Source organism: Mucilaginibacter sp. A3364, assembly GCF_059690715.1.
Genome location: NZ_JCAWED010000002.1, coordinates 633,233 through 690,903 on the forward strand (window position 1 = coordinate 633,233; position 57,671 = coordinate 690,903).

Genomic DNA, 57,671 nt, shown 5'->3' on the forward strand with positions numbered 1-57,671 from the left:
CCCGGCTACCACGCTTGCATCTGCCGCAGGCCAGCAAAAAATTAACGGGCACTTGGCCGCCGGTATGGACGCGGTTTATATTATTGGCCCTGCCGGGAAGTAAAATGACGCGCGCATTTACCCTACTGATGCTGATGGTCGCACTGGCCTCATGCTCCAAAAAACCGGCGGCAAATAACCCCACAGGAGGCGAGGTAGTAACACCGCCGGTGGTGGTGCCGCCGGCTACCATTAATTTTAAATCGCTTAGCTATTTAAAAAGCATCAGCGGTAGCAAAACCCTGTCGGGGATACATAACCGCGAGCCGAATAATAAGCCCGGCATGTGGACCGATTCTGTCTTCCGCACCACGGGCAAATACCCGGCTTTGTGGAGCGGCGATTTTCTGTTTCAGCAGGATAATATCAACAACCGGCAGCTGATGATAGACGAGGCCGTGCGGCAATGGAACAACGGTGCCGTAATTAACATTATGTGGCATGCCTGTAACCCGGGCCTATCCCGCCCCTGCGGTTGGGATGCCAACGGGGTGCTAAGCAAACTGAACGACCAGCAATGGGCCGATCTGCTCACCCCCGGCACCAGCATTAACACCAACTGGCGCGCCATGATGAACGAGGTTTGCATATATCTGCAACAGCTTAAAGAGAAAAACATTGAAGTACTTTGGCGCCCCTTGCACGAAATGAACCAGGACCAGTTTTGGTGGGGAGGCCGCCCTGGTGCGGGCGGCACGCTCAAACTATACCAGCAGATGCATGATTACATGGTGAACACCAAAAAGCTCACCAACCTGGTATGGGTTTGGGATATACAGGATTTTGGCACCCTGGCCAGCGATGCCATTACCTACAACCCCGGCGATGCTTATTGGGATATTGCCGCTTTGGATATTTACGATGGCAGTGGTTTCAGCACCGCTAAATACAATACCATGGTAAGCGTGGCTAACGGCAAACCCATTGCTATTGGCGAATGCAGTACCCTGCCTACCGCCGCCATTTTGCAGGCCCAACCCAAATGGACCTTCTTCATGACCTGGGCCGAACTGACCTACAAAGACAATACCGCCGCGCAAATACAGGCCATTTACGGCAGCGCCAACGTGCTTACGCGAGACAAACTACCCGGCTGGAAATAGGGCGATGAAAAAAGCCGCGCTGCTATCGGTATTATTTTTTATGGCGATGTTAAGCGCCCGGGCACAGGTATGCCTGGGTTCGCACGGGGTGCCGGTGGCCGATTATAATTTTTACAACGGGTTGCCGACACCGAGCGACATGAATTATACCGACGAGGTGCCGACACACGGTTTCTTCAGCATAAAAAAAAGCACCGCAAACCTAAACCCCAATTGGATAACCGTAACCGCGGCAGGCAACGGGCAGGTGGTTATTGTTAACGCGGCATCAACCCCCAAATACATTTACCACGAAACGCTGCACACCTTATGCGCAGGCACGCAATATGCCTTTACCGCCTACATGCATAACCTGGTTCGCGATCTGACATCAAATGCCAGCGTAACTTTTGTTGTAGAAACCACCGAAGGCATACAGCGGCAGGTTCAGTACACCCCAACCAGTGGCTTAAACGGCGACGAAATAGGCTATATATTTGCTACACCGCTTACCGGGGGCGATGTTACCCTGTCTATTATAGCAAACCCTGCACTTACGGTTAACGATGAGGTTTTTTCAATAACAGGCATTCGCGTGGAGGTTTGCGGTCCGCGTATTACGGCCAGTTTTAGCAAGCCCGATATTGTTACCCGCGAAGATGTGTGCGAGGGCACTACCCAAACATTTAACCTGAGCAGTATTATGTTTGAGTATTATGACAACCCCTTTTACCAATGGCAAATGCGCAATCCGGGTACAATAACCTGGGTGGATATACCGGGAGCTATCGGTCGTGACTATATTTACCGGTTGATCAAAGGCGTAGCCGGACAATATTCGTTCAGGTTGATGAGCGGGCGCACAGAAAACCGCAACTCACCTACCTGTGTAAGCTACTCATCGGCGGCTACCATCATCGTTAATAAATACCCGGTGGTAACACCAGGCGTTTCCTCGCCCGTATGCGAGGGCGGCAGCCTCACGCTGGATGCAACCGGCGGCGGCACTTATTACTGGACGGGCCCAAACGGGTTTACATCTGCCAAAAAATCACCCCTGATAAATAACCTTACCCAAGCCAATGCGGGCACTTATTATGTTGCCGTAACCCTTAACGGCTGCACCACCAGCGCTAAAATAAACGTAGTAATAAACGCAAAACCAACAGCGGTAGTAAGTGCTAACGCGACGATATGCAAAGGCGGCCAAACTACCTTAAACGTCGGCGGAGGCGTGGCCTACGAATGGCTGCCTGCTACGGGTTTGTCAGACCCTAAAATAGCCAATCCCATCGCCTCGCCTACGGCAACCACTACCTACACCGTAAAAGTATTTAACACCGCCGGCTGTACCGATGAAGCAAGCACCACCGTAACTGTAAACCAGGCCCCAACCGCCAATGCCGGCCCCGATAAAGCAACCGTAAAGGAAAAACCAATAATACTTAACGGCAAGGTAAGTAATGCAGCCGGCTACTATTGGACGCCTGCCGATTATTTGAATGACCCAACAACCCTAAATCCTATAGCTACGCCACCGGCTGATATCACGTACACCCTGCACACCCTGCCGCTTAGCCCCTGTGCCACCGAAAGCACCGACGAGGTAGCCATAAAAGTGTACAACAAAGTAAGCATACCTAATACCTTTAGCCCTAATGCCGATGGCGTGAACGACCTTTGGACCATCATTGGACTGGACGGCTACCCCACATCACTTACCCAGGTATTTAACCGCTACGGCACCGAAATTTTTCGAGCTGTAGGCTATCCCAAACCCTGGGATGGGCGGGTTAACGGCAAGCTACCGGCCACCGGCACTTATTACTATAAAATTGATTTGAAGAATGGGGTGGTGATGGCGGGGTGGGTAGCAGTGGTGAGGTGATTAGGCAAATTTATGTATGCGTCAACTGCGAGGAACGAAGCTCCTGACAGCTATCGGGACTCTTCACTTGCTTAGCCGCTTCGGTAGGCCCTTCACGCACATCGTTTGCCCCGCTCTTGGCCCGGAGGCCCGGTACGTGAAGGGCCCACCAAAGCGACTTGGTAACGCATTTCAACATATGTATAGTTATCCTGTTACTTACCCTGCGTAAACGCCATCCCATCCGAATAATAAAACTCACTTACCTGCCGGTACGAGCGGTGCAGGTTATTGGGCGAGAACTCGCGGCGGCACCAGGTTTCGCGGTACCATTTCTCAAATGGAGGGCGCTCGGCTTTTAGTATCTCGGCCTCGTAGGTCACGAGCGGATCCAAGGCCAGGCGTACCCGGGCCATAATGTCGGCTTTGCTGGTTTTCTTCAGCGCTTCGGCCAGCTGCAGGGCGGCCTGGGTTGGTCGCCAGTCTACCAGCAGGCCCAGCGTAACCTGCTCGTGCAAGTATTGTTGCTGCTGCTGATTCATGCCTTTAGCTGCTTTTTGTATTTGCTGATAAAGCGTTGCAAACTGTTTTTCGCGGGTGCGGAATTCTGCCAGGCGTTGTTCGCTAACCAGCGGAACGTCTTTACCTTTTAGCTTATCCAGTAGCAGGCGCAATATTTCCTGCACCAGGTCGGCACCGCGCCAAAGGGTGTCTGATGCGTTGAAGTACTGGTAATAGCTTTGGTAAATTTTGGCAACATCCGCCGCGCTGTCAAAATACTCGCGCGCCCACCAGTTGATGAAGGCATCGGCCGGGTTTTGGGTTTCCATCAGGCCGCTATCGCCCCAGGTAATTTCAGCCAGCAGGCGAGCCTCCATAATAAATTCGCGCAGTTCAGAAACATTGGTCAGCACATATTCGGTAGCGCCCGAATTAATGATCGACTTAAATTCGCCCGCGATTTTGGCCGGCGACACCACATGCGTAATTTGCTTGGTTATCCGCTGCGGACCCATATAGGCCAGGTGATAGTAAACGCCGTGTTTATGCTTTCCTTGCTCTTTGGGCAGGTCGCGCATGTGGCCGTCGTTATCATCGGGCCATATAATAATTACATCATCCGGCAGGTTAAAAGCCGCTTTATTACGGTTGTATTTATCCAGCATTTCTGTATACAGCGTAAAGTGGAACAGCGGTTGTTTATCCTTCGGCACAATGCTTTTTACCAGTTGCACCTGCGTGTTAATGGCTTCGTTAAAAACGGCTATCTGTTTGGTTTCAGGGGTATCTTTCGGGAATTCGTATTGGTGGTCATCCGTCGCACGCAGGCCAACCGGCCATATCGCGTCAAGCGCTTTATTCTCGTCCACACCGGCCTTCCAGTATTTTACCATATTGCCCTTGTTCTCAAACCAGTTCCATTGTGGGGTTACGCCGCGCGCTTCCGCCAGTTTAAAATTTTCAAAACCGAAAGGGTTGGACAACAGAATATCATAATGGTGCGAGGTATAATAAAGGCCCCAATCGCTGGCCATTTTTTGTATCTCGTAACGGCGGTGCACACGGGTGTATGGGGCCACCATGTTCATGCGCAGGCGTAGGGCGGTTTCAAAAAAACGCTCGTACCAAACGGTGGCTACATCGCCGGTCCAGATAGGGAGGTCTATCACGTTAAAAGGGCGTGGCAAAATATCTTCATCATCATGAAAAAAGCCGCGGTATTTAAATTTAGGCGAAGGGGTAAAATGTGCCGTTTTCTTTAGCACCAGCTGCTCGTTTTGAATGGGGCGGTAATTGGTCCACATGTATAAAGGGTCAATACCCAGGCGTTCGCTCAGGGTGTAAGCTGCATACGCCGTCCCACGGGCTTCGGCACCTATCAGCCAAACGGTATTATCCGCAGTAATGATTTGGTAAGCTTCCCATTGGCCTTTAAGTTTAGCGGTATCAATACCTGGCGGGATATGCGGACTACCTAAAGTGACTAACCTGATGTTTGTTTTGCTGCCATCCACTGTGCCCCGCACCAAAACATCAGCATTGCTTATCTTTTGAATATCACCCGCCAAAACGCGACCCGCCTTTTGCACTATCGAACCCTCGGCGCTATCTATCACCACCTGGCAATTATGCAGGGCCACATCGCCCGCCTGCATTTTGCCCGTTTGCACCCACGAGCCACGGCGCGTGCCGGTATAGTTGGCAAAATACTCCTCGCCATCGCTGTCGGCGTGCCTCGTACTTTGAGCCAGCAATTGCGGTGCCGCCAGTACCGATGCTAAAGCTGTGGCACCGGTTTTTAAAAATCCTTTACGTGATATAGCTTTTTCCATGACAGGGTTGTATAAATGGGTTAAGTGGCCCGGTGGGGCAATGCAACACCAAATGTAAAACAAACGATTGCGTAAAAGCAAATAATATTTCAGTTTAATTTGAAACTATCCAGCTATTTATAAAAAACAAACGTTTGTTTAAAAATTTGCGTAACTGGTTTAATTTTTTGTAGGTTTGTTGTAACGATGGAAAAGAAAGCAACTATTATTGATGTAGCCCGGCACCTGGGCGTGGCGCCGTCAACCGTGTCGCGCGCCTTGCAAAACCACCCCACCATCAGCGCTAAAACACGCAAACTGGTACTTAACGCGGTACAGCAGCTTAACTATTCGCCCAACAAAACGGCGGCTAATTTGCGCAGCGGCAGCGGCAGTTCTATAGGTGTGATCATCCCTAAGATCAATAGTAACTTTATGTCAAACTGTGTATATGGTATCGAAAAGGTGATCTATCCTTCGGGCTATAATCTCATCATCTGCCAATCAACCGAACATTATGAAAAAGAGGTAAGCAATATGCGCACGCTGATAGCCAGCCAGGTATCGGGCATCATCATCTCGCTATCCAACGAAACCGTTTCTGCCGAGCACCTGCACCTGGCGAAAGCCAATAGCATACCCTTGTTGATGTTTGACAGGATAGATGAAAACATAGCCGTAAACAGCGTAGTTAACGACGATGTAAAAACCGCTGCCGAAGTAGTTGATCATTTATTTGATGGCGGTTACGGCCGGATAGCATTACTGAACGGCCCTGAACATATTTATGTATATAAAAACCGCTTTAACGGTTACCGGCAGGCTTTAGCTTTAAAAGGTAAAGTGTTTGAGGCCGGCCTGGTGGTGCAAAACATTAATAACCAACAGGAAGCTTACGAGGCCGCCAAAAAACTGTTTGACGGCCCTAACTCGCCCGACGCGGTATTTTGCGCCGGTGATGTGCTGGCGCTGGGCGTGCTGGCTTTGTTAAAAGAGCGGGGCATCCAATCGCCGGCCGAGGTGGGTGTGGTAGGTTATGGTAATGATGTTTTTGGCGAACATACCACACCGGCTTTAACATCGGTTGAGCAGTATCCGCAGGAAATTGGTGCCAACGCTGCACAAATGATGCTGCAGGCCCTGCAGGATAAAAACCAGGAAGCCATCCCCAAAACCGTATCTATTAAACCCCGGTTGATCATTCGTGAATCATCATCGGGCAAAAAAACAAACGTGTAATTTAATGGAGTTAAAGGATAAAGTAATTGTAGTGACCGGTGGCACGGGCGTGCTGGGCGAATCGTTTGTGAATGCCATAAGCCAGGCAGGCGGCAGTGTGGTGATACTGGGCCGGAACCTGCAGGTTGCCGAACAAAGGGCGCACGCTATTTGTACACACGGCGGCAGCGCTATAGCCATTAAGGCCGATGTGCTTGACCAAAGCAGTATTGAAAACGCCTTAAGCAATATTCAAAACCACTACGGCCGTATTGACGGATTAGTAAATGGCGCCGGCGGCAATATGCCCGAGGGGGTGCTACAACCAGAGGCCGATATTTTTGAGCTGAACATTGCAGGCATGCAAAATGTAATGAACCTAAACCTGTGGGGAACGGTTATCCCTACGCAGGTGTTTGGTAAAGCTATTGCCAACGCGGGGGGCGGAAGTATCGTAAATATTTCGTCCATGAGTTCGCAGCAAGCTATTACCAAAGTAATGGGCTATAGTTTGGGCAAAGCGGCCATTGATTGTTATACCCGTTGGTTTGCGGTAGAGCTGGCCAACCGCTATGGCGATAAGCTGCGCATGAACGCTATTGCCCCCGGCTTTTTTGTGACCGAACAAAACCGCACTCTGCTTACCAATACCGATGGCAGCTACACCCAACGCGGCGGTCTGGTAATACAAAACACCCCCTACAAACGTTTTGGCGAACCCGAAGAGCTTAGCGGTGCGCTGCTTTGGCTGCTTAGCGACCAATCAAAATTTGTAACCGGGACGGTGATAGCCATTGATGGTGGGTTTTCTGCTTTTAGCGGGGTGTAAGAGTTGCGGAATTTTTACTTCACGCGACTAACGTTTACATGGAATTTTGAACTACTGACAAAACACCGCCACCAAAAAAATCAACTGTCTAAAAATGAACGCTGTAGCGCGCTACACCAGGTGTAGCAGTGTAGCGTGCTACGCATACGGCGCTACACTGCGCCTCTATTCCTTGTCCTTATCCAGCACGGTAAACCGCAATTGTGTAGTATTTCCTTTACCATCCACCAGCGTAAGCAAATGGTTGCCGGGCGGTGGCGCCAGCGCCATTTGGTGAAAGCCCCGGGTAGTGCCCACGAAGTTATTGTCCAGGCTCCAGAAGATCTTGGCCCCTGCCTCCCGGTGGGCCACGTTACAGATCATGCGCCCGCGGCTGCCGTCAATTTCCAGCGGGATGTAAACTTTGGCGCCGTCTTTCGGGTAGATCACTTCCATGGGGGTAACGCGTTCGGTTGGGGCGCAGCCGTCCTTGTAAGGCGGCAGGATCTTGTATTGGTAGTTTTTGGTTTTGTAATAGTATTCCATAGCCGGGGGCAGTATAAACCAGCTTTTGTTCACGATGCGATCGGGCGGGGTGCAGTCGCTGTTTACCTGGTATTGTTCGGTGGCATCCAGGTGTACCAGCTGGTGGTAAGGGCACACCGGCGAGCGCAGGCCGGCGGTGGGTATCCATAGCGCGTCGGCATCGGTGCAGTATTCGCCCGCCCGGTAGCCGCTTTGGTGACAAACTTTTACCCGGACCATCTCGTCGGTAGGCATGTCAAACCATCCCCGCGTAACCGGCAGCAGCCTAAATATCTCGAACATGGCCGGCGCAGCGGTATTGATGCCGGTAAGCCCGGTGCGGCCCTCGCCATTGGTATTGCCCACCCAAACCCCCACCACGTAACGCGGCGTAACCCCAATTGCCCAACCATCCCGGAAGCCAAAGCTGGTGCCGGTTTTCCAGGCAATGCGCTGGGTGGAGCCAAATTGCTGCCATAGCATTTCCTCGCCGGGGCGCATCACCTCTTCCATAGCCTGGAGGGTATAGTAAATAGAACCCGCATCCAGCAGCCCGGCTTTTTCCAGTTCGGGTTTGGGGTTATCGGCTTTGGTGTAGATGGGGTGATGGTAGTCGGCAGGGTTATATTGGCCCTTGTAGGTGCTGTGGTTATTCAGCACGCGGGCCATATCGGCGTACATGCCGGCGGTTTCCCAAAGGGTGTTCTCGCAGCCGCCCAGGATGAGGGACAGGCCGTAGTAGTCGGCAGGTTGTTTGTAGGTGGTAACGCCCATCTTTTTCAGGAAATCGTAAAAGCGTTCGTACTTGTACTTCTGCAGCATTTTAACCGCCGGCACGTTTAGCGATCGCGCCAGCGCCATAGAAGCCGGGACCGCGCCATCATAACCCAGGTCAAAATTTTGCGGGTTATAGCCTGCTATCTGGGTGGGGATATCCGGCATCAGCGTATTGGGCAACAGGTAGCCATCGTGCAGCATAGTGGCATACAGCAGCGGTTTGAGCGTACTGCCCGGACTGCGGGGCGCGCCTATCACATCCACATGGCTTTCCAGCTGGCTATCCTCGGGATGGAAAACATTACCCGCGTAGGCAAGCGCGGCGCCGGTTTGCACATCCAGCACAACAGCGGCAATATTGTTGATATGATTTGCCCGCAGGATGCCGTTATGGCGGTCAATAATATCGGTAACCTGCTGCTGTAGTTCCAAGTGTAGGGTGGTGGTGATGCGGGTGGTGCCTTCCATTTTGCCTGCTTTATAATCAGCTTTGAAACGCTCGAGCAGGTGCGGGGCCAATTGGGGTAGCGGTACCGGTTTATCCGGCATGGGTTCCAGCTTGGCCAGTTGGGCGGTGCCAGGGTCTATAACTTTTTGTTGGGCGAGTTTATCCAGCAGCTGGTTGCGCTTACGGAGCAGCACGTTCCGATTTTTACCCGGGTGGACCAGCGATGGCGAATTAGGCAGTACCGCCATGGCCGCCATTTCGCCCCAGGAAAGCTTATCCGCGCTGCGGCCGAAGTATCGCCAGGAGGCCGCGTCAATCCCCACCACATTACTACCGAAAGGGGCGTTGCTGGCGTAAAGAGCAAGTATTTCCTTCTTACTGTAGGTGAGTTCCAGGCGCAGGGCCATTACCATTTCCAATAGTTTATTGGCAAAGGTTCGTTTGTGTTTGCTGGCCAGGCGGATAACCTGCATCGTAATGGTGCTACCTCCGCTGGTTACCCGGCCGGCGCTCAGGTTTTGCCGGATGGCCCGGCCAAAGGCCAGCGCATCAACGCCGGGATGGTGCTCGAAACGTTTATCCTCGAAGGCTATGATGCACCGCTTGAACTTCTCGGGCACGTTAGGGTTATAGGGGAAACGCCATTGCCCGTCAGCGGCTATGGACGCACCCAGCAGTTCGCCTTTATCATCGTCAATAACAAAACTGGTGGGCTTGCTAAGCAGCGTGCCCGGTATGCTGAACCAAAACAGGATCAACATAACCAGCAAAACTGTAATTCCTATCAAACGTCGCCTTGTTAGCCAGGCGATATCCCTCTTCCCTATCCGCATGCTATCCTACTTCACCACATCAACCCAACGGCCCTTTTGCAGCGCGTTTATAGATGCATTATACATGGCCTCGCAATAAGCCGCAGGCAGGTAATAGCGCCCGGTGTAAGCCGCGTTCAGCATTACGTAGAACGTTGCCGTATGTCCCTGCTCAATGCTGAAATAAGTATTAGCGCGATCATCGCGGATATCACGATAATCCGACGGCGACGATTTAAACACTTCATCACCTATCATCCGGCTGTTCAAAATTTCCCAGCCTGAAGGGAAGATCTGCGTTAGCGCCATATTATCATATCTGCCTATGTGGCCTGTATTTTTTATGGTTACCTGGGCCACAAAATCGGTGCCTTGTTTTATGCTGTTGATATCTAACGGCTGGCCTTTTAGCGTGATATAATTAACCGACATCTTCAACGATTCCGGATGATTCACCGCATCGGTTTCCTGGCCCGGGGCAGGTTGGCCCTGCTGTATCAGTCGTACAAATAAAACGTTGCCGCCTTTGTTTTGTAAGGCTAGTTGTCCGCCATTTGGTGCTAAAGCGCTTTGCCACACGTAAGAGTTGGAGTTGATAGCCCCCTTAGCACCACCACCCTGGTAATTAAACAACAACTTAGTGCCCGACTTATTCTGCCCGCAATACTGCGCAATGGCCAACAACGAGTAAGCCGTTGTTTGCGTACTGTACCAATCATCCGTAGCCAAACGCGCGGCAACACTTTGCAACACTGTAGAAGCTTTTTGACGCTGGCCAAGCAAAGTCAACGTTTCCAAAATCATCGCCTCATCACGCACATCTGACCCATAGGTACCGTACAGTTGGTTGTAAGGTTTGATGGTGGTTGGCAAGCCGTTTACCATTTGGTTACCTACCTCGGGTTGCCCGGCCAGTTTATAAGCGGCTGCTAAACGCCAGCGGGCCTCTATGCTGATGTATTTAAATTCTTTCAGGCGGTTCATCGAACCTAGTTCCGGCACCCTTGCCAAAGCCAATAAGTATAGGCGGTAAGCCTGGATCAGATCAGACCCATAAAAACTGCGGCTATCCGGCTCCCAGTTAAGGGCCTTTTGTTTTTGGTAGCGTTTCCAGGCATCAATAAAGCCGACCGGTAAGCTATAGCCTTTCGCTTGCGCGGATAGCATGAAGTGACCGGCGTAATTGGTGCCCCATTCGTCGGCATCGCCAAAGCCCGGCCAGTAGCTTAAGCCACCGTTGCGCAGTTGGAAGCCGTTAAGCCTGCTGATAGCCATTTTGATGTTGCGTTCTGATTCTGCTTTTTGCCTGTCGGTCAAATCTGTCAGCTGCGCTATAAACAATTGCGGGAAGGCGGCCGATGTAGTTTGCTCCACGCAACCATGCGGGTATTGCACCAGGTAGCTTAGTCGCTTGGCCAGGTTTAAGGCCGGTATAGCCGAAACTTCCAGCGTGGCCTTGTTAGTGCCTGCCATGCCCGGCGCGGTGTAAGGCGCGTTCCATGTTTCGCCCGGTTTAAGGGTTTTGATCAGGGTTTTGGTTACCGGCGGGTTAGGGTTGCGCACGTTCAGTTCCACATCGTAGGCCGCAGTTTCATTTCCGCTGCGCGCTATAACTTTTACTTTCCCAATGCCGATGAAGTTCTTCACGGCCAGATCAAACGTAACCAGTTTATCGCCCGGCGCAGTAAACGTTAGCGATTGCTTATTGCTTCCCGCCAGGTTACTAAACGCGTTCGATTGTACTTCCACGCTCACCGTCTTGATGTTATTTTCCAAAGCAAAAACCGTAACCGGTAGCTGCACTTTTTCGCCCGGACCCAGCACACGCGGCAGGGTAGCCAGCATCATCAAAGGTTTTTTAACCGCCACGGCTTTTTCGGCTGCGCCGTAAGCACCATTTTGCCCGGCTATTACCATGGCTTTAATAGAGCCAATGTATTGCGGCAGGGTAAACTTGTGGGTTTGTTTTTGCCCTTTGCCCAAACGGAAAGGCCCCATAAATTTCACCACCGGTTTAAAGCGGTTAACCGATACGTTTTTATTGTTGCTGAGCGACTCATCGCCACCTATACCCAGTATTCTTTCCAGGCCTCCGCCATAGGCTCCTATCACATAATCAAACAGGTCCCAGGTTTTTACGCCGAGGGCCTCGCGGGCGTAGAATACACTGTGCGGGTCGGGAAGTTTGTAATTGGTCAGGTCAAGCAAACCCTCATCAACCAACGCCACCGTATAGGTCATCTCATTGCCGCCGGCTTCGGATACGGTGATGGTTGAAGGTGTTTCAGGCCTGATCTTATCGGCCATTGTTATAACCGGTTTCAATACCGTTGCCGGGTCGTCCACCTGTAACGGTATCACACCATACATGCGTATCGGCAAATCGTTAACAGCCTGGGCGTGGTGTTGCAGCAACGTAACGTTAACAAACACGTTTGGCGCCATGCTGCTTTCTACCTTAAACTTATATTGCGTTTGGCCCTTGCGGGTATCAATCCAAACCGATTTAATGATCTTGCTGCCGTTTTCAAAGCTGATCAGCGCACGACCGTCATTACCTGTCGGGATGGTTAAGGTTGCTTCCTCGCCAACTTTGTATTTTTGTTTGTCGGATGTGAAAGATAGCATGGTAGCTTCTGTCGAATTGCCCTCCTGCAGGCGTTCAGCCCAATCCATGTACACAATTTTACCGGTTGAGTGGCCTGTCTCCGGATCGCGCACTTTGATCAGGTAGCGGCCCCAATCGTCCTGGTTAACGCGGAAACTCCATTTGGCTTTGCCGTTGTTAACCTGTACCGTTTCGGTTTTTACCAGTTTGTTGTATTGGTTTTGGGTGAAATTGCTCAACTCGTCGCCGGTTTGATCCCACCACCAGCGCCACTGTATCTTATATAGCTCCACCTCCACATTGCGGGTACCCGCAAAGGCCTTGCCATCAACATCCACATCAGCAATGTCTATCGTATGGTTTTGGTTTACGCCCAGCATGCCGCTAAAAGCGCTACCCTCAGGCGTTTTTATGCCCACATAGCCCGGGTAAACATTGTAAGGCATGCTGCTGGTTTGTATACTGAAGTTGCCGCCCGGCTCAAAAACTTTTACCAGGAAATTGGCGCGTAGCTGACCAGGGGCCTGTCCATCCACATTAATATTGGCATTTATAGCGGCTGCGCCGGATGCGTTCAAGCGGCCATCAAACACCGTTTGTGTTTGGGTTTTGAAAATGAGTGTCGGGTCGTCAAATACATAATCATCATAGCCCTTAAAGCGGGTACTTTGCTGCGACAGGAAGGCATCTATCTTCGCTTTTAAATTTTGCGCTATCCCGCCAAACAGCCATTTAGCTGTCAAGGTACCATTCCTGCTGCTACCCTTAGTCAAAGCCGTTTGTCCGCCGAAGGACAGGTCCAGCTTCAGCCGGTTAGGCATAATGGTCTCTATCTTGATACTTTTTTCAAACACCGCGCCGCCCGCTTTTACGCGCGCCTGCCAGGTACCTGTTGGCGAGCCGGTGCTTGTTGCCGTATGGAAACTATAAAAACCATTAACCGAACTAGTTTTCGTAATGCGTTTATATAACTGGCCCGATGGGTTATAAAACTCAAAAGTAACCGGGTGATCTTTCGGGAAGTTATTCAGTTTATCCTCTAAAATAAACGAAACAAATATCGAATCGCCGGGGCGCCAAACGCCGCGCTCGCCGTAGATGAACCCTTTTAGGCCGTTTTGTACCTGCTCGCCGCCTACGTCAAATTTGGAAAGCAGCAATGAACTACCATCATCAAGTTTTAAATAGCCCCGCTCGTTGCCTTTTTTGGCCACCAGCAGGTACGGTTTGCGTTTCAGGCTAAAATTGGCGAAGCCATTAGCATCGCTCTGTGTTTTAAACATTACCTGTTTCTGATAATCCAGCAGCTCCAGGGTAACATTGCTCATAGGCGCGGCATCCAAAATATTAGTTACCGCCACCAGCATGTTGTTATCGTTGCCACGCTTAACAATGAGGCCAATGTTTGATGCCAGGATATTGCGGCTTGCCCATTTATCGCGGGTGTAGTACGAGTCGGTACATGGGTCGTCGCGGTCCTTCCAGTTGTAGCTGCCAAAAGTATAGCGTTGGTAATTTTGCCAAAACTCGTCGTCTTCATCAATATTGTCGCCATAGTATTCGCCATCACCTTCCCCTTCTTCGTAACCTTCGTCGCCCTCATCATCGGCCGTGCCAACCTTGGCACCGCCGGCTTTGCAGCTGTATAGCGAGTACTCGTGCTTAAAGCCCAGCACCACGCGGTAAATAGCGCCCGGTTCGGCATGCAGCAGGTGGTCAATATCCAACAGGAAGCGGTTCTTTTTATGCAGATCGAGGGTTTTATCTTTATCCAGCCTGATGGTTGTACGCACTACGGGCTTGGCCACCTGGCGCAACTGTTGTTCGCCATCATAAGCGTTATTCTGCAAAAACTGCGGTATGTTGTTTTGGTAAATTTTAATGATCACTACATCCACCGCGTTCAGGTTTGAAGCCTCGAAAGGCATGCGTAGTTTGCCGCTGCCGGGTAGTATAGTGCCCTTGCCAGGGATACTTACCGCAGGCAGGCGGTTCTCAAAAAACAGGTTAGCCTCGCTTGGCTGGGTAATTTTGGCGCGGGTAATATCCTGCACACCTTCGTTTACAAATGCGCGGTGATTACCTTCCAATCGCTCCGGGGCGTAAACTTTTACCACGCTGCCGTCGATTGTGAAGGCCGCGTCGCTGATGCCGTCAATACCGATCAAACCATTCAGATCCTGGCCCACCAGCACAGGCCTTGAAAAGCGTACTTCTACATACTGCTCATCATCCTGCACAGCACGGATGCCCAGCACTTTAAATTCCCCTGTCGGCGGAACCTCAAATAACTTGCTATCTTTTTGATCAATACCTAGCGGACTACCATCCCACTGTACTGATAGCTGGTTAGTTTTATTGGTGCTGATAATATTGTTCACCACAAAGCGATGACTATTATCGGCCGGGTTATGCTGCCAGGTAAAAGTTGTGGGCGATGGATAACTGGCCGTTATCATTTTTTCTACTTTGGCATTGTCCTCCTTATCGGCGGTTTGTATCACGCCGGTTAATTTCAGCCTGTCCAGCGATGTGCTGGTGGCACTTTGCAGGCCCTCAAAATCAACAGTAAAGTCGGGCTTTAGGGTTTGTATATCAAACTTAAAATGGCTCAGTTTGGCTGGCACATCGGTTATCTTACCTAAGTTAAAATCAACCTTATAATTTTTATCGGGCGTTAAATAAGTGGCGGGTTTAAACTCAATAGTGCGCTCGTCGGCCCAATAGGCTTTGCCCTTTACCGATGGCGAAAAATCAAACACATCGGCATTAACCTCTTCATGCCGGGCATGGGTGGTTTGTACATCCCCCGCCAGGCGTATGCGGATGGTACCGGTTTTGGAGATCATCCCGGCGGTGTATGATTCTACATACTTGTTAAAGTCGGGATCTATATCGCTTTTCTGCTTTTTGTATAGGAAGAAAAATATCCCCGCGAACAAAATGAGCAAGGCTGCGCCTACAGCAATTAATTGCTTGCGGCCAAAGGTTTGGGTGGCAAATATCATGGTAGATGAGATGAGTTTGTATCAAATATACTTAGGTTAACTTAAATAAAATATGGGGTGCGATAAATTTTTAAAAGTTAAATCAGCTCTCCTGTCGATAAAAAAATTTAATTAATACATCAGATTTTTTACCATAAAAGGACTTGTTTTTTTTAAAAAATGTACTACTTTAACCGCACCAAAACCCTTACATAATTTATGAAATTGATAAAATTTCTACTCGTGGCCTTAGTTGCGCTTCCGGGTATCTCTTCGGCCCAAAAAAGCGGGCTTATTAATTCCGGCGAAATTCTGAAACAAGGCTCTGTATTGCACGATTCAACCCAATACAAACAAGCATTGGTTTTATATGATAAAGTTAGCCGCAGCGATACCAATTACGTTAGGGTATTATACGAAAAAGCACTTACCTGCCAGGCCGATAGCCAATTTACGCAAGCGGTAAAATATTGCCGCGAAGCACTGGCGCTTAAAGAACAACGCGAGTACGAACCCGATATTTATAATGTTTACGGTACCACGCTTAACACCATGGGCCAAAGCGAAGAAGCGCTTAAAGTGTTTGATGAGGGGATAGCCAAATTTCCATCTTCGCCATTATTATATTACAACAAGGCGGTAACCTACGCAACCCTTAAGCAATATGATAAGGCCGAAGAGCTGTTTAAAAAAACCATACTTACCAACCCTTACATGTACAGCGCGCATTACCAGCTGGGTTTGGCCGCTTTAAACCAGGGCAAAATAATCCCCGCCTACCTAAGTACTGTAGGCTATTTATTAATGACTCCGCAGGGCAGGTTTGCCTCATCGGCCATTGGCTTGTTAAGCAAAATGTCAAAAGGTACTGATGAGATATTGGAGTTTAAAGCTAAGCGTACGATACAGCCAACGGGCGATTACCAGATGGCCGAAGAGATTCTGCTATCGAAAATAGCTTTCGACAAGCAGTACAAACCCATTATAGCGCTTGACGACCAGATATCGCGCCAGATACAGGTATTGTTTGAAAAACTGGAATACAACCCGGGCGATGCCGACTTTTGGAACCAGTACTATTTGCCTTATTACAAACAGGTATTTACCACCGGCCGTTTCGAGCCTTTTATAAACCACCTGTTTATGGGCGTTAATGTTGATGAGATACAGAATTATGTGAAGAAAAATAAAAAGCTGATGGACGGTTTTGAAACCGAAGCCGCTACTTATTTTAATCAGCTACGCTCAACCCGCGAATTGATGAAACCCCGTCGCGATACCATAAGCCAGCAGTACATGTATGATGACGGCACTTTGGTGGGCCTGGGTAAACTGGTTGATAATGGTAAAACACTGGTTGGCCACTGGAAATTTTTATATCCGGCAGGTAATTTAAAAAGCGAGGGCGATTACAGCGCCACCGGCAAACGCGAAGGCAACTGGAAGTTTTATCATCCTTCGGGCATTGTAAAAGCTGTCGAGATCTATAAGAACGGCGAAGTTGACGGGGTGCTTAATTCGTATTATGACAATGGGAACCAATCAACCCGGGAGAATTATGTTAACGGCAATGCAGAGGGTTTAACTACTTTTTGGTTTTATGGCGGTAATGTAAAATCGCTTACCAATTATAAAGCGGGAAAGAAAGATGGCGAGGAGCGCTTGTTTTATAACAATGGCAGTTTAAAAAACATTAACCATTACACCGCCGGCGTAGTTAACGGCCTGGTGCAGGAATACTATAAAAGCGGTCAGCTAAAAAACACGGCCAATTATGTTAATGGCAAAATGGAAGGCCCTTATAAGGTATACCACGAAAACGGTGCTCTTTCTGCCGAAATGCAGGCCGTTAATGATATTGTTATCGGCGAGTGGAAATCATACTACAACAGCGGCAAACTTAAAGAAAAACGGAATTACAGCAATAAAGACGAAGACGGCCTGCACCAGGAATACTATGAAAATGGCAAGCTGGGCACCAGCTACACCATGGTAAAGGGCAAAGTAAACGGCCCTGCCGAGTATTATACCAGGGATGGCGCTTTGTATGCTAAATACACGTTTGATAACGGCGTTATTAAAAACACCCAGTTTTTAAGTGCTGATGGTAAGCAGCTAAGCGCCTCGGCTTTAAAAGGTGATTTTATTGATGTTACATCGTATATGTATGGTGTTAAAAAAGCGCATTTCAGGCATGATAAGAAAGGCAATTTAACCGGCGTGGATACTTTGTTTTACCCGTCGGGGAAAGTAAACCAAATCGCGAACTATAAAGAGGGCAGCCAAACCGGCCTAACCACTACTTACCACTTAAACGGCCGCAAAAAATCAGAGATAAACGCAACCGATAACGAAGAGGATGGCTACTACCAAAGCTATTATGCCAACGGCCAACCCGAAATTGAAGGCTGGGTTGTAGCCGGGCAAAAGCAAGGCGATTGGGTGTTTTATGATGTTCGTGGTAAGGTAACCAGTACGGCGTATTACAACTATGATGAGCTGCATGGCTACAAACAGGAATTTGACGGCAATGGCAAGTTGCATACCGAGTACAAGTATGATTATAGCCTGCTGGATAAAATTACCCACTACGATCCAAGCGGCAAAATTATCGGCGTTGATGAGTTCCCTAAAGCGACGGGCACGTTTAAGTTGCTTTACCCTAAAGGGCAGGTGATGGAACAGGCGGGTTACAGCAAAGGCAATTTCCACGGCGCATACAAAACGTTTTATGTGGATGGGTCTGTCGAGTCGAGTTTCTTCTACAAAAACGGGCTTATTGATAGTACCTATGTAAGCTATTATCACGGCGGACAAAAACATAACGAAGGACAATATAAAAACGGCGATAAAACAGGTACCTGGAAAACCTATAACGAGGATGGCACGCTTTTCTGCAATGTTGTTTATGATAATGTTGGCAACAATAAACGCACGTATTATCACCCCGACGGAACAAAGGACCGCGTAGCCGACTATAAAGAAAACGAGCTTAATGGCCTGTTAACCAAATATGATCCTGATGGTACTTTAGCCTACCAAATGATGTATGACAATGGCGATGCAAAATCATACAGCTATACCGGCAAAGACGGCAAACCAACACCTTTTGTTGATATTACCAATGGCCACATGCAAGCCTACTTCCCTAACGGCAAGCTGGCCCGCGAGTGCACCTTTGCCGATGGCAACAAAGAGGGCGAACTGAAGATATACTACACCAACGGGCAGCTCAGCGTATCGGACGTAACCAAAGCGGGCTTGCTGCAAGGGCCATCAAGGGATTTTTACCCTAGCGGCAAACTGGCATCGGAACTTTTATATGTTGACGACCAGCTTGACGGCCTGGCCCGCGAGTTTTATAAAGACGGAACCCTAAAAAAAGAAACCATGTATGTAAGCGGCTACAACCATGGCCCTGTAAAATTCTACAACGCGCAAGGTAAGCTGGTTAAAACCCTGCAATATGAATACGATAAGATCGTAGCAATAACGAATGAAAAATAAACGCAACCTGATACTTACTGCCGCCTGCCTGTTTTTAGGCGGTACGGGCGCCCTGGCACAAACCTTTGACGAACTTCGCAAAAGCTTCCCCGACGAAAAAGCGGTGATGTTTAACCGTATGATGGAGTACCGCATCGGCGTAAAAAATGGGCAACCTAATGTGGAGAGCCAGGAAACACAGCAAATTGCTTACTTAACCAGCAATGCGACAGCCTTCATGGGCGAATCCGGGTTTTCGCATTCTGATTTTCAGAAGTTGATAACCTACCAGGCTTATACACGTACGCCCGACAACAAAAAACTAAAGGTTACCGAGTTTAAGGAAGCATCAAACAAAGAGTCCTCTGTTTTTTATGATGATGTGAAGTACACCACCTTTAATTTTCCGGCGGTGGGGCCGGGCGCGGTGGGTAACCTGGAGGTATCGCGCGTGCATACTAATCCGCATATGCTTTCGCCTTATTATTTTGAGAGCTATTTGCCAATTGTTACCAATACACTAAAAATAACCGTATCAAAAGATGTAAATATTAAGTACCGTTTATTAGGGCTTGATACATCGAAAATAACTGTTAATGTAGAAAAATCACGGGGCGATAAAGTTTACACCTTTCAATATAAAAACAGCCCGTCGGACAGGAGCTACCCGGATGCGCCCGACTATAGCTGGTACGAGCCTCATGTAATATTTAATATCGAAAACTACCGCAATGATAAGGGCGAAAACGTATCCTACCTGTCAAACCTGGATGACCTGTATCGCCTTAATTACAGCTTTATTAAAAACATAAACGGCAGTATTAGCTCCGAGCTAAAACACATTGTTGACTCGCTTACAGCTAACGTTACATCTGCCGAAACAAAAACACGTAACATTTATGGCTGGGTGCAGCACAACATTAAATATGTAGCCTTTGAAAACGGTATGGAAGGCTTTGTGCCGCGCGATGCCGGCCTGGTGTGCAGCCGCCGCTTTGGCGATTGTAAGGATATGGCCAGCATACTTACCCAGATGCTAACAAGCGCGGGTGTAAAAGCCCATTTTACCTGGCTGGGCACCCGCGATCTGCCTTACAAATTTACCCAACTGCCCCTACCGCTGGTTAGCAACCACATGATATGCACTGCCGAAATCGACGGCAAATTCATTTTCCTGGACGGGACAGATGCTACCTGCATATTCGGCGCGCCGTCATATGCCATACAGGGCAAGGAAGCTATGATCGCGGTAAACGAGAAGGACTATAAAGTACTCAATATCCCCGTTATCGAAAAAAACAACAATATGCTGGTTGATACTACCTGGCTGGAGCTTACGCCAACCGGTATTAAGGGCCATATTAAACAGTTGCGCGAAGGTTACTACGCCTCCAACACCTACGCCAAGCTGATGTACATGAACAGCAAAAGCGCGCTCGAAAGCATGAAAGACGAATTTGGTCGTGGCTCGAACAAGTTTTTGCTGGATACTTTCGATATTAAAAAACAGAGCCCGGACAAGTTAACCTTGTCTGCCTCATTCAGCCTGGCCGATTATGCCAAAAAACTGGGCGACGAATATTACCTTAACCTAAACCTTTTTAAGTTTTATACCAACGGGCAAATTGATTATCCGCGCCGCAAAGTGCCTATTGAGTATAATTTTAAGTTCAGCAAAAAATATGTAACCCTGTTAAAAGTACCTGCGGGTTATAAAATATCATACATGCCGCAGGGTAAAAAATTTAATAACAACGTATGGGGCTTTAACATACAGTACGAAAAAAAAGGCGACTGGGTAATTTTAACCCAGGAGTTTGACAACGAAAACCTGCTACTTACCCAAGAACAGTTTGAACCCTGGAACAAAGTACTTGAAAACCTTTTCCCACTTTATAAAGAAACCCTAAGCCTAAGCAAAATATAACTATTGAATATGAAAAAACACCTGGTCGCCGCATTGGCGCTATTACTATCAGCCGGCAACCTTTACAGCCAGAATGCCAAAATTGAAACCGAAAACTGGGCAGAAAAGCCTGCGCTATACAAACCGGCCGGCAATCACCAAAAAGAATCGGCCGTTATTGTGTTTGATAAGCGCCGTGTTGAATACATCGCCGAAGGTAAAAGTGAAGTTGGCGTATATTATACCCTGCATCGCATCATCCATATTAATGACGACCGCGGTATTGAAACTTTCAATAAAATTTATTTAGGCGTTAGCGATAATTCAGAACTATTGGCTGTAAAGGCCCGCACCATATTGCCAACCGGCAAGATCATTGAATTGAATAAAAGCAATATTAAGGATGTTAAAGAGCAGGACGGATCAATCTATAAAATATTCGCCCTTGACGGGCTTAGTGCCGGTTGCGATGTAGAGTATTACTACACTTTTAAAAAGGCCACCTCTTTTTTTGGGCGCGAAAACATACAAAGCGGTTACCCCGCGTTGCGCAGCGTTTTCCAGCTGATAAAACCGGCGCATTTAAAATTTGACATTAAAGGCTATAACTGTACCCCGATAGTTACCGACTCGTTGGTTGGCGACAAAAAAATAACCCAATGTATTTTTACCGAAACACCGGGCCTTGAAGAAGAGAAATATGCTTTCCGCGATGTTAACATTCAGCGCGTGGAGTATAAGCTATCCTACAACGAAGGCGCTCAGACACGCGAACGCATGTTTACCTGGAACGAATTGGCTAAACGGGTGTACGGTACCTATACCTCTGTTAGCGAAAAAGAAGTAAAAAAAGTACAGGACCTTATTAAAGCCAATGGCTGGGATAAAATTGACGGCGAGGTAAATAAAGTAATAGCCGTTGAGAATTACATTAAAAAAACCTACACCTACAACGAGGAAGCCAACCACGAAGCAGCGGCTACTATTGATGGTGTACTACAAAACAAAATTGCCGGTACGATTGGTATAGCCCGCCTGTACGGCACCATTTTTCAAAACCTGGGTGTTAAGTTTCAGTATGTGTTAACTGCTGATAGAAGTAAATCTGTTATTGACAAAGATTTTGAAAACTGGAACAACTGCGACTACCCGCTGGTTTATTTTACCAACCTTAATAAATACATTGCTTTAACCCGTGCAGATTATCGTTACCCGATGATATACCCACTTTGGGGTGCTGCCAACGGGCTTTTTCTGAAGGGTACCTCTATAGGTACTTTTGTAACCGCTATTGCCGAGGTTAAACCGGTTGAGCTGGAAGAATATACCAAATCATTCAGTAACATCGAATCGCGGATGGAGCTTACCAAAGAGCTTGACTCGTTAACCATCGAGGCCAAACAACTATTTGGCGGTTATAGCGGCGCTGTATATAAAAACATATTTAACTACGCTAACGAAGACCAGAAGAAAGAGATTGTAAAGGATATGGCTCAGCGCTTATCCAACACAGATCATATCCTGTTTTCGGAAACCTTGAACAAAGAATTTGAGGCTACCGATAAGCCATTTATCCTGCATACCAAAACCCGTTCGACTGATTTTGTAGAACGCGCCGGCAACAAAATTTTGATTAAACTAGGCCTGGCTATCGGCCAGCAGGTAGAAATGTACCAGGAAAAAACAAGACAGGAGCCTGTCAACATGGATTTTGGCAACGTTCAAAACCGTAAGCTGGAGTTGGTTATTCCCGAAGGTTACGTAGTCAAAAACCTGAACGACATTAACCTTAATCAAACCTATAAAGAAAATGGTGTACAAACCATGGGCTTTACATCGGGCTATGAACTTAAAGGAAATGTGCTGACCATCAATATCCAGGAAAACTATTTGAACACTTTCTATCCGCTTAGCCAGATAGAACCATTTATAAAAGTGATCAATACCTCGTCTGATTTTAACAAGGTAGTATTGGTGCTGGAAAAGAAGAGCTAAGCATAAAGCATAAAAAAGCCCCGGCAAATTACCGGGGCTTTTTTATAGTGCAAGGCCGTCCCAACTCAAGGTTCAAGACTCTAAACTCCTGACTCAAGACTCCCCACTAAATCTCCCCTTTTTTCATCTGCCCCACGGCATAATCAACCGCGCGGGCGGTGAAGGCCATATAGGTTAACGAAGGGTTTTGGGTGGAAGTCGATGTCATGCAGGCGCCGTCGGTTACAAATACGTTTTTTACATCGTGCATCTGGTTCCATTTGTTAAGTACCGATGTTTTTGGATCGTTACCCATGCGTGCGCCGCCCATTTCGTGGATATCAAGGCCCGGTGCCTGGCTGGCAGCGGCAAGTTTAATGTTGGTGAAGCCGGCGCTGGTAAACATTTCCTGCATCTGCTCAAAATAATCCTTCTTCATTTTTACGTCGTTATCGTCGTAATCCATGTTGATCTTGAGCAGCGGCATACCCCAGGCGTCTGTCTGGTTTTTATCCAGGCTTACGGTACTTTTTTCCTTCGGGATGGTTTCGCCCATCATGTGCGAACCTACTTTCCAGCTACCATCCTTAGGATGCAGCAAACTTGCTTTCAGATCGGCACCAATGCCGGATGTGTCGCTGCCCGATTCGCGGTAGGCCGAGAAACCCGCGGCGTAGCCACGTAAAAAGTTGGTTTCCTGCTTAAACACGTTACGGAACCTTGGCATATAACCACCGCCGGCCGGGTTTCGGCCATCGGTTTTGTATTGTTTCATGCCATCAAAATCTGCATAGATACGGGCGCTGTAATTGTGGAAGGCCACGTATTTACCCAACACACCGCTATCATTACCCAAACCATTAGGAAAGCGTTTTGAGGTTGAGTTTAACAGCAGCAAATTGGTATTTAAAGCCGCCGCGTTTACAAACATCACCTTGGCATAGTACTCAATGGTTTCTTTAGTATTGGTATCAATCACCCTAACGCCGGTAGCTTTACCTTTCTGCTCGTCATAAATAATCGACTCTACAACCGAAAACGGACGCAGCGTTAAATTGCCCGTTTTAGCCGCCCAGGGCAACGTTGACGAGTTACTGCTAAAGTATCCACCAAATGGACAACCACGCTGGCATAGCGTACGGTTTTGGCACTGGCCACGCCCCTGCTGCGCATGTATAGGCTGCGGTTTTGATAAGTGCGCCGCCCGGGCGCTTATAACGTGCCTGTTTTGGTATTTACTGCTGATGTGTTTTTTGAAATGATCTTCCACCGCGTTAAGCGGGTAGCCGGGTAAAAAATCACCATCGGGTAATTCCTGCAGACCGTCTTTGTTGCCTGCTATACCTGCAAACTTTTCCACGTAGCTGTACCATGGGGCTATATCCGCGTAGCGGATGGGCCAGTCCACGGCAAAGCCATCGCGTTGCGGGCCCTGGAAATCGAAATCGCTCCAGCGCTGGGTTTGGCGAGCCCATAGTAATGATTTGCCACCCACCTGGTAGCCGCGGATCCAGTCGAAAGGTTTTTCCTGCACGTAAGGATGCTCCTTGTCCTTCACAAAAAAGTGCATGGCATCTTCCTTAAAAGCATAACAGCGACTTACTACCGGATTTTCTTTTTGTATAGCCAACGGCACCTCGCCGCGGTGCTCAAACTCGTAAGGCATTTTAAAAGTGGTGGGATAATCCACAATGTGTTTCACATCGCGGCCACGCTCCAAAACCAATGTTTTAAAACCCTTTTCGGTAAACTCCTTCGCGGCCCAGCCGCCACTAATGCCCGAGCCTATTACTATCGCGTCAAACGTGCGCTCGGCCAGGCTATCGCCATTTATATTGAACATATCTTATCCTTTAGCAGGTGTTGTTTTTGCGGGGAAATAACCATTGTAACGGCCCGGCACCATTTCGTAAACCAATTGTTTGGTCATTACATATTTTGAGTTAAGATAGCCCTGTACAGTGCGCGCTTTAGTGATACGATAAAAATCGACCACATCGCCGCTGTAACCGTTTTGTTTATCTACATTACCCAATATCTCGCGGCGTTTTAAAGCGGGCAGATCGGCGAATGATTTGCCGGTTTGTTTTTTGGTAATAGCGTCCAGCTCATGCAGTCCGTTTATGAATTTTTGTTGCGGGGCTTTGTCATAGCAATCGTCCACCATTTTCATTACGAAAAGGTGTACGCCCAGGTCCTTAGCGCCGGGGGTGTCGGTGCGCGGTATCAGTGTTTCCACCACGGCAGCCAGCAGCCTGTCCTGCGCCACGTCAATATCAAAATTATGGTAACGGATCAGCGGCAGCGAGGCCCCCTGCAAATATGCGGGCAAAGCCAACATTCCTCCCGTAGCTATCAACAAATTTCTAATGGCTGTCCTTCTCTGCATATCAGTTTTTTGGTAATTATAAATTTACGCGTTTATGCGGTATCAAACTAATCATTTTTTAACAGAAGCGTATACTTTAACGGCTTTATAAAGGGTGTATTGCTGATATGACAGGTTTAGGGGCCTGTGGTAGTAGTTTAACCCCTTTAAGTTCCCCCCTTGAGAGGGGGCGCGTGAGGCGGTGCGCTGGTAGGGGGGTGTTAAGCGCGCGAAATGACACATCTTGTCCCCCTCTCAAGAGGGGAATCGCACAGGCCATCGCTTTTTACTTTGTAGTAGCCGCCACTGTTTTAACCACTCCATTCACCTTAACCTTCACTTTTTTAGCCTGCGGCGAAGTGATTTTGTAGGCGATTACCTTCCCATCTTTCCATTCCAGATCCACCGTAAAATTACCGCGCGCCTTCAGGCCCTTTACGCTTCCAGAGGCTTTCCACGCATCAGGGATAGCGGGTAGCAGATTAATGTAACCTTCGTGGCTTTGCAGCAGCATCTCGGCAATGCCGGCGGTGGCACCAAAGTTACCGTCTATCTGGAACGGCGGACCGGCAGATAACAGGTTGGGATAAATGCCCCCACCCGCTGTGTAGTTGATACCCGTACCGGTTGTTGGTCGCATGAGTTGCGAGTATAGTTTGAAGGCGCGGTTACCGTCATGCAATCTGGCCCAAAATAGTTGCTTGTAGGCGATGGCCCAGCTTGGCCCGTCATCACCCCTAACATTCAAGGTTTTTTTGGCGGCCTCGGCTAAGGCAGGTGTGTCGTCGGCTGTTATTTCTGCCGCCGGGTAAACGCCGTACAGGTGTGATATGTGACGATGCTCGGGTTCGGTTTCCTTATAATCTTCCAGCCACTCCTGTATGCGGCCGTCTTTGCTGATGATACCCGGGGGCGGGATCTCTTTCAGGCGTCTTTTTAAGGTCGCACGGAAATCGGCATCAACACCTAAAATTTCCGACGCGGTGATCACGTTATTAAACAGCTCATGCATGATCTGGTTATCGATAGTCGCCCCCACACAAATGCTGGCATGTTTGCCGCTGCCATCGGGCATCATAAAACTGTTCTCGGGCGATGAGGACGGCGAGGTAACCAGGTACTTGCTCTTAGGGTCCAGTATCAAAATACTGTTATAAAATTGCGCCGAACCTTTGATGATGGGGTAAATACTTTTCAGGTACGCCTTATCATTGGTAAAGGCATAATGATCCCACAAGTTGCTGCACATCCAGCCCGAACCCGCTTTGGTAATACCCCATGAGGCGCTCTCGCCCGGCTCGGTGAAACCCCAAACATTGGTGATCACGTGGGCCACCCAGCCATCGGCATTGTAGTAGGCTTTGGCCGTGCGTTCTCCGTTTTTTACCAGGCCACGCACCAGTTCGGCAAGCGGCAGGTTAAGTTCGGAAAGGTTAGCCACCTCTACCGGGAAATGGTTCATCTGCACGTTCACGTCCAGGTGATAATCGCCGTTCCACGGGGTATGGATCTGGTTGGCCCATAAGCCTTGCAGGTTAGGTGGCAGCAAGCCAACACGGGTGCTGCTTATACTCAGGTAACGGCCGTATTGAAAAAACAGCACCGGCAAAAATTTATCCCTGGCAGGGTTCTTTTGAAAACTATTGAGCCGCTGGTCGGTAGTGGTTGCTTCGTTGTCATCGTCGCCTAAGTTCACGCTTACCCTATCAAATAGTTTTTTGTAGTGGCTGACGTGTTCATTGCGAAGCTGAGCATAAGGCTTTTTCATCGCGGCAGCTAATTTGGTCGCCATTAAAGTTTTGTAGTCCGGGCTTTTAAAATCAGTCGTGGCCGATAGGTAGATGATCACCTCGGTAGCGTTTTTTATAACCAGGTTGTTATCTGTAATGCTTTGCATGCCGCCGGTCAATTTGGTTTTTAGCTGCGCTATGTATTGCATGCCATTGCCATCGGTACCGTTATCCAGCCGGCCTTCCATTTGCAGCGCGTTGCCTTGGGTAGTGGTGGTAAATCGCTCGGGGCGGTTAAGGGCGATAGTCAGGTTCAGTTTGCCGGGTTTGTCCGCCGTTAAACGCACCACATCCAAATCATCGCCGAAGGCTGTAAAATACTCCCGTTTGTAGGTAACGCCATCCAGCTTATAGCCGCTGTTGGCTATGGCGTTATTTAGCGATAGCTGTCTTTGGTAATTCTCCGCTTTACTCACATCGGCCCCGCCATAATTAAAATTGATAATCAGGTTACCCAGCGTTTGAAAACAGCCCCATTGCTTACCGCCCGATCCCGGGCCTTTGCACACAAAATCTTTATCGATCAAAGCCTGCGCTTCTACATTTTTGCCGGCCAAAAGCAGGGCGTTTATTTCGGGGAGTTTTTTGTAGGCCTCGTAATTATTTGCATCCTGCTGCGAGCCCGACCATAGCGTAATATCATTCAGAACAATATTTTCTGTAGCTATGCCGCTGTTGGGCATCATACCTAAACGCCCGTTGCCCAGCGGCAGGGTTTCTTCCCAGGTGGCGGCCGGTTTGGTGTAGTGCAGGCGCAGTTGTTTTTGTGCCGATGAGGGTATAGCGGAACACATTACAATAACTACGATTAGCAGCGCTTTGGTTAATTTCATAAGTACAGGCTCATAATTTTTATCAATATTAAAAACTAAAAACGGCTTGTGCAATCGATTGCATAAGATTTATTTATTTTGTCCCCATTTGCCGATATCTGTGTATATTGTTGCTGCAAACCAATAACATATCCTTCATCATGAAAAAAACCGTGTGCTGTTTACTGGCCCTGGCGTATTGTGCAGCTGCTTTTGCCCAGCAAGCCGATACCGCCAAAAAAGCGGTGGTTAATACCCCCAAACCGCCGGCAACCGACCCCTTCCGTTTGGACTACAAGGATGTGTTTGACAATATGAATTACGACCAGCCCCTGCGGCCACAGGTACACTACACGCCCATTACCGGCCAGATTGCCGATGCCACCGGGCTGGTAAAATATAAAGGCACCTACCATTTGTTTTATATGTATGATGAATGGTCGAAACAGCGCCGCGACAATAAAAACTGGGGCCATGCCACCAGCACCGACCTCATTTACTGGACACAAGAATCACAGGTAACCAATTCGGTTATTGATAACCGGCCGGGAAGTGGCAGCGGCATTGTTGATTGGAACAACTCGCTGGGCCTGCGTCGGGGGGTAGAGAAAACCCTAGTTCTGTTTTATACTGATTATGGCCGCGGCGTAGCACTGGAGTACAGCAACGATGCCGGCAAAACCTGGATACGCCACAAAGCCAACCCGGTTATACCCATGCGCAATGACCTGCGCGACCCTAACGTGTTTTGGTACAAACCCGATAAATCATGGCGCATGGTGGTTTATGAGCGCAACGGCTTTTTGTTCTATAAATCAACCGACCTGCTGAAATGGGAGCTTTTGAGCCGACTGGATGGCTTTTACGAATGCCCGGATTTTATGGAAATACCCATTGATAATAACCCGAACAACAAAAAATGGGTACTGATAGATGGCAATGGCGCGCACCAGATAGGTAGTTTTGACGGCATTAAATTCACGCCCGAAACGCCGCACATCCCGCTAGGAAATGAAATTTATATGGATGGCGGTCGCACGCATAAATACGTGAAGGACATTTACGCCACCCAAACCTGGAAACAATCCTACGAAGGTGACGGGCCGTTTTACCAGCTGGGTTTTCTGCTGATCAATCAGGCGCCAAATCATAACCGGGTTTGGAGCCAGCAACTTTTCTTCCCGGTAGAGCTTACATTAAAAACCATCAACAAAAAGATAACCCTGTGCCGCAACCCTATTGACGGCATTAAACAATTACGCTACGACCCACAACTGTGGACCAACGCCCCGCTAAAACCGGGCGACAATCCGTTAAGTAACACCAAAGGCGACGTGTTTGAAATGATAGCCAATATCAACATCGGCAGCGCCAAACAAATAGCGTTTAACATTCGGGGCCAAAAGGCGGTTTATAATGTAAAGGAAAAGCAACTGGAGTTTTTGGATAGTAAGGTTACGGTTGACGCGCCGGGCAATAAACTGTGGCTGCATTTTATTATCGACCGAAACTCGGTAGAAATATACGGTAACCAAGGCGAAGCGAATATAACGCGCCTGTTTTACCCTGCCGAAGCTGATAGAAATTTGGGATTGGAAGTCACCGGCGGCGAATGTGTGCTGACAAATCTTGAACTTTACCGCCTGGAATCCATATGGCTAAAACGCAGCCAGGAATTGGGTTATCAGCGGGAAGCACAACCATTAAAATAATTTATGCGGAAACTTTGTAGAAGCTTTTTTCTTATGTTTTTATCCGGCTACGCCGCGACATTATTTGCCCAACCACTGGCCGCGACAGACGGCCTTGGCCGTACCTTGCCGCAGCAACAGGAAGTGGGTACGCCGAGGACGGACCGGCATGTGGCTATCTTTTACTTTCTATGGCAGGGCGATCCCACTTCGCCAACGTCTGAACGCGCCTGGGACCTGAGCGAATTGCAGCAAAAACACCCGGAGGTTTTTAATGATTTTGATAACCCGGCATGGGGCGGCGGAGCCGGAAAAGCGGGCAAATACTATTTCTGGGGCCAACCGATATATGGCTATTACAACGGCAACGATTATTGGGTGCAGCTAAAAAACATGCAGCTGCTAACGGATGCAGGGGTGGACATTTTGATCATGGACGCCACCAATACGCTCATCTACCCCACACAATGCACGGCTGTTTTTAAGGCTTTGGAAGCCTTGCGAAAACAGGGCCGCAAGGCGCCGCAGGTGGTGTACTATACCAACACGCAATCGGGTAAAACCATGCAGGCTATTTATGATACTTTTTATAAGGATGGCGCGCCTATCCGCTATTCGGATACATGGTATATGCTAGACGGCAAACCTTTAATTATTGGCTTGGCCGATGAGGCTAAGGGAAGGAATTATGAGCAATTTTTTACCATGCGGCAATCGCAATGGCCTAACGAGCGGAAGAAGGTTGACGGCTGGCCCTGGATAGAATTTAAGCGCCCGCAAAAGGTTTACCAAAACGCCAAAGGCGAGCGCGAGATAGTCAACGTAGCTACCGCCCAGCACCCCAATCTGGATGCCAGCATGGGTGGTTCGGCCTTTCATGGGGCTCTGGGTAACTGGGGCAGGAGCTATCATAACGGCTCGCCCGGAAACCCGGAGAAAGATCTGCCTTACGGTTATAACATACAAGAGCAATGGGATTTCGCCCTGAAACAAAATGTGCCCTATATTTTTGTTACCGGCTGGAACGAATGGATAGCTGGCAAATGGCGACGTACCGATGATAAGAAAAACGAAGCCCTGTTTGTAGACCAGGCGAATGCAGAATTTAGCCGGGATATTGAACCATCGTTAACCGGTAATTTGCAGGACCATTATTATATGCAACTGGTGGCCAACATCAGGCGCTATAAAGGGCTTGAAGCGCAGCCATCTGTTGCAAAGAAAACCATTAAAACCCTGGCCGACTGGCAAAAAATCCCCCTTGAATTTAAAGACTATACCGGCGATGTGATAGATCGCAACCATAAAGGCGCGCAAAGCGAACCTGTGGTTACCTACACCAACAAAACAGGCCGTAATGATTTTGATGTGCTAAAGGTATGTCGCGACAGCAAACAGCTTTACTTTTACGCCAAAACCAAAGCTGTTATTAGCAAACCCGAAGGCGATAACTGGATGCGCCTGTACCTGGATACCGACCGCTCGCACAAAACAGGTTGGTGCGGCTATGATTTTCGGATAATCTATGGCAATCAATTACAGCGTTACGCCCGTGGTAAATGGGAAACGATAGCTAAAGTAAACAGGCAGGTGTTGGGCAACGAAATGATGATCAGCATACCATCAAAAACTCTCAAACTATCTGCAGAAAAACTAAATCTTGAGTTTAAATGGACCGATAACATGCAAAGCGAAGACCCGCTGGACTGGTACGTAAACGGAGATGCCGCACCCGGTGCCCGCTTTAATTTTGTAGCGCAGGGTGCGCCACTTTTAAGTTATTGATTTTACATAAAATATCAACTAACTAATAATCAACATATTGTGTTTTTTACAGGGTGCGCCGCATTGCGCCGCTTTTTTGCATAAACAACTAACAAACAATAAGTTATAAAAAATAGCTGCGCCAAGTGCGCCACTTTTAAAGTGGCGCACCCTTATTCGATACAACACCCCTACCAACAATAAAAGGGCCGTCATTGCTGATGGCCCCTACTTATATTAAAGTATTAAACTGGTTTACATTGAGCCGGTAAAATGGTAGCTGCCCGAGCCTACATTAACCGCGGTGTAGCCTGCCACTTTCTCCACGTTGTTAGCCTCCGGGATAGTTAAAGCCTTGCCATCCTCTAAAACCGGGCTGCCGCCTTTGCTTGGGATGTAAACGGTAGCGGTGGTGTTGGCCGGTATTACTACGTCAAGTGCAAGACTGCCATTGTTCAGCTTCCATTTGGCGCTTACTTTACCGTAATTGGTATCGTACTCGGCCGAGGCGTAAGTAAACTTGCCGCCCGGCGTTGGTTTAATGGTGATGCCTTTGTAGCCCGGCTGGTCGGCCTTGGTATCAATACCCACCGCGGTGCGGTACATCCAATCGCCAATGGCGCCGTAGGCGTAGTGGTTGTACGAATTCATTGATGGTACTTCGAAAGTGCCGTCTGTCTTGATACCATCCCAACGTTCCCAAATGGTGGTAGCACCCATTTTAACCGGGTACAGCCATGACGGATAGCTTTGTTGGAAAAGCAAACGGTAAGCCACATCGGTATAGCCAAAACGGCTTAAAGCGCTGCACAGGTAAGGCGTGCCCAAAAAGCCGGTAGTGAGGTGGTTGCCGTAGCGGCTAACATTAGCGGCCAAGCGTGCGGCGGCTTGCTGGCGCAGATCCACCGGCAGCATATCAAACTGCAGCGCCAGTGCGTAGGCGGTCTGCGTGTCTGACGAGATCAGGCCGTTCGGCGTAACGTACTCTTTCAGGTAAGCGGCTTTAACATCAGCCAGTAATTTGGTATACGCCGCTACGTCATCCGTTTTACCTAAAACCTGCGCCGTGTTGATGAGCAACTGGGTTGAGTAAGCATAAAAGCACTGCGCTATCAGGTATTTGCTGGTGATGGCGGCAGTACCGTCGTTATCATCGTTTTTGGTGAAGAACAGCCAGTCGCCAAAGTGGCCGCCGGTATTCCATAAGTTGTTTCGACTGCGTTTGGTCATGCAATCAACCCAGGCTTTCATGCTTGGGTATTGGGTTGTTAAAATATCCTTGTCGCCATAAGCCTGGTACATTGTCCACGGGATGATGGTAGCGGCGTCGCTCCATCCGGCACTGCCGCCCCCGCCCGAAGGTTTACCATTGTCAAATGCATCGGGTATAACGTGTGGCAGACTGCCATCGGCATATTGGTCGGCAGCAACATCCTTCAGCCATTTGGTGAAGAAGGCGTGCACGTTCATGTTAAACGTTGCGGTACGGGCAAACACCTGCGCGTCGCCGGTCCAGCCCAGGCGCTCATCGCGCTGCGGGCAGTCGGTTGGTATATCAATAAAGTTGCCTTTCTGGCCCCATACAATGTTGCGTTGCAGTTGGTTGATCAGCGAATCAGAGCTGTTAAAGCTGCCGGTTACCGGCATAGCCGAGTATACAGCAGTTGCGGTAAAATCTTCCGGTTTGATCTCGCCCGGATAGCCTTCTATCCTGATATAACGGAAGCCCTGCCAGGTAAACCTTGGCTCCAGCACTTCCTGGGCACCGCCCTTTAAAATAAAGGTGTTTTGCGAAGTGGCCGAACGCAGGTTCTCAGTATAAAAATTGCCCGCCTTGTCAATAACCTCGGCATGCGATATCACGATCTTATCACCGGCCTTGCCTGTCACTTTAAACTTTACCCAACCTACCAGGTTTTGACCAAAGTCTATCACCTTTTCGCCCTTCGGGGTGGTGAATAGCTTAAGGGCCTTAAAGGTTTCGTGTTTTCTAACCGGTTCGTTCTGGGTGGCTATCAATACATTTTTAGGGTAGTTCTGCACCGCAACGGCGGCCCAGCTTTTATCATCAAAGCCGACTGTAGACCAGCCCTGTTTCTGTAAACGATTATCAATGGTCGATCCTAGATAGATCTCGGCCGTTAGTACTTGCGCCGTGGTGGTTTTCCAGCTGTTATCGGTACCTATAGTGGCTGTGGTGCCATCGGTATACGTAATATCCAACTGTAGCAGTAAGGCAATATCACGACCGTAAACATAGCGCCTGTCGCCAATGCCGTAAAAACCACGATACCAGCCGCTACCCAGGGTAGCACCTATGGCGTTGCCGCCTTGCTTCAATAACGAAGTAACATCATAAGCCTGGTATTGGATGCGCTTGTTGTAGCTGGTATAGCCCGGTGTAAGGTAATCCTGGCCGATGCGCTGGCCGTTTATCTCGGCCTCGTAAATACCGTGCGCGGTTATATAAGCGGTAGCACTTTTTATTTGCTTCGCGACAGCAAACTCTTTTCTGAATACAGGGCTCGGTTGTGATTTATCTTCGGTAACCGGTCCTATCCATTGGGCCTTCCAGTCGGTTGGTGTTAACAAGCCCATTTGGAAATAAGCCGGTGTGCTCCAGGCGCTGGCTTTGCCTTTATTATCCCAAACGCGTACCTGCCAGCTATATTTGTGGCCCGCCAATAAAGGCTTGCCTGTATATTTTACATAAACCGATTGATCGGTAGCCACCTTGCCAGTACTCCATGCCGAGCCTTTTACCGAAGCAGCAGCATAATCGCCCACCTTAACTTCGTAAGCCGACTGTAACACATTGCGCGAGTTACCTGCGTCCATCTTCCAGCTAAAGCGGGGTGTGGTGGCATCGATACCCAGCGGGTTGGTTAAATTTTCGGTTTTAAGACTTTGGACTTTTACCTGTGCAACACAGATGTTAGCCGCAAACACGGCACATAAAAGGAGCGCTTTCTTCATAATTGGCGAAAAGGGTGTATAATGGTTATACAAGTTAACAAAAATCATTTCTGTTAACTATCCTTTACTGTCCTGTAACGACCTATAATTTATCCAACCTGAAATAACCCAGATGGATCTCGTCTTCGGGTAAGCCCGCCTTTGGTGTTATGCTAACGTGGTACCGGGCTTTGTGAGCCGGTGTAAGCATTTCTTCAATGTTATAAATATCGTCTACATCAATGCCATATTTATCGTCGATATGGGCGTTGGCGCCTTTCACGCCGGCTATGGTATTGGCTTTAAAAAAGGCGGCCCGTTTCGCTGCCTGTACTGCCTGCCCACGGTCGGTATTTACGGATAGGATAACGTAGTGCTGCTCCTCCAATCTGCCCTTGGTGTAGCCGCCAAGATTGATGAAGAACAGCTTTTCGCTCTGCATTTCCGGGCCGTTTTCACGTGGAACAACTTCTATTTTATAACCATCCACCGCGTTCACTTCGCGATAGCCATCAATATGAATGTTGGCTGCCGCGCCGCGCCAAAACTTTTTGATATCGGGTACCAACTCTTTTAGCGAGTGGGCAATGCCGAAGAAAAAGTCGTGCTGCTCCACGTGCCGGCCGGGGGCTTTTGAGCCCAGCAGTAACATATATAGTTTTGGCGTAGCCGATGTTTGATCAGTCATAAATAAATGGATCAAATATATTTTTAACAATAACCTCTGATGCAGCCTCGCAAAAATCAAGCCCTGAGTAATCGGGATTGTAACCGCCTATGTAGGGAACGGCCATCATATACAGGCGCGCGTTGTAAGCACCATATTCATCAACCGGCTGGTAATGATCATTGATGGCAATGCCGGGCACATTGAGATAGTATTTGTCCAGGCCGTTAAATACTACCTTATCATTACCTTGTTCCATTTCGCTTTTACCGGTTTCGGCATCTTTGAATTGAACGCGGGCCGGTGTCAGCGTATGTTTGGTTTTCAGGCCTTCAAAAGGCACGCTTTCAAAATTAAGATGCGGCTGGCCAATGCTATCCACAAAGGTTTTGTAACGGGTAGCGTGATGTTCGTTATTGTCATCGGTATAATGGTAAATAATGCCGCCTTCATCTACCGGTTCAACCTCGCTGGCATCGCCTACGGAAATAATTTCCAGCACACCAGCGTCATGCAGCGCAAACAACTCTTCGCATGAACTTTGCGGTACGAACGCGATCACCACACTGATCAATGGCATTAACACTTTTTGCAGGCGCTGCATATCCTCGGCGCACAAGTATTTGGCCGGGTAATTCATCGCGAAGCTAAGGATAGCCAGCGCCTCCTTCCAGTACACCGATCGCTCATGCTCGATGGACTTTTCGGCCTCTACGTATTCTGCTTTAAACAGATCGAACGCATCCTGGCTTTGGCGCATGGTCATCATGGTGTTAACGAAAGTTTCCAGGTCCATGTGTTTGATCTGCTCATAAAATGTCGGGCGCTTATCCTTAAATATTGCTTTAAAATTGCGCTCAAAAAGCAGATCGAGCGGTATGAAGCCGCCGCACTCGTCGCGATACCGCTGAATCTCTTCCCTGCTCATGGTTTTATCGTCAGACAGATGGGAATCTTCCAAATGAAACCTCACCGCCGGCAGCAGGCCATTGCGCGAGTGCATAACCAGTTTAAAACCGGCGCTATCTTCATTTAATTTATAGCTGCGGCGTTTACCATCTTCGGCCAGGGTAAACTCACCATTGGCGCGGGCCAGGGTACGGATGGCGTCAATAGCCGTAAGGGATGAACCTCGCACCGCTATTGGATGATCAACCTTAAACCGCAGCTTTGCCGGCGGGTAGGGCGAATCGAAATAGCCCTCCACTTTACCCTCATACGTTTTTGGCCAGTTGTGGCCGGTGCTGATGATGGCTTGATGAAAATCAAATCTGTCCTCTCCGTTAACTATCACAGTAATTTTATTGCCTTCGGGATGGTCGATGATATCGGTAACGCAGCTACCCAAATGTAGTTTGTCGAGTATGCCCATAGCCTCGGCCTTCTTCTTCAGCATATCAAATTGCGCCGACAGGTAATGTCCAAACAACAATCGCGGTAGCACTTTATAATCGTTGTAATGTTGCGGGGTGATGTTGAATTGCTGCAGCAGGGCCTTGGGGGCTATTTCTATCCATTCGGTAACAGTGGTTACTAACTCTGGTATTTCGTTGCCGGATACGTTGGTGATGTGCTCCTCGCTAGCACCATCGTGGCTGTAAGGCATGCCTACACCCAGTTCATGGTTTTTCTCAAAAATAGTAAGACTGATATCGGTACGACCGGCATCCACAAAATGCTTCAACAGGAATAATGCGGCGGGACCTCCGCCTAGTATGGCTATGCGTTTTTTTGTTTCCAATTAGTGTGCGCTGTTTGCGCTATGGATAATGGCGAAGAGGGCTAAATTGTTTTGAGAGGTAAGGAAATTTCTTAGGACGATTTTTGCAAGTATGTCATTTCAACGAGGAGCGAGGAGAAATCTTATACGCCTTGCTACTCGTTGCTTGTATAAGATTTCTCCCGTTGGTCGAAATGACATAAGGGTGTATTGCCTTTACTTCCTCCCCACCAACGGAAACTGTGCTATCCTTAACATAGTACAACCATAAGGCACTAAAGTAATATCCTCTTCCTGTCGTTCAGACTCCAAACCGAACACATGGCTATAAGGTATCGGCCCCGCCATATCATTGTATAACGTCCATGACGGGATACGCCTGCCTTTGGTTTTGATCTGTATTGGGGCGTTCTCCAGGTTCCATGGGTAGCTGGTAGTTTTGCCGGTGCTTTCTACTTTGAAAAATTGATCCAGCTTGGCGTCGCTTACTTCATATAAGCCGTAATTCCATGGCGTAGTTGGGCGTACCTCGGTGTAGCTGGCACCGTAGTTTAACGAGTCTTTGGTGTTTTTAACAACCTTTACATCCTCGCCAATTTTTAAGGCATAAGTTATCGGCCCGCGCTCTATCGACATGGAGTTTTCATACCAACGGCTTTTGCTTAAGTGCATTGGTAATTGCAGTTCAACCACATCGCCGGCTTTCCATTCGCGGTCTATCTTCACTATCTGGTTGCCGTTAACTTCCTGGTGTACCTGGCCGTTAATTTTGATGGTGGCTTTGGTGCACCATTCCGGTATGCGCAGATGGAATGGGAAGGTGGCTTTCTTTTTAGGTTTGAGGGTGAATTTGATGCTTTCTTCAAACGGGTAATTGGTTTCTTCAACAATGTTTAAAGCAACATTATCGCCAACGGTAGTGTTCACTTCCGCAGGCGAATAAACCAATGCAGCCACACCCTTATCCAGCGTACTGTAAAACAGGTTCTGCGTAAATTTTGGCCAGCCCTGGTGCATGTTTGACGTACAGCATGGGTAGCCGGTCAGCAAGCCGTAAACCACATCGGTACCGCCATGGTTATCACCGAAATTGTGCATCTGGCGGGTTAGCATCACCTGGTTGGCTTGTTGAAAGTATTGGCGCGACATATAGTCGTCGCTGGTTTGTGTAGGCAGCGCGTTAAACGCCACTTTCTCTAACTTATCCGCATAGTCTACATCACCGGTTATGGCTAATGTATTTTCCAGGGTAAACATCATTTCCACCGCCGTACAAAGTTCTGATCCCTGCGTTGGGTTATTGCCATGCAGGGCCTCATCTCCGCCATATAAACCATGCGCCATGCCATTGAATTTTTTCAGATCGGCAAAACCTTTTTTCATGGCGTCCAGGTATTTCTGTTCGGGATGCATCTGGTAATAAATAGCCGGCTCTTTCATGCCTTGCGACAGGTTAACCGTGTGAATACTGTTAAAGCGCGTTAGCATATCAGTATTTAAAAAGCCGCCGGTAAAATCAAAGGTTTGTTTGTGCAGCAGTTCGCCAAGATCCAATAAAAACTTGTCGCCGGTTATGTTGTACAACCAATACACCGCCATTAGGTTATCGCCGGCGCGGAAGCGGGCCCAGTAGGTCCAATGATCAAGCGGTGTAGCGGGTAATTCTTTAAGCTGATACTTGAAATAGTTGGTCATGAGGGTTATGACCCTTTTATCCTGCGTGGCCGAATAGTATTGCTGTAGAATTTTCAGCATCACCATTTTTGGCCACCAGTCGCGGGCGTTGTTACGTTGTATGCCACGTTCGCCGGGGTAATCTTTGGTTGGGCCGAAGTGGCCGTCGGGTGTCTGGCTTTTTATAGCCCACTCCACCCAGGGTTTGCATTTAGCAATTAGTGCCTTGTCATCTAAAATATAAGCCAATGGTAGCAGGCCATCTATCCAGTAAGGGCCGCGTTCCCATTGATCGCCGTCGCCACCCAACCAACCATTGCGTTGGCCCATTACAAGTGGGTAAAGCTTGTCCAGGTTACCCGTAGCACCATCGCGTTGGCGTACCAGCATTTCGCGCAGCCAGCCTTTGGGTTTAATGGTGCCCAGCGGCAATTCTTTATATGGATTTTGGCGTTGCGGCGTTTGGGCAAAGGCATTGCCGGCAAGTACCAGGAACAGGGCAACTAATTTTACTTTCATGAAGATGGTAAATTGGGCGGTTTAATTACTGCCCAATTTACAAATCATTTTTCAATAAGCTTAGTTGTAAATGTTATCGCGTTTTAGCATAGCAATATCATCGGGCGATATTTTTACAATAGCGCGCATCGCGTTATTGGTAATGTTCAATTCGTCCATTATAGCAACCAGGTTTTTATAGTTTGATTGTGCGCTCGGTTTTATCAGCACCATCATCTCCTTTCCTTGTTCGTTACGCACTTTTTGGCTTTGCTGCATCAATACCTGCCGTATGCCTTTACCGTCGTAATTTTCAACTTTGGGGGTAGTGAGTGGTTCTTGTGGTCGGCCCATGTACCATGTTAATTTATCCTTTGCGCCCAAAACTACAGTCATGGTACGGCTTTCTGGCACATCGCCGGTTTCGATGCCATCATCAGGCATGGTTAATTTCATGCTTCTCGGCTTTTGCAACGTGGTGGTTAAAATAAAGAAAGTGATCAATAAAAACGCAAGATCAACCATAGCGGTTAAATCAACACGAGGCATAGGGCGGCGGGTGCGGCCTTTAGCGTTGCCTGTTTTTGCGGAAGTGTTCAGCTCTGCCATAATGATAAGTTTTGTGCCCCAAAAGGCGGTTAATAATTAGGTTTGTTATGCTAAAGATAAGCATTTAATTATTAAACGCAATATTGTTGCATTTGTTTTTTTTGGCAGAAATATTTTTAGATATTATACCGCTCCAATTCATCAGCGATTAAATGCAGTAATTCATCCTTTACTACACCGGGATTTTTACAGATCTGCAACTCATGCCGGCCGTGTGGCTCTAGCGAGCCAATAAACTCGCCTTCCTTAAATATTTCGTATTTGCATTGCTCGCCGTCGTGGTGCATATAGTCGCGCACCTCAAAGTGCAGGTTCTCTTTTTTGTAGTTTACAGATAGCTCAAACTTTTCCATGGATAGTTATTGTGTTTTAATACAAACCATTAAGCACCACCTATTGTTGTAAAATAAATTAAAACGAAAATATTATGGACAATAAGGAAAACATTGGCAGCCCTGATCGTGACCGTGTTAATGTACATGAGGACTACGAATTACAGTATTGGACAGAAAAATTTGGCGTTGATGCCGAACGGTTAAAAAATGCCATGCAGGCCGTAGGTACATCCGCCAGAGATATAGAAGAATATTTGAAACGATAAACCACCAACCATGGGACTGAAAGAATATGTTAAAAAGCGCGACTTTACCAAAACGGCCGAACCAAAGGCCGGCATGAGTAAAGACAAGGATCATTTAATGTTTGTGATACAGAAGCATGATGCCTCGCGCCTGCACTATGATTTCAGGCTGGAAATGGATGGTGTGTTAAAAAGCTGGGCAGTGCCCAAAGGCCCGTCAACCGACCCCAAGAACAAGCGCCTGGCCATGATGGTGGAAGATCATCCGTTTGACTACCGCAACTTTGAAGGCATCATCCCCCAAGGCGAATACGGCGGCGGTACCGTTATTGTTTGGGACGAGGGCACCTACGAACCCATCGAGGAAATTAAAGGCAAAAAAGCGCAGGAAAAACACTTATTAAAGCAGCTTAAAGAAGGCTCAGTTAAAATAAAACTCCACGGCGAAAAACTGGAGGGAGAATACGCCCTGGTGAAAACGCATGGTATGGGCGAGAACGGCTGGCTACTCATTAAACATAAAGACGAGTTCGCCTCCGAAAAAGATATCACCAAAAAAGACAAATCCATCCTGAGCGGTAAAACCATCGAGACGATGGAGAAAACCAGCGAAAAGGTTTGGCAGCACGGCCACGAGGAGGACCTGGAAAAACCCCAAAAAGGCGGTAAAAAAAAAGCCCCGGCAAAGCCCGATGAGGAAGTAGCAGCCGAAGTCGGAGAGGGTGAATTAACAGAAGATACGTTCGATGTTAAAAAGCTGATCAAAGACGCGCCCAAATCTGCCATTCCCAAAAAAATAAAACCCATGAAGGCCACCCTGGTGGACGCGCCCTTTGACGACCCGGATTGGGTGTACGAGGTTAAGTGGGACGGCTACCGTGCTATTGCCACCATTAACAAAGGTGAGGTGGAGCTGATATCGCGCAATAACATCACTTTCGACAAGTACTACCCGATCAATAAACTGTTGAAAGATTGGGACGTTGATGCCGTGATTGATGGCGAAATATTAGTGTTGAACGACAAGGGCATTTCTGATTTCGGCGCGCTGCAAAACTGGCGCAGCGAGGCTGATGGACATTTGGTATTTTATGTATTCGATATTTTGTGGTACGAAGGGAAGAATCTAACCCAACTACCTTTAATACAACGCCAGGCCATTTTGAAAGAGGTGTTACCAACCAATGACGACAGCTTGCGCCAAAGCAAAGTTTTCGCGGCCAATGGCAAGGAGTTTTTCGCGGCCGCGGAGAAGATAGGGCTGGAAGGTATCATTGCCAAAAAAGCGGATAGCGTTTACACATCTGATCTGCGCTCAAAAGAATGGCTGAAGATAAAAGTACAGCGTAGGCAGGAAGTCGTTATAGCCGGCTTTACTAAAAATGAGGGCACTGCCAAATCGTTCAGCGCCCTGGTGCTGGGTGTTTATGATGGTAAAAAGCTTAAATATGTGGGCAAGGTGGGTACCGGCTTTTCGGATAAATTGCAGAAGGAAATGATGGCGCAGTTTAGGCCTTTAATAACCGATAAAGTGCCGTTTGATGTGGAGCCAGATGTAGATAAACCATCACGTTTCCGCCCGCAACGTTTGGGGGCCAAACCAACCTGGCTTAAACCTGAATTGGTTTGCGAGGTAAACTATGCCGAGGTAACCAGCGATGGCATTTTCCGCCAGGCTTCATTTAAAGGTATGCGCGAAGACAAAAAAGCAAAAGATGTGGTTTTGGAAACCCCTGTCGATACGGAAGAAACCGTTGACGAGGCCGAAAAACCATCAACAATTAAAAAAGAAAAGAAAGTAGTGGAGCCACCTAAAGACAAGGACCGCAAAACCCTGCTTAACCCCAAAGACGAGACCCAGGTACGTAAAATTTGCGGGCACGAATTAAAGTTTACGCATCTGAGTAAAGTTTACTGGCCCGAGGACGGCATTACCAAGCGCGATATGTTTAACTATTATTATCGCGTAGCGGAGTATATTTTGCCTTATTTGAAAGACAGGCCCATGTCCCTTAACCGTTTCCCAAACGGGATACACGGCCCAAGCTTTTACCAAAAGGATGTAAAAGGTAAAGCGCCTGATTGGGTGACCAAAACCTTCCCCTACACTAACGGCGAGGGTGAGCATAAAGAGTATTTGGTTGGCTCGGATGAATCGTATTTATTATGGATGGCATCTTTGGGTTGTATTGAAATGAACCCCTGGTTTAGTCGCGTTAAAACACCGGATAACCCTGATTATTGCGTGATAGACCTTGACCCTGACAAACATACCTTCGACCAGGTGATTGAGGCTGCGCAGGAGGTTAAGAAAGTATTGGATGCTATCGATGTGCCATCGTACCCTAAAACCTCTGGTTCAACAGGTATGCATATTTATATCCCGCTGGCTGCGAAATATGATTATGACCAATCGCAAATGTTTGCCAAAATTGTGGTGCAGCTGGTGCATAAACAAATCCCCGATTATACCAGTTTGGAACGCATGATATCCGCCAGAAAAGGCAAAATGTACCTCGACTTTTTACAGAACCGCCCGGGCGCTACCATAGCGGGACCTTACTCGCTTCGCCCAAAACCCGGCGCAACGGTATCTATGCCGCTGGACTGGGACGAAGTGAAACCCGGCTTAACCATGCGCGATTTCACCATCCATAATTCGTTGGACAGATTGAAAGAAACAGGCGACCTGTTTAAAGGTGTGTTGGGTAAGGGTATAGACCTGGAAAAAACATTAAAGAAGGCTAAGAGTATTTTTGGGTAAACAGATATCCGGATTCATGCCTTTTATTTATACCACAAGGGTAACATAATGTAAAAGCGGATAAAGGTGAACGAGATAACCAACCAAAGGCCAATGGCAACGGCTCCCGACAGGATCGACTTTGAAATACCTAAAAACGTATTTTTTTGTCGAGCCACGCCGTGGTATACAATGGCAATATAAGTGGCGTGGATAGCCAACATGAGCCACAAAACGGTTTGGTATAACTGCGGGTCGGGCACGAAGTGCATCAACGGGGTAAATATAAAAATGGAGAGCAGGTTGAGCACCGAGTTAACGAAGGTCATCACCACCAGGTTCTCTGCATAATTAACCGTCCGCCAGTAAAGCAAAAACATAATAAGTGCAATGAACGGCGTGCTTATGCCCAAAACTATGTTTGTTTTGGTATTCATAAAGTTCATTACCGATGATGAACGTCTGGCAATCATATCGTAATTGGCTTTATAGCGGGCACGTTGCTCAGGCGTTTTTACAGAAGCCGGGTAACTTACATGCTGTTGTTCGTCGGTGATGCTCTTTACCCTGTCGAAGGGTTTAAAGAAAGCGTTGGACAGCACATAGATGCCCAGCACAATAAAGAAAAAACTAAAGGGGTTAAAATACTTTTTATGCCTGCCATCCAGGTACTTGCGTATGGTGGTGCCTGGCTGTGTGAACAGGGCCTTGATCAGATACAAAAAACCTTTATCGGCATGCGTAAACGCGTGGAAAACCTCGTGGGCGATATGGCCCATAGTCATGCGCTTATGGGTATTGGTGGGTTGCCCGCATTTGTAGCAAAACCTGTACTCGGTATGCAGCGGCGTCTCGCAGTTTAAGCAATTAGCGGGTATTGACATATCAGTTTTTTGTTACCCGAAAAGTACACAATTGCTTTTAAATAATAAAGCCGCTTTATGGGCGGCTTTATCGGTTTCTATTTCACTTTAGCTTTCAGCGCCTGCACTTCTTGCTTCAGTTGTTCTATCTGGGCTTGTTGCTCTTTAATGGCGCCAACCAGCAGCGGCACTAGCTCGTCCACATCTACTTTATTGGTGGTTATAGCCCTGTGGTTGCCCTTACCTGCGGTTATCCAATGATTGTCGGTTTTTACAACCTCGGGCAATACCTGTTTTACATCGTCGGCATTAAAGCCAAAATTGCGGCCTGCCGGCAGTTTTAATTGTTTGTGTTTGCTGTTATCAAACTCAAAACTTAAAGGCTCCAATTTGGTGAGGTAACTCATGGGGTTATTTACCGGGCTTATGTTTTTCTTGATGTCTTTATCGCTTACGTTTTGGGCTTTTGCCGCATTTATAGTGAAAGCTACGGCTACTATAGCCATGGCTGCTTTAATTCCAATTTTCATGTTTAAATAAATTTTAATTGATATTCAATAGGGCCGATACCCTTAAACAGGGCCGGCACGGTTTAACTTGTATAATTAAACCTGAAAATTGGGTGGCGGGGTAGCAACCGGCGGATACCAACTCAAATGATGATCATCTGCCTCGGTGTAATATTTAACCGGAAAAGTATAAACGGCGAGCTGTGCGGGCATCATATCATTAAACACCGCCCAATACTCACGTATCTCTATGCGTTTGGCTTCGGTTTCGCTGGTATCATTGTTTTGATTGCTCGCCTGGTCGTCGGTAGTCACTGTAATGTGTGCTTTTAAAAAAAGGCATAGCGTTGATATGCCCGCTGTCTCGATGATAGAGAACAGGCATAGCATTACAAAAAGATATTTTACGCCGCTTAGCTTCATTTTTTATTGCCGTTGCAAATCATACAATAATAACCAATAGTGCTTAATTAGGTGTGTATTTATAACCAAAATCATAAAAAATGGCATAATTGCAACAAAATGAAATTTTTATTAAAAAAAGGGGTAACAAAAGCGGGATATGCTTGATATACTATCAAACAAACCAAAAACAAAAATTAAAAGTCATGAGAGCATTAATATTAACCACCGCATTAGTTTTAGTAAGTATAGTAAGCGCATTAGCCCAGGAAGCCAAACCGGGCCAGCCAATAGGCGGCATTGTTGTTAAAGGTGGCCAAAACCCAAGGCCAAAAGATAATAATCGCGGAAACGTTAGCCCCCTATATAACGCCAGCGGCTATGAGACCGTAAACCCTATGGCCGGCAAAATGATTGACAAAGGAAGCCAAACCAACCCTTATTTCCAGGAAAACCAAAATGAGGGCGAAATAGCAGGTTTTGTTTCCGGCAACCCTATTGGTGGCATTATTGTAAAAGGTGGCAGCAATGGCGGTCCTAAAGCTATAACATCCAATCCGCTTTATACTGGTTCTGGCTCAACAGGCAGCAACCCACTTTATAAAGGCGATAAATAAGCTCACCCTGCATCTAACCTAACGATACAAAAAAGGCCGGCATCTCTCGCAGATGCCGGCCTTTCAATAAACCTGATCATTATTAATTATTGCCTAACGTACGGGCAATGCTTTTATAAATGTGCCGCTGGCATTAAAGCGCAGCGCATATTTGGTATTGTTTGCGGTGATGAATACATCATACTCTTCTATCACGCCGTTTTTACTGGCCGAAAACGCTTTATCAAATACATAAGCCGGGTAGGTTGTGCTTAAATATGTTGTGATAGCGGCAGGCAAAGCGGCTTGCGTTACCGACGTGTGTTTGCCACGCACATTGTTTATCTGCATACGTTTAACCTGTACGCCTGCTGCACTTATCGCGGTAGCAAACAAACCATTGTTTTTGCTGATGAGGATATAATTACCATCGTGCGCTATGCCGGCATGCAGCAAGGTATCGGTAGCGTAAGCCGCAACAAACGTAGCCTTAACTACAGCAGGTATGGCCGACAATGCAATAGTATCGGGCCTTGCACCGCCACGTATCTGGAACGGGCCGCCCGGGTGCCAGCCACGGCCACCTTTTAAATCGGCCCCGGTGCGCTGCTCCAATACGCTAACAAACACGCCAGCCGCGGTAAATTTTAAACCTACCGGTGCGTTGTTAAACTTAATGGCAACAACATAGTTGGTAACTGTACCGGTATTGTCGGTTATTTTATGAGCCCTGATAAAAGAATAGCCGGCATAGTTGTCGATCAAATAAGTGGTGATAGCTGTTGATAGCGAAGCGAAGGCCACCGTGTCTTTCTTCCCGCGAGGACCTACGCAATTAAGCAGGTATACGCTGTCTTTGGTCGATTCGGTAACACCGCTTAGCGCCAATGAATTTACGCTTGCTACCGCGATGGCGCCCGAGGAAGCCGCAACTGCTGCTATTCCGTTATCGTCTTTTGCGTTAGTGTCGCCAATGGCACCTTTCTGGCAGGCACTAAACAGACTGATTCCTGCGGCCAACATCATTAGGGGGTAAATACTTTTCCTTTTCATAGTTCTTTAAGTTTAATGGTAATTTCTGAGTCGATACAACACTGTTGTTTTGTTGAGATGAAATTACCTACCCCTTACCCCTAAATAAAAAATGTGCCGATGAAGGCACATTTAAAACCGATGAATGAAAGTCGGATCGTATTACGTAGCTAATTATCAACTACTTTGACTTATTTAAACCATCGGTACTTGATGCGTCGTCTGGTTTGATCAATAGCGCTTTTTCAAAAAAAGCACGAGCCTCGGCTTTCTTACCCAGCATCAGGTTTGACCATGCCAGCATGTGGTTCCCGTCATAATCAAACGGATATAAATTAATTACCACTTTAAAGCAATTAATAGCCGAGCCATACTGTTTGCGATTATAATAAACCACCCCGGCCCAATAGTTAGCCTGTGTATTTTGCGGATCTATTTTGATAATAGCCAGGTATTGATCTAACACCTTATCCCAGCTTTGTAAAAACGAAAGCGGCTTAACGTAACCAAACTTAGCTTCGATAGCAACGGGCCTGGCGGCAATTGCTTTGAGATAATAATTTTGCGAAGCCGGATAGTTTTTGTTCAGGTAATTTAACCAGCCCAGGCGCACGTTGATCTCGTAATTGCCATCAGAGTAATACGGTGAAATATCGTTTATTGCAGCGGTGTAGTTTTTATTCGTTTCATTAGCATAGCTATTGCGGAAAGCTTTTTGCAATACGGCATTGGTTTGCGCCTTTACCTGGAGCGTGGCCATGGCCAGCACGATGATGAGAACAGGTTTTTTTAAAATTTCCATAGTATTCCGGCTGTTATAGAGTTTTGATTATAGATATAATTATGAGTGAAGTCTGTTTTTTGTTCGTAAGTGTAGTTAAGCTGTAGCTGCGCATGTTTGCCTAACTGGTAAAAAAGCGATTGACCGGCTTTTACCTTGGTAACGTCGATAGCGTTATAAACATACAGCCCGTCGGCATCAATAAAACTATCCAACGTGCCGATGTTGGCCGAGCTTTCGGTCCACAAATTTTTGGCTATTTTAAACCCAAGCGCAGGGCTAAATACAAAAGTACTGGTGGAACCCTGATCATTGTACGAACCTTTAACAGACGCATACAGATCCAGGTTACCAAACGGATAAATGGTTGCCCCTGCACTGTATTGCACCAACGTAGTGCCTATCAGGCTGCCAAATACCGCATCGCCCTGCAAACTAAAATAAGCGCCGTTATAGCGTAAACCGGCAAAGGCAATGTGGCTGTTATACTGGTTGCTGATAAATTGGGTATGCAGGTAATGGTAGCCGCCCATTAATACCAGGTTGCTTTTAAGCGCGTAGTTTAGTTTGCCGTAGTATTCCAGCTGGCTGTTCTCATCAACATTGGCCCTTGCCGGTTGGTTGCTATTATTAAGCATTTGCTTGTAATAAGCTACCGACTGATCCAACCGCAAGCGCCAACCCAACCTGTTACTCAGCGAAACGCGTGTATAATTGGCGCTGCCGCGATAAGTGTTATCCGGTATTTTAAAGCTGTTCTCTAAACCGGCGCTAACCAACCCAAATGCCGAAAGACCTTCGGCTTTTAAAGTTGCGCTATCTAAATAGGATGCATGTACCGAAGCGCCAGATTCCTGGTTTAAATACCGGCTGCTTAAGTAAGCATAGTAGCGCGCAGCGGGATTATATGAATCGCTTTTGAGCACTACGTCATAATCGCGCAGCGCGACACCGTAGTCTCCGCTTACTAAGTGGGCGTAACCCAAACGCTGGCGAAGGCCGGGATAATCTATGCCTTTATCAATAGCCTGCTGCCCGGTAGCCAGTAACTGTTCCCAATTGCCGGCCAGGCTTTGCGCGTTGGTAAGGCTATCCACCTCGGCAAATGTTTGCGCTTTAGCCGTGTTTATGGCCAACAGCAACGCTATAACTAATAGGTATTTTCTGTTATCCATTGGGCTTCAATTTTTTTATTGTTGAGGGTTATGGTGAATGCTTTAAGCGTTCCGTGTTCAAGCGTCAACTGCGCGTGCATCGGTGTTTTAGTGCTGCCAAATACTTCGCGGGTTTGCGATGAATACACGCTCACACCCCAGCCATTGGCTTTTGCATGGCTTTGATAAGTTAGTTTTATAAATTGGCAGAATGGGGCCAGTAGATCATGCAGCCATAACGTGGCTTTATCAGTAGTTAGCTGGGTTGGATATACATCGTTAACGGCAATATCGGCATCGGCAGTAAATACAATTTTATAGGCGGCCAGGTAAAAATAATACAGCAGCGAGCTTTGACTACCGTAAAAACTTGTAAAGTAAAACGAGGTTCCGTTATTGATAAAATAGGCGGTAGCGCCGGTTGTTTTACTATAGATATAAGTTTGATTCCAGGCATCGGTAAATACTTCCAGGTACTCGGGCTCATGATCGGGGGCGGTTAGTATAGCCATGTAGCCGGGCTGAAATTTGAAAGCCTGTTTTATGGTCGCGTTAATAGCGATCTGGCTTAGCTCGGCACCTTCCGTAGGAATGCTGAAAGTTTTTAATTTGCTCTGGCCGTCGCTGTCATCCAAATAATAAGCAAAAGGATAAGCCAGCGTTTTTGACCCTATGTAAGGTGTTGCCTGCACCTGGAAATGCAAATGTGGCTCGGGCGAACGGCCTGAGCTGCCACACATGCCCAACACATCGCCTTGTTTAACCACATCGCCGGGTTTAACCTTTACCGAACCTTTTTTAAGGTGCGATACTTTGCTGTATAAACCGGTAACATGCTTAATAACTACGCTGTTTCCCCAGTTATCCAACAGGTTTACCTGCCCTATTTCGTTATCTTCTACATGGTTTACCACTTCTTCTACAATGCCATCGCCGCAGGCTAAAACAGGTTTGTTGTAGCAGTAAAAATGCTCCGGGCGCGTGCCGGGATATTTAAAAGTTTGCTGCTCTTCGTCCTTGATTACAAAATCAAGCGCCTTGCCCCATTCCTGTTTGTGGGTAATATCGCCATCATAGCCCTGCGATACCGACCACACGCCCATAAAGGGTAAATGCAGGTTAAAGTATTTCAGATCTTCCAAACGTTCTTTGCCGTTTAGGTATTGGTACAGATTACGCTCGGGCGAATAATGCTGCAATGGCGTGAGTTGTAATTTCCCGGTATTGATACGCAACCTGAAAAAGCCCAGGAATAGGATAATAACCAAACAAAACGGCAATGATAGTACCGGCAGATCATACATGCCAAAAATTTTGGTGCTTGCGTTTATCAGCACAAATACTACCGGAACCGCCAACATGGCCCATAGATACGAGCGTAATGAAGGTATCAAAAAGAAACTTCCTAATGCCGCCGATGCCATAACCACGTTGCTGCCTAAATGGTAATAACTTATTCCTTCGGGATAGGTATAGGTAAGCGAGTTGAGTAAGCAAGCGCTGATAAATGCCAGTACGATCAAACTAAATTTGATACGCGAATGGATGATCAGCCCCAAACAGATCACAATGCCCGATATCACATTATTTTGAAATAATACCGCGCTCAGCGACCTGAAGAACAAACTAAGTAACGAAGGTATCTGCACAAAGCTTAAAGCGCCGGGGAAGCAATAAGGCATGCCCTCGCCGGCGGTGTACATTTCATTGATGATGGCACTGTTGCTTTGCGCCAGGCCCATGTGGTACACACTGTTTACGGCAGATAACACCAACCAGAATGTTATTACAAACGGGAACGACAGTAAAGGAAATCCTCGTTTACCCAGCGATGCAGCCAAAACCACGCTCAGCATGGTTACCGCTAAACAAGCAACGATCAGCCAGATAAAAAACGAAAGATTGAACGCGTAAAAAGTACCGAAGCCGATGCCTAATAACAAGGCATTAAAGCTGTAAAAGCCCATACGGGTGCTTTCACGATCATAGCCCAACAACGAAACTAAACTTACAGAAAACATCACGCAAGCCAACCCGGCAGCGCCCGCAACCGGGTTAAAAAACGACGCCATAAGCAGCAATACACCCAGCACCTTATTTTGCGAAAAAAACAAGATGGCATAACTATTAATGATAGCCTGGATGGTAAAAGCAATTTTCCTGTTCACTATTCCTTATTCGTTGTTAAATGTGCGGGCATCCCTTCCGGGGTTTCCATGTATTCCAAACTTTCCGCTTTGCGGATGAGGTGGGTATGCAGGTTTTCATCTATCAAGACCACGGCAGGGCGTGTCATGATAAATTGCATCCACTGCGTCATGTTATAAGCGCCTACTTTATGCACCACCAGGTTATCGCCGGGGTTTAGCAGGGGCAGGTTAATGCTTTCGCGCACCACATCAATATTCATGCAAAGCGGACCGTAAAGCACCATGTTCTCGGCATGCTGGCCAAAATCCTGCGCCGGGCTGATTTGGTGATCGTACCAAAACGAAGTAAACAAAGTATTCACCCCAAAATCCAATATGGCGGCACGGCGGCCATCACTTAAGCGTTTATTAGCAACCACGCTGCCTACCAGGTAACCAGCATCGTCAATCAGTACCCTGCCGCTTTCCAATATCAGCATGGGTAACTCTTCCTGCTTGAAGCCATAGCTTAATATGGCCGATGTTATCGCGTCAGCAAAATCATCAACAGAAGGTACCGTGTCAACTCCCGGCAGGTAAGCGCCTTTTAAAGTATTGGTTGATGGGAAACCACCGCCCAGATCAAGGTATTGCACCGGGTTATTCAGTTGGTTTTTGCAACGCATGGCCAGGCTGCATAATTTGGTTGCCGCCACGCTGTAAGCATTAACCGATAACATAAAAGTACCGATATGGCAGTGCAGACCCACCAGTTGTAATTTGCCGGATGATACAATTTTGGTGATAGCGCTCCAGGCTTCTTCATTCTCAAAATTAAACCCAAACCTGTCCCATACCGGGTATACGCCGGTGTCCATATTTACACGGATGGCCACGCGCGGCTTTTTGCTAACTGTATTGCAAAGTTCCAGCAATAAGTACAACTCATCAAAATGATCAATATGTATTAGCGAATCATGCTCAATAGCCAACAAAAGATCCTCCCGCTGTTTCCCCGGACCATTAAAAATGATCTCGGCACCGGGAACACCGTTGCCTAATGCTTTGCGGTATTCCATACCCGACACCACCTCAGCCCAGCTACCTTCCTGGTGAAATATGTTGCAAACGGCGTTTATATAATTGGTTTTATAGCTCCAGGCAAATTGTACTGAAGGATAGCGTGTGGTAAAAGCGCGTACGGCAGCCCGGGTATTTCTGCGGATCTGTTTTTCGCTCAACACAAATAAGGGTGAGCCATATTGCTCCGCTAGTTTTTTAACCGCTACGCCGTCAATACTTTTTACAGCCTGTGTTTCGGGACGGGTGCCGAATTTGTTCATGGCACCGGCGTTCAGCTTTTTAATAAAAGGGCGCTCGTACTTTAGTTTCTGTGCCATCCCTTACAAATTAACTTTAGCTACAGATAATTCGCCGAAGGCAGAGAACTGTTGAAAATCGGCAATATCAGCCAAATGATCCCACGAATAACGAATGAACATTTTGCCAACTGTGTATTCTGTAAACGGCTCCACCTCTTCGCCCATGGCCATTTTAACCAAGGCGGCCGGTTGGTTCTGGCCTGCACCGGCAGTTAAATAGATCCATGCCGGGAAGCGTGGGTTGATCTCCATAATGTACAGGTCGCCTTCGGCATCACGCATAATTTCCAGCTCGAAGCCGCCTTTCCATTTGGTGGCGCGGGTAAACTGTTTGGCCAGCTCTATCAAGGCGTTATCCTCAATGGTAATACCTGCCCAGGCTTTGCCTTTATCGGTAATATATAACTTGCGCATAGGCACCACGCTAATGGCATTGCCCTCACCATCGCCCAGGCCGGCAATGTTTATTTCGGTACCTTTTATAAATTGTTGAGCTATTACCGGCAAGCCCCATTTGGCACTTAGCTGATGAAATGATTTTTGCGCAGCATCGGCCGTGTAGGCCACATAGGCTTCGTAAAATTTGCCTTTTACAACCAATGGATAGTTTAAGTCTTCAGCAGCATTGCGCAGATCGCTAAGTGAATTTACCCGCATATCCGCAGGCACTTTAAAGCCGTATTTTTTACCAAACTCGCCCAGGTTTACTTTATCGCGGGCGGCCAGTTGCTCGTGGCTAGGTAAAAAAGTTTTAATGCCCATGCTTTGCAGGCGAGGGGCTATTTTGATGTAATTATACAGTTCCGAATCAAAATTGGGGATGATCAGGTCAAGGCCCTCTTGCTGATGGATGTATTCCAGGCGCTCTACCAACGCTGATGTGCCCGCGCTTGGGTAAGGTACCTGATAAGTTTTATCAACCACGTTATCCAGGTAAATGCCCGGCTCAAGCGACTCGTAGCTTAAACCAATTACGGTTAAGCAATGCCCAAACTCCTCGCGCAGCGATCGGATAACGGCTACACCCGGCCCCGGGTTATCATTGGCGTTTAAGCCTGTAATACCTACTACCATAAAAATTTGTGTAAAAGTCTTCTCTATAAATCTATCAAATTAGCTTCTTTCAACTGCACTATCCAATCTTCCCAATCGCGCTCCAGCTGGTCGGCGCTTACTTCATACTTGTCTAAAATGCTTTGCTTAATATCTTCCACAGCGTCGCCGTTTTTCATGTTCAGCAAAATTTCGGAAGCCAGGGCATTGCCCGAAAATGAATCGCCGGTGGCGGGGTTAAAAACAAACCCGTTCTCGCTGGTAGCTATGTTCTTTTTAATTCTCATTTTTTAATTGGTTGATTGATTAGACGAGGGCAGCCTGTAATTCCTTCTGTAATTTATCAGGATGCCATCAGGTAATCCATGCGCGACGCCAGTACTTCCATATCAAGCGGTTTTATAAATAGGGCATCGCATTTATAATAATCCGCACGTGCTTTTTTGGTTCTGAAGGCGCTTACAATAATAATAGGTACGCCACTTAGTTCGACATCCTCTTTAAAATCGCGGCAGATCAGTTCACAATCGTTATCCAGTAAGAAATAGTCGAGGATGATCAGGTCGGGTTTCTTGGCTTTGGCCAGGTCAAACACCGAATATGGGTCGTAGGTTATCGATATATCCCAGTCGCCATAACCGGTTATTTCATCGACTACCGATAGGATACGGTTGTCCTTATCTAGCACCAGAATCTCTTTTCGCTTTTTTAACCCTTCCATAACACGTTCAATAAAGTTTAACAATTAAAAATCATGTTATTGGCACACATGCGCATACAGGTATCGGTAAATAAGGTTAATGTGTCGATAAACGCGCTAAGCCGACCAATGCTTTACCACATCAACATAACTACCGCCAACCGGTAATTCCATAGACGGTAGTTGCACCTTACGATTGTGGATAGATCTCACCTGGTCAATGGCCACGGCATAACTGCGATGTATGCGGGCGAATTGCTTTTCGGGCAGTTTCTCCAGCATGTTTTTTAGGGTGAGCAGGGTTAATATAGGTTTGGGGTTATTGAGCAGGTATATTTTAACATAATCCTGCATACTTTCTACATACTCAATATCTTTCAGGTTTATTTTTATGGTGCGATATTCGGAATGCACGTAAATGCTTTCGTCGCTTGTAGTCTTCTCGCGGGTTTTGTATTGGTGATAATCGATAGCTTTATTTACCGCGGCCGAGAAGCGATTAAAAGCAATAGGTTTTAACAAGTAGTCAAGCGCTTGCAGCTCGAAACCTTCTACAGCGAAATTTTTATAGGCGGTGGTAAATATCACCATAGGCTTATGTTCCATCGAGCGCACCAGGTCAATACCGGTAATATCAGGCATGTTGATGTCGATAAATAACAGATCGATCTTGTTGCGTTTTAAAAACTCGGCGCCGGATATGGCATCTTCAAACGTTTGCGCCATTTGCAGGGCTGCAAACTCGCCTACATATTTTTTGATGATCTCCAGCGCCAGGGGCTCGTCGTCAATAGCTACACATTTTAATTGCATAAATCAGGAATGAGCGTTTACGATTCGATTTCGAGGGTCACGGTAAACTTATTATTGTCGGTATCCACCGCTAACAGGTGTTTATCGGGATACAAGTGATTAAGCCTTTGGCGGGTGTTGGCAATGCCTATGCCCGTGCGCTTAGCCGCCGAACCATTTTCAACAATAGTATTCTGGCAAAAAAACTTGAGCTTGTTGCCGTTCACCATCAGGCGGATAATTATCTCGGTGGCTTCGTGTTTACTGATGCCGTATTTGAATACATTTTCAATAAAGGTCATTAACACCAACGGCGCTATTTGCTGATGTTGAATTTCGCCCTGCAATTCAAAATTGAGTTTTGTTTTTTTGCCCAGGCGGAGTTTTTGCAGATCGATATAGTCATTGATACAATCCCACTCGCTTTGCAGCGATACCAGGTTTTCCGAAACATCATCGGTAACATAGCGCATAATGTTAGATAGTTTCATGATACTTTCCGACGTATGCTCGCTATCCGTAACCGAAAGCGCGTAAATATTATTCAGCGTATTAAATAAAAAGTGAGGATTGATCTGTGCTTTTAAAAATGAGAGTTCAGCCTGGGCCTTATCGGCTTCGGCTTTGATGATGCGCTGCTCGGTAAGCTGCCATTTTTGTACTGTGCTTACACCCATACTCAGGCCCATTATCATAATAAAAATAAAAAGGCCCACCATATCTACATTAGCCATCGGCGGCTTGCCGGGTTGTTTAAACCGTGGGTCCTGCATACGCATGTCCTGGTGCGGTAGGGGGCCAAATGGTAATGCCTGGCTGTTTGGGGCCAGCGTATCAGCCATGTTTAAACCCGGTCCGGGCATTCCGGGCGGAACCATTGCAGGCATACCTTTACGCAGGTTATGGCCCAGCAAATTGTCAAAAGGCTTGATATAGTAAACCGATACTGAAAGCAATAAAACAACAGCGCTATACACCACATATTTTTTATGAAATACCAACCTTGGCACCAGGTACCAGGCATTAAGGTAAAACATAAACATATAGGTGAAACAAAACAACCAGTACCAGGGCGATAAAATGATTGCGAAGGATGCCGAACTATTCTCCTGCGTGCGGTTCATAAACAGCAGCGGAAAGCCCAGGAACACCAACCAACCGGCAGCATGTATAAAAAAACTGGTGATCTTTGAACGCGACATCCCGACTGTTTTAAAAATTGCCTTTAAATAAAGCGCCCGCTTACACGGGCGCATTATTGATAATAAAAACAAACATACCTACCTCAGCACTATACTCATCACACCTACCAAGGGTAAATATTACATATCAAAATTGCGGAAATAGGCGCTGCCCGCCAAGCAAGTATCGGTGAATGGTAGTTTTGTATAGATGAATGAACCTATCTACACTACTATCGCCAGCGTTTAACCCATTCGGCCTGTGCATCGGCATTAAAAAATGTCCAGGCTAGTACACGGCTTACCTTTTGGCCCTGGGCCATATTAATAATCTTTACTTCGGCAGCTTTATGGTATCCTAGTACTTTTTGCGCTTTGTCCAATGTTTCTTTTTTGGATACCAGCGTGGTAAACCATAGGGCGCTATCTACAAACTGTTTACTTTCCTCAACCATTGAGGTAACAAACTTACTCTCGCCACCCGGTGCCCAAAGCTCATTGCTTTTACCGCCAAAGTTTAAGGTTGGGTGTGGCGTTTTACCTTTACCCAGGTTTTCCCATTTACGGTTAGCCGTGGCCCAGGCCTCCTGTCGCGAGGCATGGAACGGCGGATTACAAACTACCAGGTCAAACTTTTCACCGGGATCTACTATGCCTTTAAATATCTCGGTCTTTTCGGTCTGCAGGCGACAATCAATGTTTTTCCTGATAGCAGGATTTGCCGCAAGCGTTTGTTTAAATGCAGTTAAGGCGAATGGCTCAATATCGCTGGCTACAAATTGCCAGCCGTATATGCTGTTGCCAAGTAAAGGGTAAATGCCGTTTGCCCCGGTGCCAATATCAAGCACTTTTATTTGTTTTCCTGTCGGGATGCTACCATTGTTGCTGTCGGCCAGCATATCGGCCACGTAATGCATGTAATCGGCCCTGCCCGGGATGGGCGGACACAGAAAGCCTTCGGGGATATTCCAGTTATCAATTTGATAAAAATTCTTAAGCAAAGCTTTATTCAACGCCAGCACCGCCTGCGGATCATTAAAATCAACCGAACGGTTACCGTATTGATTGGGTTTTACAAAATCTGCCAAGCCGGGGCTTGTTTTAATTAACGCGTCAAAATCATAGCCCTTACGGTGTGCGTTACGCTTATGCAGATTCTCTTTCTCGGTTGGTGTCCCTTTTTGCATGGCGCAATATACCGAATATAAAGGGGTACAAAAAAGCCCCGCAACGGCAGGGCTCCTTAATTGTTAAAAGGTACAGGTTTGGTGTAATAAAAGTACGCAAAATATTATTATTAAAAATATCTAACTCAAAATAGTTGCATATACACTCAAACAAAAATCAACCTCTTATATATTTATTTTTTATCGCCAAAGGCAAAAACTATGATACAACAAAAAACCCCTGAGAAAATTTCAGGGGTTTTTATATAGGGGGTAATCTGCACTCATGGCGCTTAAATTTTGGTGGTGGTGGTGTTAGTTAACAGGTTTGCAATTTTAGCGTTGTTAACTTGTTTTGCGTAGTCTAACGCGGTTAATTTGTCGGCATCTTTTACATTCGCTTTTGCGCCGTAAGCCAATAAAGCTTGTACTGCTTCTGCATTGTTTGCACTTACTGCAACCATTAATGCAGTTGTACCATTGTTGTTTTTAGCATCAAGCGCAGGGAAATGGCTTACTAACGAGTAAACATTATCACCATTGTTGTTCATTGCGGCTAACATTAAAGCAGTGTTGCCTTTTGCGTCTTTTACGTCCACATCAGCATTTTTTTGCAATAACATTTTAACAATGCGGTTTTGGCCGGTTTTAGCTGCTAACATTAACGCGGTGTTGCCATTGGCATCTTTAGCGTTTACATTAAAGCCATCTTTGCTCATTAAATGTTTTACTGCTAACGCATCGTTTTCTTCGATTGCGGTAAACACGGTTTGCGCTTTAAGCGACAGGCACGTCAGTAGAAGTGCGCTCAAAAAAATTAACTTTTTTGTCATTTTAATAGGGGTTTTTAATTTTAACTTGTTGTAAATCACCCCCCAATTACGTAAAAAAAATTGGTAACGGTTTTTCCGGTTTCACAACTTTTAGGAGATGTGGAAGATTAACGGTTGCACATTTTCTTTTAACTAAAATTTTTGAGTATATAAATGATTGGCGAAAATCATTGCTTCAAAGCATAAAACGCCATGGTTTTAAGCAATCTTTAATGGAGTTGCAGAAATAATTAACCGGTCGCTCTCCCAAAATTTCCTTTAACGATAATTTACTTTTTCGCGCTTATGACATGAACATGACACAAAAAAACCCGGACCATGCCGGGTTTTTATCATTTTGAGGAGAAATTATTAATCAAGTTTTTTGATCTCGACGCG

At 47.2% G+C, this 57,671-nt stretch carries 41 protein-coding genes (2 of these 41 running past the window's edge); 13 read left to right on the plus strand and 28 right to left on the minus strand.

Annotation, left to right across the window (positions count from 1 at the left end):
- The 3 genes in view from AC59JT_RS15110 to AC59JT_RS15120 are tightly spaced (at most 4 nt apart) and all read left to right on the plus strand, a layout consistent with a single transcriptional unit that may run on beyond the window.
- Positions 1-103 carry the 3' end of a DUF5060 domain-containing protein gene (locus AC59JT_RS15110; RefSeq protein ID WP_497400385.1) on the plus strand. It extends 1,580 nt beyond the left edge of the window, so the window shows 103 of its 1,683 coding nt (coding positions 1,581-1,683); the start codon falls outside the window, past its left edge; its stop codon occupies positions 101-103.
- Position 104: 1 nt separating this feature from the next.
- Positions 105-1,142 carry a glycoside hydrolase family 26 protein gene (locus tag AC59JT_RS15115; protein WP_497400387.1) on the plus strand — a complete coding sequence of 346 codons (1,038 nt, stop codon included), beginning with the start codon at positions 105-107 and terminating at the stop codon, positions 1,140-1,142.
- A gap of 4 nt (positions 1,143-1,146) precedes the next feature.
- Positions 1,147-3,009, plus strand: a complete 1,863-nt coding sequence (locus AC59JT_RS15120) for a T9SS type B sorting domain-containing protein (protein ID WP_497400389.1) — start codon at positions 1,147-1,149, stop codon at positions 3,007-3,009.
- A gap of 194 nt (positions 3,010-3,203) precedes the next feature.
- Here the strand turns inward: AC59JT_RS15120 and AC59JT_RS15125 are convergent, their stop codons facing one another.
- Complete coding sequence (locus tag AC59JT_RS15125) at positions 3,204-5,321, minus strand: glycosyl hydrolase 115 family protein (RefSeq protein ID WP_497400391.1); 2,118 nt, start codon at positions 5,319-5,321, stop codon at positions 3,204-3,206.
- A gap of 186 nt (positions 5,322-5,507) precedes the next feature.
- Here AC59JT_RS15125 and AC59JT_RS15130 point away from each other — a divergent pair, with 186 nt between their 5' ends.
- Both AC59JT_RS15130 and AC59JT_RS15135 read left to right on the plus strand, forming a co-directional pair.
- The gene (locus AC59JT_RS15130; RefSeq protein WP_497400393.1) at positions 5,508-6,539 is read left to right on the plus strand and encodes a LacI family DNA-binding transcriptional regulator; all 1,032 of its coding nucleotides are present in this window, start codon (positions 5,508-5,510) and stop codon (positions 6,537-6,539) included.
- 4 nt (positions 6,540-6,543) lie between these two features.
- The gene (locus tag AC59JT_RS15135; RefSeq protein WP_497400395.1) at positions 6,544-7,347 is read left to right on the plus strand and encodes an SDR family oxidoreductase; all 804 of its coding nucleotides are present in this window, start codon (positions 6,544-6,546) and stop codon (positions 7,345-7,347) included.
- Between the two features lie 165 nt (positions 7,348-7,512).
- On the opposite strand, the gene pbpC is transcribed toward AC59JT_RS15135, so the two are convergent.
- Complete coding sequence (pbpC, locus tag AC59JT_RS15140; RefSeq protein ID WP_497400397.1) at positions 7,513-9,837, minus strand: penicillin-binding protein 1C; 2,325 nt, start codon at positions 9,835-9,837, stop codon at positions 7,513-7,515.
- A gap of 78 nt (positions 9,838-9,915) precedes the next feature.
- Positions 9,916-15,504: an alpha-2-macroglobulin family protein gene (locus tag AC59JT_RS15145; protein ID WP_497400399.1), complete on the minus strand. Its 5,589-nt coding sequence runs from the start codon at positions 15,502-15,504 to the stop codon at positions 9,916-9,918.
- Between the two features lie 198 nt (positions 15,505-15,702).
- Here AC59JT_RS15145 and AC59JT_RS15150 point away from each other — a divergent pair, with 198 nt between their 5' ends.
- From AC59JT_RS15150 to AC59JT_RS15160, 3 genes are read left to right on the plus strand one after another with little or no spacing between them, the layout of a single operon-like run.
- Positions 15,703-18,990, plus strand: coding sequence for a tetratricopeptide repeat protein (locus tag AC59JT_RS15150; protein WP_497400401.1), 3,288 nt, complete (start codon positions 15,703-15,705; stop codon positions 18,988-18,990).
- Entirely contained in the window at positions 18,980-20,896 is a 1,917-nt protein-coding gene (locus AC59JT_RS15155) for a DUF3857 domain-containing protein (RefSeq protein ID WP_497400403.1), read from the plus strand. Before AC59JT_RS15150 ends, AC59JT_RS15155 begins: the two co-directional genes overlap by 11 nt.
- Positions 20,897-20,905: 9 nt before the next feature.
- Positions 20,906-22,870, plus strand: coding sequence for a DUF3857 domain-containing protein (locus AC59JT_RS15160; protein WP_497400405.1), 1,965 nt, complete (start codon positions 20,906-20,908; stop codon positions 22,868-22,870).
- Between the two features lie 106 nt (positions 22,871-22,976).
- On the opposite strand, the gene AC59JT_RS15165 is transcribed toward AC59JT_RS15160, so the two are convergent.
- From AC59JT_RS15165 to AC59JT_RS15175, 3 genes are all read right to left on the minus strand, one after another.
- Positions 22,977-24,692, minus strand: coding sequence for a GMC oxidoreductase (locus AC59JT_RS15165; protein WP_497400407.1), 1,716 nt, complete (start codon positions 24,690-24,692; stop codon positions 22,977-22,979).
- A gap of 3 nt (positions 24,693-24,695) precedes the next feature.
- Positions 24,696-25,238: a gluconate 2-dehydrogenase subunit 3 family protein gene (locus tag AC59JT_RS15170; RefSeq protein ID WP_497400409.1), complete on the minus strand. Its 543-nt coding sequence runs from the start codon at positions 25,236-25,238 to the stop codon at positions 24,696-24,698.
- Positions 25,239-25,503: 265 nt separating this feature from the next.
- Entirely contained in the window at positions 25,504-27,840 is a 2,337-nt protein-coding gene (locus tag AC59JT_RS15175) for a glycoside hydrolase family 95 protein (RefSeq protein ID WP_497400411.1), read from the minus strand.
- A 140-nt stretch (positions 27,841-27,980) separates the two neighbouring features.
- Here AC59JT_RS15175 and AC59JT_RS15180 point away from each other — a divergent pair, with 140 nt between their 5' ends.
- Complete coding sequence (locus AC59JT_RS15180) at positions 27,981-29,531, plus strand: glycoside hydrolase family 32 protein (protein WP_497400413.1); 1,551 nt, start codon at positions 27,981-27,983, stop codon at positions 29,529-29,531.
- 33 nt (positions 29,532-29,564) lie between these two features.
- Positions 29,565-31,295 (plus strand): hypothetical protein, encoded by a 1,731-nt coding sequence (locus tag AC59JT_RS15185; protein WP_497400415.1) that lies wholly within the window; start codon positions 29,565-29,567, stop codon positions 31,293-31,295.
- A 234-nt stretch (positions 31,296-31,529) separates the two neighbouring features.
- Here the strand turns inward: AC59JT_RS15185 and AC59JT_RS15190 are convergent, their stop codons facing one another.
- The 6 genes from AC59JT_RS15190 to AC59JT_RS15215 form a co-directional block, all read right to left on the minus strand.
- Positions 31,530-34,250, minus strand: coding sequence for a glycoside hydrolase family 78 protein (locus AC59JT_RS15190; protein WP_497400417.1), 2,721 nt, complete (start codon positions 34,248-34,250; stop codon positions 31,530-31,532).
- Between the two features lie 82 nt (positions 34,251-34,332).
- On the minus strand, positions 34,333-34,917 hold the full coding sequence (locus AC59JT_RS15195; protein ID WP_497400419.1) for a DUF1543 domain-containing protein: 585 nt from the start codon (positions 34,915-34,917) through the stop codon (positions 34,333-34,335).
- Positions 34,910-36,637: an FAD/NAD(P)-binding protein gene (locus AC59JT_RS15200; protein WP_497400421.1), complete on the minus strand. Its 1,728-nt coding sequence runs from the start codon at positions 36,635-36,637 to the stop codon at positions 34,910-34,912. Before AC59JT_RS15200 ends, AC59JT_RS15195 begins: the two co-directional genes overlap by 8 nt.
- Before the next feature lie 195 nt (positions 36,638-36,832).
- Positions 36,833-38,809 carry a beta-L-arabinofuranosidase domain-containing protein gene (locus tag AC59JT_RS15205; protein ID WP_497400423.1) on the minus strand — a complete coding sequence of 659 codons (1,977 nt, stop codon included), beginning with the start codon at positions 38,807-38,809 and terminating at the stop codon, positions 36,833-36,835.
- 60 nt (positions 38,810-38,869) lie between these two features.
- Positions 38,870-39,397 carry an ExbD/TolR family protein gene (locus AC59JT_RS15210; RefSeq protein ID WP_497400425.1) on the minus strand — a complete coding sequence of 176 codons (528 nt, stop codon included), beginning with the start codon at positions 39,395-39,397 and terminating at the stop codon, positions 38,870-38,872.
- A gap of 116 nt (positions 39,398-39,513) precedes the next feature.
- The gene (locus AC59JT_RS15215) at positions 39,514-39,750 is read right to left on the minus strand and encodes a hypothetical protein (RefSeq protein ID WP_497400427.1); all 237 of its coding nucleotides are present in this window, start codon (positions 39,748-39,750) and stop codon (positions 39,514-39,516) included.
- 74 nt (positions 39,751-39,824) lie between these two features.
- Here AC59JT_RS15215 and AC59JT_RS15220 point away from each other — a divergent pair, with 74 nt between their 5' ends.
- Together AC59JT_RS15220 and ligD are read left to right on the plus strand one after the other, a co-directional pair.
- Entirely contained in the window at positions 39,825-39,998 is a 174-nt protein-coding gene (locus AC59JT_RS15220; RefSeq protein WP_497400429.1) for a DUF3606 domain-containing protein, read from the plus strand.
- Positions 39,999-40,008: 10 nt separating this feature from the next.
- Positions 40,009-42,741, plus strand: coding sequence for a DNA ligase D (gene ligD / locus AC59JT_RS15225; protein ID WP_497400431.1), 2,733 nt, complete (start codon positions 40,009-40,011; stop codon positions 42,739-42,741).
- 23 nt (positions 42,742-42,764) lie between these two features.
- Here the strand turns inward: ligD and AC59JT_RS15230 are convergent, their stop codons facing one another.
- The 3 genes from AC59JT_RS15230 to AC59JT_RS15240 form a co-directional block, all read right to left on the minus strand.
- Positions 42,765-43,604 carry a DUF3667 domain-containing protein gene (locus AC59JT_RS15230; RefSeq protein ID WP_497400433.1) on the minus strand — a complete coding sequence of 280 codons (840 nt, stop codon included), beginning with the start codon at positions 43,602-43,604 and terminating at the stop codon, positions 42,765-42,767.
- A 77-nt stretch (positions 43,605-43,681) separates the two neighbouring features.
- Positions 43,682-44,113: a tail fiber domain-containing protein gene (locus AC59JT_RS15235; RefSeq protein ID WP_497400435.1), complete on the minus strand. Its 432-nt coding sequence runs from the start codon at positions 44,111-44,113 to the stop codon at positions 43,682-43,684.
- Between the two features lie 75 nt (positions 44,114-44,188).
- Positions 44,189-44,515, minus strand: coding sequence for a hypothetical protein (locus AC59JT_RS15240; protein WP_497400437.1), 327 nt, complete (start codon positions 44,513-44,515; stop codon positions 44,189-44,191).
- Between the two features lie 185 nt (positions 44,516-44,700).
- Between AC59JT_RS15240 and AC59JT_RS15245 the strand changes: the two genes are divergently transcribed.
- Positions 44,701-45,111, plus strand: coding sequence for a hypothetical protein (locus AC59JT_RS15245; protein ID WP_497400438.1), 411 nt, complete (start codon positions 44,701-44,703; stop codon positions 45,109-45,111).
- A gap of 93 nt (positions 45,112-45,204) precedes the next feature.
- Here the strand turns inward: AC59JT_RS15245 and AC59JT_RS15250 are convergent, their stop codons facing one another.
- From AC59JT_RS15250 to AC59JT_RS15310, 13 genes are all read right to left on the minus strand, one after another.
- The gene (locus tag AC59JT_RS15250; RefSeq protein ID WP_497400440.1) at positions 45,205-46,143 is read right to left on the minus strand and encodes a PepSY-like domain-containing protein; all 939 of its coding nucleotides are present in this window, start codon (positions 46,141-46,143) and stop codon (positions 45,205-45,207) included.
- 160 nt (positions 46,144-46,303) lie between these two features.
- The gene (locus AC59JT_RS15255) at positions 46,304-46,924 is read right to left on the minus strand and encodes a tetratricopeptide repeat protein (protein ID WP_497400442.1); all 621 of its coding nucleotides are present in this window, start codon (positions 46,922-46,924) and stop codon (positions 46,304-46,306) included.
- A complete protein-coding gene (locus AC59JT_RS15260) occupies positions 46,912-48,078 on the minus strand; it encodes a hypothetical protein (RefSeq protein WP_497400444.1) in 1,167 nt (388 codons plus the stop codon). Before AC59JT_RS15260 ends, AC59JT_RS15255 begins: the two co-directional genes overlap by 13 nt.
- On the minus strand, positions 48,054-50,225 hold the full coding sequence (locus AC59JT_RS15265) for an urea transporter (RefSeq protein WP_497400446.1): 2,172 nt from the start codon (positions 50,223-50,225) through the stop codon (positions 48,054-48,056). Before AC59JT_RS15265 ends, AC59JT_RS15260 begins: the two co-directional genes overlap by 25 nt.
- A complete protein-coding gene (locus AC59JT_RS15270; protein ID WP_497400448.1) occupies positions 50,225-51,586 on the minus strand; it encodes a hypothetical protein in 1,362 nt (453 codons plus the stop codon). The genes AC59JT_RS15265 and AC59JT_RS15270 overlap by 1 nt, the downstream gene beginning before the upstream one ends.
- 3 nt (positions 51,587-51,589) lie before the next feature.
- Positions 51,590-52,642: an ATP-grasp domain-containing protein gene (locus AC59JT_RS15275; RefSeq protein WP_497400450.1), complete on the minus strand. Its 1,053-nt coding sequence runs from the start codon at positions 52,640-52,642 to the stop codon at positions 51,590-51,592.
- Positions 52,643-52,665: 23 nt separating this feature from the next.
- Positions 52,666-52,908, minus strand: coding sequence for a PqqD family protein (locus tag AC59JT_RS15280; RefSeq protein WP_497400452.1), 243 nt, complete (start codon positions 52,906-52,908; stop codon positions 52,666-52,668).
- 56 nt (positions 52,909-52,964) lie between these two features.
- A complete protein-coding gene (locus tag AC59JT_RS15285; RefSeq protein WP_497400454.1) occupies positions 52,965-53,342 on the minus strand; it encodes a response regulator in 378 nt (125 codons plus the stop codon).
- Positions 53,343-53,438: 96 nt separating this feature from the next.
- Positions 53,439-54,134 carry a LytR/AlgR family response regulator transcription factor gene (locus AC59JT_RS15290; protein WP_497400456.1) on the minus strand — a complete coding sequence of 232 codons (696 nt, stop codon included), beginning with the start codon at positions 54,132-54,134 and terminating at the stop codon, positions 53,439-53,441.
- Positions 54,135-54,151: 17 nt separating this feature from the next.
- On the minus strand, positions 54,152-55,315 hold the full coding sequence (locus AC59JT_RS15295) for a sensor histidine kinase (RefSeq protein WP_497400458.1): 1,164 nt from the start codon (positions 55,313-55,315) through the stop codon (positions 54,152-54,154).
- A 212-nt stretch (positions 55,316-55,527) separates the two neighbouring features.
- Positions 55,528-56,481, minus strand: coding sequence for a 23S rRNA (adenine(1618)-N(6))-methyltransferase RlmF (gene rlmF / locus AC59JT_RS15300; RefSeq protein WP_497400460.1), 954 nt, complete (start codon positions 56,479-56,481; stop codon positions 55,528-55,530).
- Positions 56,482-56,753: 272 nt separating this feature from the next.
- Positions 56,754-57,293 carry an ankyrin repeat domain-containing protein gene (locus AC59JT_RS15305; RefSeq protein ID WP_497400462.1) on the minus strand — a complete coding sequence of 180 codons (540 nt, stop codon included), beginning with the start codon at positions 57,291-57,293 and terminating at the stop codon, positions 56,754-56,756.
- Positions 57,294-57,644: 351 nt separating this feature from the next.
- Positions 57,645-57,671: the end of an OmpA family protein gene (locus tag AC59JT_RS15310; protein ID WP_497400464.1), read on the minus strand. It continues 510 nt past the right edge of the window; the window shows 27 of its 537 coding nt (coding positions 511-537); its start codon lies off the right edge, out of view; its stop codon occupies positions 57,645-57,647.

Excerpts from the sequence above, each read along its gene's own strand:
- AC59JT_RS15115 (WP_497400387.1), top strand. The coding sequence starts at position 105 with ATGACGCGCGCATTTACCCTACTGATGCTGATGGTCGCACTGGCCTCA.
- AC59JT_RS15120 (WP_497400389.1), top strand. The coding sequence starts at position 1,147 with ATGAAAAAAGCCGCGCTGCTATCGGTATTATTTTTTATGGCGATGTTA.
- AC59JT_RS15125 (WP_497400391.1), bottom strand. The coding sequence starts at position 5,321 with ATGGAAAAAGCTATATCACGTAAAGGATTTTTAAAAACCGGTGCCACA.
- AC59JT_RS15130 (WP_497400393.1), top strand. The coding sequence starts at position 5,508 with ATGGAAAAGAAAGCAACTATTATTGATGTAGCCCGGCACCTGGGCGTG.
- AC59JT_RS15135 (WP_497400395.1), top strand. The coding sequence starts at position 6,544 with ATGGAGTTAAAGGATAAAGTAATTGTAGTGACCGGTGGCACGGGCGTG.
- pbpC (WP_497400397.1), bottom strand. The coding sequence starts at position 9,837 with ATGTTGATCCTGTTTTGGTTCAGCATACCGGGCACGCTGCTTAGCAAG.
- AC59JT_RS15145 (WP_497400399.1), bottom strand. The coding sequence starts at position 15,504 with ATGATATTTGCCACCCAAACCTTTGGCCGCAAGCAATTAATTGCTGTA.
- AC59JT_RS15150 (WP_497400401.1), top strand. The coding sequence starts at position 15,703 with ATGAAATTGATAAAATTTCTACTCGTGGCCTTAGTTGCGCTTCCGGGT.
- AC59JT_RS15155 (WP_497400403.1), top strand. The coding sequence starts at position 18,980 with ATGAAAAATAAACGCAACCTGATACTTACTGCCGCCTGCCTGTTTTTA.
- AC59JT_RS15160 (WP_497400405.1), top strand. The coding sequence starts at position 20,906 with ATGAAAAAACACCTGGTCGCCGCATTGGCGCTATTACTATCAGCCGGC.
- AC59JT_RS15165 (WP_497400407.1), bottom strand. The coding sequence starts at position 24,692 with ATGTTCAATATAAATGGCGATAGCCTGGCCGAGCGCACGTTTGACGCG.
- AC59JT_RS15170 (WP_497400409.1), bottom strand. The coding sequence starts at position 25,238 with ATGCAGAGAAGGACAGCCATTAGAAATTTGTTGATAGCTACGGGAGGA.
- AC59JT_RS15175 (WP_497400411.1), bottom strand. The coding sequence starts at position 27,840 with ATGAAATTAACCAAAGCGCTGCTAATCGTAGTTATTGTAATGTGTTCC.
- AC59JT_RS15180 (WP_497400413.1), top strand. The coding sequence starts at position 27,981 with ATGAAAAAAACCGTGTGCTGTTTACTGGCCCTGGCGTATTGTGCAGCT.
- AC59JT_RS15185 (WP_497400415.1), top strand. The coding sequence starts at position 29,565 with ATGTTTTTATCCGGCTACGCCGCGACATTATTTGCCCAACCACTGGCC.
- AC59JT_RS15190 (WP_497400417.1), bottom strand. The coding sequence starts at position 34,250 with ATGAAGAAAGCGCTCCTTTTATGTGCCGTGTTTGCGGCTAACATCTGT.
- AC59JT_RS15195 (WP_497400419.1), bottom strand. The coding sequence starts at position 34,917 with ATGACTGATCAAACATCGGCTACGCCAAAACTATATATGTTACTGCTG.
- AC59JT_RS15205 (WP_497400423.1), bottom strand. The coding sequence starts at position 38,809 with ATGAAAGTAAAATTAGTTGCCCTGTTCCTGGTACTTGCCGGCAATGCC.
- AC59JT_RS15210 (WP_497400425.1), bottom strand. The coding sequence starts at position 39,397 with ATGGCAGAGCTGAACACTTCCGCAAAAACAGGCAACGCTAAAGGCCGC.
- AC59JT_RS15215 (WP_497400427.1), bottom strand. The coding sequence starts at position 39,750 with ATGGAAAAGTTTGAGCTATCTGTAAACTACAAAAAAGAGAACCTGCAC.
- AC59JT_RS15220 (WP_497400429.1), top strand. The coding sequence starts at position 39,825 with ATGGACAATAAGGAAAACATTGGCAGCCCTGATCGTGACCGTGTTAAT.
- ligD (WP_497400431.1), top strand. The coding sequence starts at position 40,009 with ATGGGACTGAAAGAATATGTTAAAAAGCGCGACTTTACCAAAACGGCC.
- AC59JT_RS15230 (WP_497400433.1), bottom strand. The coding sequence starts at position 43,604 with ATGTCAATACCCGCTAATTGCTTAAACTGCGAGACGCCGCTGCATACC.
- AC59JT_RS15235 (WP_497400435.1), bottom strand. The coding sequence starts at position 44,113 with ATGAAAATTGGAATTAAAGCAGCCATGGCTATAGTAGCCGTAGCTTTC.
- AC59JT_RS15240 (WP_497400437.1), bottom strand. The coding sequence starts at position 44,515 with ATGAAGCTAAGCGGCGTAAAATATCTTTTTGTAATGCTATGCCTGTTC.
- AC59JT_RS15245 (WP_497400438.1), top strand. The coding sequence starts at position 44,701 with ATGAGAGCATTAATATTAACCACCGCATTAGTTTTAGTAAGTATAGTA.
- AC59JT_RS15250 (WP_497400440.1), bottom strand. The coding sequence starts at position 46,143 with ATGAAAAGGAAAAGTATTTACCCCCTAATGATGTTGGCCGCAGGAATC.
- AC59JT_RS15255 (WP_497400442.1), bottom strand. The coding sequence starts at position 46,924 with ATGGAAATTTTAAAAAAACCTGTTCTCATCATCGTGCTGGCCATGGCC.
- AC59JT_RS15260 (WP_497400444.1), bottom strand. The coding sequence starts at position 48,078 with ATGGATAACAGAAAATACCTATTAGTTATAGCGTTGCTGTTGGCCATA.
- AC59JT_RS15270 (WP_497400448.1), bottom strand. The coding sequence starts at position 51,586 with ATGGCACAGAAACTAAAGTACGAGCGCCCTTTTATTAAAAAGCTGAAC.
- AC59JT_RS15275 (WP_497400450.1), bottom strand. The coding sequence starts at position 52,642 with ATGGTAGTAGGTATTACAGGCTTAAACGCCAATGATAACCCGGGGCCG.
- AC59JT_RS15280 (WP_497400452.1), bottom strand. The coding sequence starts at position 52,908 with ATGAGAATTAAAAAGAACATAGCTACCAGCGAGAACGGGTTTGTTTTT.
- AC59JT_RS15285 (WP_497400454.1), bottom strand. The coding sequence starts at position 53,342 with ATGGAAGGGTTAAAAAAGCGAAAAGAGATTCTGGTGCTAGATAAGGAC.
- AC59JT_RS15290 (WP_497400456.1), bottom strand. The coding sequence starts at position 54,134 with ATGCAATTAAAATGTGTAGCTATTGACGACGAGCCCCTGGCGCTGGAG.
- AC59JT_RS15295 (WP_497400458.1), bottom strand. The coding sequence starts at position 55,315 with ATGTCGCGTTCAAAGATCACCAGTTTTTTTATACATGCTGCCGGTTGG.
- rlmF (WP_497400460.1), bottom strand. The coding sequence starts at position 56,481 with ATGCAAAAAGGGACACCAACCGAGAAAGAGAATCTGCATAAGCGTAAC.
- AC59JT_RS15305 (WP_497400462.1), bottom strand. The coding sequence starts at position 57,293 with ATGACAAAAAAGTTAATTTTTTTGAGCGCACTTCTACTGACGTGCCTG.